This window comes from Allobosea rubneri (assembly GCF_032464875.1).
GTDB lineage: Bacteria > Pseudomonadota > Alphaproteobacteria > Rhizobiales > Beijerinckiaceae > Allobosea > Allobosea rubneri.
In genome coordinates this window covers 111,779-166,975 of record NZ_JAWDID010000002.1, presented here as the reverse complement: position 1 = coordinate 166,975, position 55,197 = coordinate 111,779, and the positions used below count along the sequence as shown (strand labels likewise).

The 55,197-nt window shown below is 67.0% G+C and carries 53 protein-coding genes and 1 tRNA gene (1 of these 54 running past the window's edge); 21 read left to right on the top strand and 33 right to left on the bottom strand.

The window, feature by feature from the left end; genetic code table 11:
- From RKE40_RS02195 to phnA, 3 genes are all read right to left on the bottom strand, one after another.
- A protein-coding gene (locus tag RKE40_RS02195; RefSeq protein WP_316016609.1) for an ABC transporter permease crosses the window boundary here: on the bottom strand, positions 1 to 185 show its 5' portion. The gene continues 1,555 nt to the left of window position 1, outside the view; 185 of the gene's 1,740 nt are visible here — the first part of the coding sequence; the start codon lies at positions 183 to 185; its stop codon lies beyond the left edge, outside the window.
- 75 nt (positions 186 to 260) lie between these two features.
- Positions 261 to 1,595, bottom strand: coding sequence for an ABC transporter substrate-binding protein (locus RKE40_RS02190; RefSeq protein WP_316016608.1), 1,335 nt, complete (start codon positions 1,593 to 1,595; stop codon positions 261 to 263).
- 165 nt (positions 1,596 to 1,760) lie between these two features.
- Positions 1,761 to 3,005 carry a phosphonoacetate hydrolase gene (gene phnA, locus RKE40_RS02185; RefSeq protein ID WP_390893191.1) on the bottom strand — a complete coding sequence of 415 codons (1,245 nt, stop codon included), beginning with the start codon at positions 3,003 to 3,005 and terminating at the stop codon, positions 1,761 to 1,763.
- Between the two features lie 109 nt (positions 3,006 to 3,114).
- On the opposite strand from phnA, the gene RKE40_RS02180 reads away from it, so the two are divergent.
- Complete coding sequence (locus tag RKE40_RS02180) at positions 3,115 to 4,011, top strand: LysR family transcriptional regulator (protein ID WP_316016606.1); 897 nt, start codon at positions 3,115 to 3,117, stop codon at positions 4,009 to 4,011.
- 124 nt (positions 4,012 to 4,135) lie between these two features.
- Here the strand turns inward: RKE40_RS02180 and RKE40_RS02175 are convergent, their stop codons facing one another.
- The 4 genes from RKE40_RS02175 to RKE40_RS02160 form a co-directional block, all read right to left on the bottom strand.
- A complete protein-coding gene (locus tag RKE40_RS02175; RefSeq protein WP_316016605.1) occupies positions 4,136 to 4,405 on the bottom strand; it encodes a DUF6460 domain-containing protein in 270 nt (89 codons plus the stop codon).
- 227 nt (positions 4,406 to 4,632) lie between these two features.
- Positions 4,633 to 5,310, bottom strand: coding sequence for a response regulator (locus RKE40_RS02170; protein WP_066467715.1), 678 nt, complete (start codon positions 5,308 to 5,310; stop codon positions 4,633 to 4,635).
- Between the two features lie 143 nt (positions 5,311 to 5,453).
- A complete protein-coding gene (locus RKE40_RS02165; RefSeq protein ID WP_316016604.1) occupies positions 5,454 to 7,091 on the bottom strand; it encodes a cisplatin damage response ATP-dependent DNA ligase in 1,638 nt (545 codons plus the stop codon).
- Positions 7,088 to 8,173, bottom strand: a complete 1,086-nt coding sequence (locus RKE40_RS02160; protein WP_316016603.1) for a ligase-associated DNA damage response exonuclease — start codon at positions 8,171 to 8,173, stop codon at positions 7,088 to 7,090. Before RKE40_RS02160 ends, RKE40_RS02165 begins: the two co-directional genes overlap by 4 nt.
- A 250-nt stretch (positions 8,174 to 8,423) precedes the next feature.
- On the opposite strand from RKE40_RS02160, the gene RKE40_RS02155 reads away from it, so the two are divergent.
- The 3 genes from RKE40_RS02155 (at position 8,424) to RKE40_RS02145 (ending at position 11,903) form a co-directional block, all read left to right on the top strand.
- The gene (locus RKE40_RS02155; RefSeq protein WP_316016721.1) at positions 8,424 to 10,913 is read left to right on the top strand and encodes a ligase-associated DNA damage response DEXH box helicase; all 2,490 of its coding nucleotides are present in this window, start codon (positions 8,424 to 8,426) and stop codon (positions 10,911 to 10,913) included.
- 44 nt (positions 10,914 to 10,957) lie between these two features.
- Positions 10,958 to 11,620 carry a ligase-associated DNA damage response endonuclease PdeM gene (gene pdeM / locus RKE40_RS02150; RefSeq protein ID WP_316016720.1) on the top strand — a complete coding sequence of 221 codons (663 nt, stop codon included), beginning with the start codon at positions 10,958 to 10,960 and terminating at the stop codon, positions 11,618 to 11,620.
- 208 nt (positions 11,621 to 11,828) lie between these two features.
- Positions 11,829 to 11,903 (top strand) — tRNA-Thr (locus tag RKE40_RS02145).
- Positions 11,904 to 12,234: 331 nt separating this feature from the next.
- Here the strand turns inward: RKE40_RS02145 and RKE40_RS02140 are convergent.
- Positions 12,235 to 13,125, bottom strand: coding sequence for an aminotransferase class I/II-fold pyridoxal phosphate-dependent enzyme (locus RKE40_RS02140; RefSeq protein WP_316016719.1), 891 nt, complete (start codon positions 13,123 to 13,125; stop codon positions 12,235 to 12,237).
- 202 nt (positions 13,126 to 13,327) lie between these two features.
- On the opposite strand from RKE40_RS02140, the gene RKE40_RS02135 reads away from it, so the two are divergent.
- Positions 13,328 to 14,488 (top strand): helix-turn-helix transcriptional regulator, encoded by a 1,161-nt coding sequence (locus tag RKE40_RS02135; protein ID WP_316016602.1) that lies wholly within the window; start codon positions 13,328 to 13,330, stop codon positions 14,486 to 14,488.
- A gap of 314 nt (positions 14,489 to 14,802) precedes the next feature.
- Here the strand turns inward: RKE40_RS02135 and RKE40_RS02130 are convergent, their stop codons facing one another.
- Complete coding sequence (locus RKE40_RS02130) at positions 14,803 to 15,744, bottom strand: N-carbamoyl-D-amino-acid hydrolase (RefSeq protein WP_316016601.1); 942 nt, start codon at positions 15,742 to 15,744, stop codon at positions 14,803 to 14,805.
- Positions 15,745 to 15,861: 117 nt separating this feature from the next.
- Here RKE40_RS02130 and RKE40_RS02125 point away from each other — a divergent pair, with 117 nt between their 5' ends.
- The 5 genes from RKE40_RS02125 (at position 15,862) to RKE40_RS02105 (ending at position 21,043) form a co-directional block, all read left to right on the top strand.
- Positions 15,862 to 16,773, top strand: coding sequence for a LysR family transcriptional regulator (locus RKE40_RS02125; RefSeq protein WP_316016600.1), 912 nt, complete (start codon positions 15,862 to 15,864; stop codon positions 16,771 to 16,773).
- Between the two features lie 147 nt (positions 16,774 to 16,920).
- Entirely contained in the window at positions 16,921 to 17,928 is a 1,008-nt protein-coding gene (locus RKE40_RS02120) for an ABC transporter substrate-binding protein (RefSeq protein ID WP_316016599.1), read from the top strand.
- Positions 17,929 to 17,965: 37 nt separating this feature from the next.
- A complete protein-coding gene (locus RKE40_RS02115) occupies positions 17,966 to 18,745 on the top strand; it encodes an ABC transporter ATP-binding protein (RefSeq protein WP_316016598.1) in 780 nt (259 codons plus the stop codon).
- A complete protein-coding gene (locus RKE40_RS02110; RefSeq protein ID WP_316016597.1) occupies positions 18,732 to 19,520 on the top strand; it encodes an ABC transporter permease in 789 nt (262 codons plus the stop codon). Before RKE40_RS02115 ends, RKE40_RS02110 begins: the two co-directional genes overlap by 14 nt.
- Before the next feature lie 14 nt (positions 19,521 to 19,534).
- Entirely contained in the window at positions 19,535 to 21,043 is a 1,509-nt protein-coding gene (locus RKE40_RS02105) for an amidohydrolase family protein (protein WP_316016596.1), read from the top strand.
- Between the two features lie 70 nt (positions 21,044 to 21,113).
- On the opposite strand, the gene RKE40_RS02100 is transcribed toward RKE40_RS02105, so the two are convergent.
- A complete protein-coding gene (locus RKE40_RS02100; RefSeq protein ID WP_316016595.1) occupies positions 21,114 to 22,358 on the bottom strand; it encodes a Zn-dependent hydrolase in 1,245 nt (414 codons plus the stop codon).
- Between the two features lie 6 nt (positions 22,359 to 22,364).
- The gene (locus RKE40_RS02095) at positions 22,365 to 23,714 is read right to left on the bottom strand and encodes a dihydroorotase (protein ID WP_316016594.1); all 1,350 of its coding nucleotides are present in this window, start codon (positions 23,712 to 23,714) and stop codon (positions 22,365 to 22,367) included.
- Positions 23,715 to 24,009: 295 nt separating this feature from the next.
- Between RKE40_RS02095 and RKE40_RS02090 the strand changes: the two genes are divergently transcribed.
- Entirely contained in the window at positions 24,010 to 24,234 is a 225-nt protein-coding gene (locus tag RKE40_RS02090) for a helix-turn-helix domain-containing protein (RefSeq protein ID WP_390893180.1), read from the top strand.
- A gap of 103 nt (positions 24,235 to 24,337) precedes the next feature.
- On the opposite strand, the gene RKE40_RS02085 is transcribed toward RKE40_RS02090, so the two are convergent.
- From RKE40_RS02085 to RKE40_RS02070, 4 genes are all read right to left on the bottom strand, one after another.
- Complete coding sequence (locus tag RKE40_RS02085; RefSeq protein WP_316016593.1) at positions 24,338 to 24,646, bottom strand: hypothetical protein; 309 nt, start codon at positions 24,644 to 24,646, stop codon at positions 24,338 to 24,340.
- A gap of 92 nt (positions 24,647 to 24,738) precedes the next feature.
- Complete coding sequence (locus RKE40_RS02080; RefSeq protein ID WP_316016592.1) at positions 24,739 to 28,104, bottom strand: error-prone DNA polymerase; 3,366 nt, start codon at positions 28,102 to 28,104, stop codon at positions 24,739 to 24,741.
- A complete protein-coding gene (locus tag RKE40_RS02075; RefSeq protein WP_316016591.1) occupies positions 28,101 to 29,648 on the bottom strand; it encodes a Y-family DNA polymerase in 1,548 nt (515 codons plus the stop codon). Before RKE40_RS02075 ends, RKE40_RS02080 begins: the two co-directional genes overlap by 4 nt.
- Positions 29,554 to 30,384: an ImuA family protein gene (locus RKE40_RS02070; protein ID WP_316016590.1), complete on the bottom strand. Its 831-nt coding sequence runs from the start codon at positions 30,382 to 30,384 to the stop codon at positions 29,554 to 29,556. Before RKE40_RS02070 ends, RKE40_RS02075 begins: the two co-directional genes overlap by 95 nt.
- A gap of 224 nt (positions 30,385 to 30,608) precedes the next feature.
- Here RKE40_RS02070 and RKE40_RS02065 point away from each other — a divergent pair, with 224 nt between their 5' ends.
- The 4 genes from RKE40_RS02065 to RKE40_RS02050 all read left to right on the top strand — a co-directional run bounded on the left by RKE40_RS02065 (position 30,609) and on the right by RKE40_RS02050 (position 34,679).
- A complete protein-coding gene (locus RKE40_RS02065; protein WP_316016589.1) occupies positions 30,609 to 31,607 on the top strand; it encodes a DUF808 domain-containing protein in 999 nt (332 codons plus the stop codon).
- 105 nt (positions 31,608 to 31,712) lie between these two features.
- Positions 31,713 to 32,459: a bestrophin-like domain gene (locus tag RKE40_RS02060; RefSeq protein ID WP_316016588.1), complete on the top strand. Its 747-nt coding sequence runs from the start codon at positions 31,713 to 31,715 to the stop codon at positions 32,457 to 32,459.
- A 127-nt stretch (positions 32,460 to 32,586) separates the two neighbouring features.
- A complete protein-coding gene (locus RKE40_RS02055; protein WP_316016587.1) occupies positions 32,587 to 33,525 on the top strand; it encodes an AEC family transporter in 939 nt (312 codons plus the stop codon).
- Between the two features lie 56 nt (positions 33,526 to 33,581).
- Complete coding sequence (locus RKE40_RS02050) at positions 33,582 to 34,679, top strand: NADH:flavin oxidoreductase/NADH oxidase (protein ID WP_316016586.1); 1,098 nt, start codon at positions 33,582 to 33,584, stop codon at positions 34,677 to 34,679.
- 242 nt (positions 34,680 to 34,921) lie between these two features.
- On the opposite strand, the gene RKE40_RS02045 is transcribed toward RKE40_RS02050, so the two are convergent.
- The 3 genes from RKE40_RS02045 to pyrF are packed head-to-tail and all read right to left on the bottom strand — an operon-like array spanning position 34,922 to position 36,264.
- The gene (locus tag RKE40_RS02045; protein WP_316016585.1) at positions 34,922 to 35,230 is read right to left on the bottom strand and encodes a DUF1330 domain-containing protein; all 309 of its coding nucleotides are present in this window, start codon (positions 35,228 to 35,230) and stop codon (positions 34,922 to 34,924) included.
- A gap of 2 nt (positions 35,231 to 35,232) precedes the next feature.
- Positions 35,233 to 35,520, bottom strand: coding sequence for a DUF1330 domain-containing protein (locus RKE40_RS02040; protein WP_316016584.1), 288 nt, complete (start codon positions 35,518 to 35,520; stop codon positions 35,233 to 35,235).
- A 36-nt stretch (positions 35,521 to 35,556) separates the two neighbouring features.
- Positions 35,557 to 36,264, bottom strand: a complete 708-nt coding sequence (pyrF, locus tag RKE40_RS02035) for an orotidine-5'-phosphate decarboxylase (protein WP_316016583.1) — start codon at positions 36,262 to 36,264, stop codon at positions 35,557 to 35,559.
- A gap of 186 nt (positions 36,265 to 36,450) precedes the next feature.
- On the opposite strand from pyrF, the gene RKE40_RS02030 reads away from it, so the two are divergent.
- Positions 36,451 to 36,816: a type VI secretion system tube protein Hcp gene (locus RKE40_RS02030; protein WP_316016582.1), complete on the top strand. Its 366-nt coding sequence runs from the start codon at positions 36,451 to 36,453 to the stop codon at positions 36,814 to 36,816.
- 36 nt (positions 36,817 to 36,852) lie between these two features.
- Here RKE40_RS02030 and RKE40_RS02025 read toward each other — a convergent pair whose 3' ends face one another.
- From RKE40_RS02025 to epmA, 3 genes are read right to left on the bottom strand one after another with little or no spacing between them, the layout of a single operon-like run.
- Positions 36,853 to 37,497: a DsbA family oxidoreductase gene (locus tag RKE40_RS02025; protein ID WP_066478334.1), complete on the bottom strand. Its 645-nt coding sequence runs from the start codon at positions 37,495 to 37,497 to the stop codon at positions 36,853 to 36,855.
- A gap of 32 nt (positions 37,498 to 37,529) precedes the next feature.
- Positions 37,530 to 38,594 (bottom strand): lysine-2,3-aminomutase-like protein, encoded by a 1,065-nt coding sequence (locus RKE40_RS02020; RefSeq protein WP_316016581.1) that lies wholly within the window; start codon positions 38,592 to 38,594, stop codon positions 37,530 to 37,532.
- Positions 38,591 to 39,655 carry an EF-P lysine aminoacylase EpmA gene (gene epmA / locus RKE40_RS02015; protein WP_316016580.1) on the bottom strand — a complete coding sequence of 355 codons (1,065 nt, stop codon included), beginning with the start codon at positions 39,653 to 39,655 and terminating at the stop codon, positions 38,591 to 38,593. The genes RKE40_RS02020 and epmA overlap by 4 nt, the downstream gene beginning before the upstream one ends.
- 115 nt (positions 39,656 to 39,770) lie before the next feature.
- Here epmA and efp point away from each other — a divergent pair, with 115 nt between their 5' ends.
- Both efp and RKE40_RS02005 read left to right on the top strand, forming a co-directional pair.
- The gene (efp, locus tag RKE40_RS02010; protein ID WP_316016579.1) at positions 39,771 to 40,340 is read left to right on the top strand and encodes an elongation factor P; all 570 of its coding nucleotides are present in this window, start codon (positions 39,771 to 39,773) and stop codon (positions 40,338 to 40,340) included.
- Between the two features lie 91 nt (positions 40,341 to 40,431).
- Positions 40,432 to 40,950 (top strand): DUF1993 domain-containing protein, encoded by a 519-nt coding sequence (locus RKE40_RS02005; RefSeq protein WP_316016578.1) that lies wholly within the window; start codon positions 40,432 to 40,434, stop codon positions 40,948 to 40,950.
- Positions 40,951 to 41,159: 209 nt separating this feature from the next.
- On the opposite strand, the gene RKE40_RS02000 is transcribed toward RKE40_RS02005, so the two are convergent.
- The 11 genes from RKE40_RS02000 to RKE40_RS01950 form a co-directional block, all read right to left on the bottom strand.
- A complete protein-coding gene (locus tag RKE40_RS02000; RefSeq protein ID WP_316016577.1) occupies positions 41,160 to 42,617 on the bottom strand; it encodes a phospholipase D-like domain-containing protein in 1,458 nt (485 codons plus the stop codon).
- Between the two features lie 255 nt (positions 42,618 to 42,872).
- Positions 42,873 to 43,529, bottom strand: coding sequence for an MBL fold metallo-hydrolase (locus tag RKE40_RS01995; protein WP_316016576.1), 657 nt, complete (start codon positions 43,527 to 43,529; stop codon positions 42,873 to 42,875).
- A 57-nt stretch (positions 43,530 to 43,586) separates the two neighbouring features.
- Positions 43,587 to 43,919 (bottom strand): hypothetical protein, encoded by a 333-nt coding sequence (locus tag RKE40_RS01990; RefSeq protein WP_316016575.1) that lies wholly within the window; start codon positions 43,917 to 43,919, stop codon positions 43,587 to 43,589.
- Complete coding sequence (locus RKE40_RS01985) at positions 43,916 to 45,532, bottom strand: fumarate hydratase (protein WP_316016574.1); 1,617 nt, start codon at positions 45,530 to 45,532, stop codon at positions 43,916 to 43,918. The genes RKE40_RS01990 and RKE40_RS01985 overlap by 4 nt, the downstream gene beginning before the upstream one ends.
- A gap of 135 nt (positions 45,533 to 45,667) precedes the next feature.
- The gene (ptsN, locus tag RKE40_RS01980) at positions 45,668 to 46,129 is read right to left on the bottom strand and encodes a PTS IIA-like nitrogen regulatory protein PtsN (RefSeq protein WP_316016573.1); all 462 of its coding nucleotides are present in this window, start codon (positions 46,127 to 46,129) and stop codon (positions 45,668 to 45,670) included.
- Between the two features lie 87 nt (positions 46,130 to 46,216).
- Positions 46,217 to 46,804 (bottom strand): ribosome hibernation-promoting factor, HPF/YfiA family, encoded by a 588-nt coding sequence (gene hpf / locus RKE40_RS01975; RefSeq protein WP_316016572.1) that lies wholly within the window; start codon positions 46,802 to 46,804, stop codon positions 46,217 to 46,219.
- 221 nt (positions 46,805 to 47,025) lie between these two features.
- Positions 47,026 to 48,558 carry an RNA polymerase factor sigma-54 gene (gene rpoN / locus RKE40_RS01970; protein ID WP_316016571.1) on the bottom strand — a complete coding sequence of 511 codons (1,533 nt, stop codon included), beginning with the start codon at positions 48,556 to 48,558 and terminating at the stop codon, positions 47,026 to 47,028.
- Positions 48,559 to 48,717: 159 nt separating this feature from the next.
- Complete coding sequence (gene lptB / locus RKE40_RS01965; protein ID WP_316016570.1) at positions 48,718 to 49,539, bottom strand: LPS export ABC transporter ATP-binding protein; 822 nt, start codon at positions 49,537 to 49,539, stop codon at positions 48,718 to 48,720.
- 201 nt (positions 49,540 to 49,740) lie between these two features.
- Positions 49,741 to 50,466, bottom strand: a complete 726-nt coding sequence (locus tag RKE40_RS01960) for an LptA/OstA family protein (RefSeq protein ID WP_316016569.1) — start codon at positions 50,464 to 50,466, stop codon at positions 49,741 to 49,743.
- 42 nt (positions 50,467 to 50,508) lie between these two features.
- Positions 50,509 to 51,138, bottom strand: a complete 630-nt coding sequence (gene lptC, locus RKE40_RS01955) for an LPS export ABC transporter periplasmic protein LptC (protein ID WP_316016568.1) — start codon at positions 51,136 to 51,138, stop codon at positions 50,509 to 50,511.
- A gap of 187 nt (positions 51,139 to 51,325) precedes the next feature.
- Positions 51,326 to 51,940 (bottom strand): ribonuclease D, encoded by a 615-nt coding sequence (locus RKE40_RS01950; protein ID WP_316016567.1) that lies wholly within the window; start codon positions 51,938 to 51,940, stop codon positions 51,326 to 51,328.
- Between the two features lie 190 nt (positions 51,941 to 52,130).
- On the opposite strand from RKE40_RS01950, the gene RKE40_RS01945 reads away from it, so the two are divergent.
- The 3 genes from RKE40_RS01945 (at position 52,131) to RKE40_RS01935 (ending at position 54,413) form a co-directional block, all read left to right on the top strand.
- On the top strand, positions 52,131 to 52,556 hold the full coding sequence (locus RKE40_RS01945) for a DUF805 domain-containing protein (protein ID WP_316016566.1): 426 nt from the start codon (positions 52,131 to 52,133) through the stop codon (positions 52,554 to 52,556).
- Complete coding sequence (gene dapE / locus RKE40_RS01940; protein WP_316016565.1) at positions 52,556 to 53,758, top strand: succinyl-diaminopimelate desuccinylase; 1,203 nt, start codon at positions 52,556 to 52,558, stop codon at positions 53,756 to 53,758. Before RKE40_RS01945 ends, dapE begins: the two co-directional genes overlap by 1 nt.
- Positions 53,759 to 53,825: 67 nt before the next feature.
- Positions 53,826 to 54,413 (top strand): hypothetical protein, encoded by a 588-nt coding sequence (locus RKE40_RS01935; protein WP_316016564.1) that lies wholly within the window; start codon positions 53,826 to 53,828, stop codon positions 54,411 to 54,413.
- Between the two features lie 15 nt (positions 54,414 to 54,428).
- On the opposite strand, the gene RKE40_RS01930 is transcribed toward RKE40_RS01935, so the two are convergent.
- Positions 54,429 to 55,139, bottom strand: coding sequence for a hypothetical protein (locus RKE40_RS01930; protein WP_316016563.1), 711 nt, complete (start codon positions 55,137 to 55,139; stop codon positions 54,429 to 54,431).
- Positions 55,140 to 55,197: the final 58 nt, after the last annotated feature.

Here is a 55,197-nt window from a genome sequence, read left to right as displayed (position 1 = left end):
GTGAAGGCGCCGCTGTGCTTGTCCTGGAACGCAGCCACGATCACGGTCAGCACCGGGACGACGAGGAAGGCAAGCAGGAACAGCGCGATCAGCCCGGCCGCAGCGTATTGCCCGAATGCGACGCCGCCCAGCCGGACGGCGAATCCCGGCCGGTCGGCCAGGTCGGTCTTGGTAATCGACGACATTATGAGCCTTGTCCCCTACGCCACTCGATCTGGAAGGGCGGCTCCGGCGCCTGCCGGAGCCGCCTTTCGCATGGGTCAGCCGGCCAGCTGGGCGGCCTTGTCGGCCAGTTGCTGCGCCTTCGCGTAGTTGTCGCGGGCGAAGCTCGCCCATTTCTGCTCCAGCTCCGCCTGGCGCGGGCCCTTCTTCTTCTCGTTGGAGCCGTGGAAGGCCTCGGCGAACTCGGCCGATTGCGCCTCCTTCTCGTCGAACGGCATCAGGGCGATGGCCTCGCGCGCCTGCGCGGCCAGCGTCGCGGCTTCGGCATTCGGCCGTTTGGCGAGCTTGGCATCGACGGCATGCAAGGTCTTGGTGACGTTCTTCAGCGGCTGAAGCTGGAAGCTGATGAGCTGGTCGAAAACCACGTCGACGATGGCGTAGCGCTTCTCGGAACGGTCCACGTCGAACTTGAAGCCGCCACCACCGCCCCATTCGATCGCAAAGGGGTTCGGCGTTCCGGTGGGCGCCTTCTTGTAGGAATCAGGGCGCACCGGCAGGCGGCCGACCGTCGGCTCGAACAGGATCGCCTGACCGTCCGGCGACAGCATGAATTCGATGAACTTCTGCGCCGCGGCACGGTTTGGCCCGTCCTTCACGACGCCGATGTTGGAGGGCACGATCGTTGTATCGCTCGGGTGCACGAACTCGACCGGGAAGCCGGCGCCGCGCGCAGCCAGGGCCTGGTAGTCGAGCACCACGCCAAAACCGAACTGTCCGGAAGTCACGCCGTCCGGCACGCCGAAGGAGCGCTCGGTAATCAGCCGCATGTTGCCGCAGACCGACTTCAGCAGCGCCCAGCCATCCTTCCAGCCTCGCGCCTGCAGGATGGTTTCGACCGTCAGATGGGTGGAGCCGGAACGCGAGGGCATCGCCATCGCGACATGGTCGAACATCACCGGAAGGGCCAGGTCGTTCCAGCCCTTCACGGCCGGCAGGTTGTTGGCCCGGACATAGCGCGAGTTCCACATGATAGCCGCGCCGGAGAGCGCGAAACCGGCATAATAGCCTTCCGGATCATTGATCGGATAATCGCCGATCTTGGCCGGCACGCCGGTGTCGGCCGGCACGAACTTGGCCAGAAGGCCCTCGCCCTTGAGCACCTCGAAGGCATCGGGCGCCGAGGCCCAGAAGATGTCGGTTGCGCTCTTCGCCCGCGTCTCGCGCAGATAGGTGACGGCGGCCTGGGTGCCGCGCTGCTGGACCTCGACGTTGATGTCCGGATTGAGCTTTTCGAAGGCTGCCTTGTAAGCCGAGGAGAGCTCCTTCGGCAGGGAGGTCACGATCGAAAGTGTCCGCTTCTGCTGGGCGTTGACGGACGCAGACAGAACGACCGGCGCAAGGCACGAGCCGATCAGAAAATCTCTACGCTTCATGTGTTTCCTCCTACCATGTTGGTTTTATTTTCTTTTTTCCCGCCTTGTTCTTGTTGTCGTTGAATCAAGCAGACGTTCAGAAGTCGAAACGCGTAGTCCTTCCGCTCGCGCCGGTCGGGTCAGCCGCCGCGAGTTCAGGGTTGCAGATAAGGTCTGCCGGCACGGTCAGGCCGTGCCGTTCAGCGCAAAATCGAAGATGTCGAAGTTGCGCAGGCGTTGGGCACCGACGCGCGCCTGGTATTCGGCGCTGAGCGGGCGCGAGAGCATGAATGGCACGGGCTGCTCCGAGAGCCCGCCATGCGAGCGCAGCTTGTGGCCGTTGAGACCGGTCAGGTCGTGCTCGTCGGGACGCGAGCCGATCACAGTATGGGTGTCGCCGATCGCGACGAAATCGCCCTCGCGCTCCAGCGGCATCTCGAAGCGCCCGGCGGCGCTGACGCCGTCGAGCACCAGACCGACCCCCGGGATGCGGGCAGCCGCGTCCATCAGCACATCCGCCGGCGTGTCGCTGGTGGCGTAGACCCGCACGAACGAGCCGAGCGCGCCGTGATGCTTCACGAAGGGGTCGGTGATCGGGCAGATCACCCGGGCCGAGCCGGCGCCGAACTGCTGGTTCAGCAGGGTTTCGAGATAGACCACCTGGGGCCGGCCGTCGGGCCCGCTCTTATCGGTCATGCCGTGGTCGGCGACGATGCCGACGACTGCGTCGAGCTCGAGCAGGCGGCCGACGCGCTGGTCGACATCGCGGTTGAACTGATCGGCCAGCGCATCACCCGGTGCGGCTGCGTGCTGCACCATGTCGGAGAGCGAAAGATAGAGCAGGTCGGCGCGCCCGGCTTCGAGCAGCTTGATGCCGGCATCGAGCACGAAAAGAGAGAGGTCGGGGCTGTACATGTCGGGGGCCTTGCGTCCGACGAGCGCCTCGACATTCTCTATGCCGTTCTCCGCGAGAGTGGCCTCGCCGGCGCGTTCCGAGGAGAAGCAGATCCCCTTCAGGCCGCTGCCTAGCATCTTGCGCAGCTTGTCCTTGGCGGTAATCGCCGCGACGCGCGCCCCGGCATCGGCAAGCGCAGCCAGGATCGTGCCCGAGGCGACCAGCGAGGCGTCGGTGATCATCACCTCCTTGCCGGTCGCCCGGTCGAGATAATAGTTGCCGGCGATTCCGTGCACTTTCGGCGGAGCGCCGGCGACGATCGACATGTTGTTGGGGTTGGTGAAGGTCGGCATCGCGGCATCGGCGATGGCATAGAAGCCCTGCGAAATGACCCGCGAGATATTGGGGAGCAGGTTCGCTTCCAGGCCATGCGCAATGTAGCGCGGATCGCAGCCGTCGAAGCAGATCACGACGGTCGGAACGGTCGGCCTGCGGTAGCTGCGGCCGTTGACCCTGATCTCTGCGTTGGTCCCCATCGTCATGCCAGCCATTCCTTCGTTCCAGGCGATGGGGTGACGATAGGGGCTTAGATCGCGCGAAAAAATCGATAATAACTCACCTATCTGTGCGCTAGAGTCACATGAGATGAAACCTCGCGAATTGCCGCTCTCGGCCCTGCGTGCCTTTGCCGCCGCGGCTCAATGGACCAGCCTCGGCCGCGCAGCCGACGAACTCGGCGTGACCCATGGCGCCATCAGCCGGCAGATCGGCAAGCTCGAGCAATGGCTGGGACAGGACCTGTTCAGTCGGCAGGGCCGCCAGCTCGTGCTGACCCCGACGGGCGAACTGCTCGCTTCGCGGATCGGCCATTCGCTCACTGAGATGATGTCGGCCTGCAGCGACATCGCCGGCACCGGCAAGCGCCATGTCGTGACGATCGAGGCGCCGACCACCTTCGCGATGTACTGGCTGCTGCCACGGCTGAAGGAGTTCGAGGCGCGCGCGCCCGATACCGAGATCTCGCTGGCGACCCGGATGACCAATCAGAGCTATGATGGCCCGCTGGGGGACATCGTCATCACGCGCGATCGCGGGCTCGATCGACGTCTGCAGAGCTTCGAGAAGTTCGTGCTGATGAACGAGGACATGCGCCTCCTGGCGACGCCGTCATTCCGGGAGACGGCCGATGTCAGAAGCGCGCGCGACGTGCTGCGTCACCAGATGATCGGCACGGTGACACGCCCGACCGACTGGCCCAACTGGCTGAACAGTGCGGGGCTGCGCGGCGAGCATGTCCGCTTCCGCCACCTATTCGATCATCTCTTCATCGCACTGCACTGCGCCCGCGACGGGATCGGGACCATCGTCGCCCCTTACAACCTGTTCCAGAACGATGTGGGCAAGCCGATCTTCTGTCCGGTTCTCCCCGAGATCGGCTTCCCTGGGCAGTCCTACTTTGTCCACTACCGCTCGACGAGCCGGGCCGGATCGATCGCGAAGGTCGTCGAGCTATTGCTTGGGTGCAGATCGGGCGTGCTCTGAGGGAGTATGGCTGAGATCAGTAGGGGCGCCGCCATGCTGCTCCTCGCTCAACTGCACTGCCTGAAGGCAGACGGTCCAGACACCAGCAATGGGCCAAAGGCGGCTCCGCTCCCCGCCTCTGTTCCTACCGCTTCGAGGCGAAGAGCCGGCTGATCAGCCAGAGCGGCACGACGATCAGCGCGCCGGCGATGGCCCAGCCGCCGACCTCGCGCACCGCGCCGAAGCCGAGATTGCCGAGCGAGCGCACGAAGCGCAGCGCACTCTCATAAAGCCCCGCCGGCGACAGGCCGAGAAAGGCCATCGCCGCGCCGACCAGCAGCGAGATGAACAGCAGGCGCACGAGGACGCTGAGAACGGAGCCGCCGAGAAAGCGCTCGATGCCGCCATTGGCCATGCCGTAATCTCCTCTGGACCGACCCTGCGAGATAAATCAGCCCACGCTTGAACCGGGCCTGAACCTCGCCGTCAACTGATCCGTGTCCATTTTGCTGCCCTCATCCTGAGGAGCCGCGTAGCGGCATCTCGAGGGATACATCAGGAGGCTCTGGAACCGGCTGGAACATCCTTCGAGACGCGATCTGCGATCGCTCCTCAGGATGAGGCCGCGTTCGGTTCGAGCCCTCAGCTCGTCGCGGAAGCGCCCGCGGCAGCCCAGCCGGCCCCCGCGATCTTCGCGGCCGCGATCACCGCCTGGGTGCGGCTGTCGACGTCGAGCTTGGTCAGGATCGCCGAGACATGCGCCTTGACAGTCGCCTCGGAGACGCCGAGTTCATAGGCGATCTGCTTGTTGAGCAGCCCTTCCGACAGCATCATCAGGACGCGCACCTGCTGCGGCGTCAGCGTCGCCAGGCGCCGGACCATGTCGGCGGTCTCGTGATCGACCGGCGCGGAGAGATCGACGCCGGGCGGGGTCCAGACGCCGCCATCGAGCACGGCGCGGATCGCCTCGCCCATCTGCGCGACCTCGGCGGTCTTCGGCAGGAAGCCCAGCGCCCCGAACTCGATGCAGCGGCGGATCACCGCCGGGTCGTCATTGGCCGAGACGACGATGACCGGAATCTCGGGATGGGCCGCGCGCAGGAAAAGCAGGCCGGAGAAGCCCTGCACGCCGGGCATGGTCAGATCGAGCAGGATCAGGTCGAGATCGGCGGCCTCGGCCAGCGCCTGGCCCAACGCCTCGAGCGAGCCGACCTCGCTGACCTCGGCCCCCGCCAGCGCATGCGAAACCGCCTGGCGCAGGGCGCCGCGGAACAGCGGGTGATCGTCCGCGATCACGATCCGTGTCGGATGCCCCGTCATAGCCATCTCCAGCGCCGCCCCCCGGCTCGGGCGCGTTCGCGCCCGCTAAAATTTCAAGCGCCCACGCTCCGGCGCTGTCAATGCCCAAGTGTCGACGAATGTCGTAAGTCGGCCTCTTTCAACCTGCCATGGCTCGCATTTTTTCAGCTCGCGGCCGGCAGTAGCGCTTCCAGCGCCTCGATCCGGTCAGCCTCGCCCGGCGGCTTGTCCCAGCGGATGCGGCTGATCCGGGGAAAGCGCATGGCGATGCCGGATTTGTGCCGCGTCGAGCGCTGCAACCCTTCGAAGGCGACCTCGAAGACGAGGCCGCTCGACGGGTTGTGCGTCACCTCGCGCACCGGGCCGAAACGATTAAGCGTGTTTTTGCGGACATAGCGATCGATCTCGATCAGCTCCTCATCGGTGAAGCCGAAATAGGCCTTCCCGACCGGCACCAGTTCGTCCGCACCCGCCTCGCCCACCCGCCAGACGCCGAAGGTGTAGTCGGAATAGAAGGAGGAGCGCTTGCCGTGGCCGCGCTGGGCATACATCAGCACGCAGTCGATGAGCCGGGCATCGCGCTTCCATTTGTACCAGTAGCCCTTCGGCCTGCCCGGCAGATAGGGCGAATCGAGCCGCTTGAGCATGCAGCCCTCGACGGCTTCAGCGTCGTTTCCGGCTCCGGCGGAAACGGGATCGGCGCGGGCCGCCGTCAACTCTTCCCAACTGCCGAAGGGAATGCGCGGCGAAAGATCGAAGCGCGCGCTGTCGAGCTTGCCGAGGAAGGCTTCGAGCCGGGCGCGCCGCTCCGTATAGGGCAGGCCGCGCAGATCCTGCTCGCCCTCGGCGAGAAGGTCGTAGACGCGGATATGGGCCGGGAATTCGGCCAGCATCTTTGCGGTCACCGCCTTGCGGTTGAGCCGCTGCTGCAGCGTGTTGAAGCTCTGGACGACGCCATCGCGCATCACCAGCAACTCGCCGTCGAGCGCGCCGTCCTGCGTCAGCGCTTCGGTGAGATCAGGAAAGGCACCGCCGATCTCCTCGCCGGTGCGGGAATAGAGCCTGACGGTGCGGCTGCCATCGGGCCGCGCGCCGGCGACGGCCTGGACCCGAATGCCATCCCATTTCCATTCGGCGGCGAATTCGGCCGCGTCGAGCTTTTCGAAATCGCCGTCCTCGATGGCATGCGAGAGCATGACCGGCCGGAATGGCGCCGGGTCGGTCGCCTCGGGACGCGGGCCCCTGCCCTCCAGCCAGGCGAAGAGCGCGGTATAGGGCGGCTCCAGCCCATGCCAGACCTGCTCGACCTCGTCGGCGGGAATGCCGCCAAGGCTCGCGGCGGCGGTCTTGGCGAGGCGAGCGGAGACGCCGATGCGCAGGGCGCCGGTGATCAGCTTGAGCAGGGCCCAGCGCCCGGTCTCGTCGAGCGCATCGAGCCAGGAGGCGATCAGGCGCGGCATCTCGGTCTTGCCGGACTTTTGCAGCCCGGCGACGACATCAGGCAGATGCGGCACGTCGTTGGCGCCATGCCGGGCCGGCCACATCAGTGCGACAGTCTCCGAGAGATCGCCGACATAGTCATAGGAGAGCGCGAAAAGGACGGGGTCAGTGCGCTCGGCGATCAGCGCGCGGATCAGGCCGGGCTTGGCGTTCTGGAAGACGAGGCCGCCGGTCATCGCCGCCAGCGCATAGCCGCGATCGGGATCAGGCGTGTTGCGCAGATAATCGGTGATCAGCGCGAGCTTGCCATTGCGGCGCGGCTCATAGGCCAGGCGGTCGAGCAGCCAGGCGAAGCGGTTCATGGAGCAACCTCCGCCGGCTTTCCCTCCGGCTCGGCTTCCCCCTCGTCGCCATAGCCGACGAGATGCAGCGGCATGCCCTTGAGCCCGGCGGTGCCGCACCAATGCGCCAGCGCCTCGGCCTCGCCATGGGTGATCCAGATCTCGCCGGCCTGGACCTCGCGGATCGTCTCCTGGAGATCGTCCCAATCGGCATGGTCGGAGATGATCAGCGGCAGCTCGACGCCTTTCTGGCGCGCCCGCGCCCTGACCCGCATCCAGCCCGAGGCGAAGGCGGTGACAGGATCGGGGAAGCGGCGCGACCAGAGGTCCTGGATGGCACTCGGTGGGCAGATGACGATCTCACCCGCCAGCGCCTTGCGTCCCTCGGCCTTGCGCTCGCCGGGCTCGATCTTTCTGACATCGCCGAGCGGGATACCCTCGGCCTGGTAGAGCTCGGTGATCTTCTCGACCGCGCCATGGATGAAGAGCGGCCGCTCGTAGCCGGCCTCGCGGATCAGCGCCATCAATCGCTGCGCCTTCCCCAGCGAATAGGCGCCGACGATGTGGGTGCGCTCGGGAAAGAGCCTGACGGAATCGAGCAGCTTGGCGGTCTCGGCGCTCGCCGGCGGATGGCGGAACACCGGCAGGCCGAAGGTCGCCTCGGTGATGAAGACGTCGCAGACGACCGGCTCGAAGGGCGCACAGGTCGGGTCGCGCTCGCGCTTGTAGTCGCCGGAGACCACGATGCGCAGACCTTTGTGCTCGACCACGATCTGCGCCGAACCGAGGACATGCCCGGCCGGCACGAAGCGGAAATCGACCTCCCCGATCCGAGTGGTTCCGCCGGGCGCCGCCACCTGCCGCGAGCCAGCGAAAGCCTCGCCATAGCGGAGCGCCATGATCGCCAGCGTCTCACGCGTCGCCAGCACCGCGCCATGGCCGGCGCGCGCATGGTCGGAATGGCCATGGGTGATCAGCGCCCGCGCAACCGGGCGGACCGGATCGATATACACGTCGGCGGGCGGGCAGTAGAGCCCGGCCGGTGTCGGAATCAGCAGTTCCGAAGGCCGCAGCGGCGGCCGATTGCCGAAGGCTCTTGTCATCGTCCTTCAAGATAGGCCCGGGCATCTGCCCGAAAAAGGCAGGAACGCCGCTTTCCGCCGACCGGAAGCCGATTGCTTCCGAGGATCATGAGGTCATCCCCGGCTTGCCCCCGGATCCATCGAAGAACGCCGGAGCCTTGCGATGGATCCCGGGGCTCAGGATGACGGCGGTGCAGAGGCTCCTTCCGCTGCCGGAAACGGCGCGCCGCATGTTCCCATTTCGTTCGGCAGAGCCTATCTCTGTCGGCGCATGGACGCGGTCGCCTCTCCCCTTCCCCCTGCCTTCGCCGCCTGGTTCGCCAGCCGCGGCTGGAACGTGCGGCCGCATCAGCTCGCACTGCTGGAGGAGGCCCGGGCGGGGCGCTCGACCCTGCTGGTCGCACCGACCGGCGCCGGCAAGACGCTCGCCGGCTTCCTTCCCTCGCTGGTCGAGCTGACCGAGCGCGGTAGCGAGCGCGAGGGGCTGCACACGCTCTATGTCTCGCCGCTGAAGGCGCTTGCGGTCGACATTGCCCGCAATCTCGAAACCCCGATCCGCGAGATGGGTCTCTCCGTCAAGGTCGAGACCCGCACCGGCGACACCTCGCCGGCCAAGCGCGCCCGCCAGATCGAGCGACCGCCCGACATCCTGCTGACCACGCCGGAACAGCTGGCGCTGCTGGTCTCGCATCGCGATGCCAAGCCGTTCTTCGCCGGCCTGCGCCGTGTCGTGCTCGACGAATTGCACGCGCTCGTCACCTCCAAGCGCGGTGACCTGCTCTCGCTCGATCTTGCCCGCCTGCGCGAGCTGGCGCCGCAGATGAGCGCGGTCGGACTCTCGGCGACGGTGCGCGAGCCGGCCGATCTGCAGGCCTATCTCGGCGGCGCCTGCACGCCATCCGGCCTCGTCACCGTCAAAGGCGGTGCGAAGGCTGAGATCGGCATCATGCACACCAAGCGGCGGCTGCCGCTGGCGGGGCACATCACCGCTCATGCCGTCGACGACATCTATGCGGCGATCCAGGCCCACAAGCTGACACTCGTCTTCGTCAACACGCGCATGCAGGCCGAATTCATGTTCCAGGCGCTGTGGAGCGTGAACGAGGAGACGCTGCCGATCGCGCTGCATCACGGCTCGCTCGATGTCGGCCAGCGCCGCAAGGTCGAGGCGGCGATGGCGGCGGGCAAGCTCAAGGCCGTCGTCTGCACCGCGACGCTCGATCTCGGCATCGACTGGGGCGATGTCGACCTCGTCGTCAATGTCGGCGCGCCCAAGGGCGCGAGCCGCCTGATGCAGCGCATCGGCCGCTCCAACCACCGCATGGACGAGCCCTCTCAGGCGCTGCTGGTGCCGTCGAACCGCTTCGAACTGCTCGAATGCCGCGCCGCGCTCGATGCGGTGGCGGAGGCGGCGCAGGACACGCCGCCGCCACGGATCGGCGCGCTCGACGTGCTCGCCCAGCATGTGCTGGGGGTCGCCTGCTCCGACGGCTTCGAGCCCGACGCACTCTACGAGGAGGTCCTGACGGCCTCGCCCTATGCCGATCTCGCCCGCGCCGATTTCGATGCCGTCGTCGATTTCGTCGCGACCGGCGGCTATGCGCTGAAGAGCTATGAGCGCTTCGCCAAGCTGCGGCGCAGCAAGGACGGGCTCTATCGCGCCAGCAATGCCCGCGTGATCCAGCAATACCGGATGAATGTCGGCACCATCGTCGAATCGACCATGCTGAAGGTCCGGCTCGGGCGGGCCAGGCCGGCGCGGCCCGGCAACCAGCCCATGCTCAGCCGCGGCGGGCGCGTGCTCGGCGAGCTGGAAGAGTATTTCGCCGAGACGATGACGCCGGGCGACACCTTCATCTTCGCCGGCGAGGTGCTGCGCTTCGAGGGCATCGTCGAGAACGAGGTGGTCTGCTCGCGCACCAGCGCCGGCACCGACCCGAAGATCCCCTCCTATGCCGGCGGCAAGTTTCCGCTCTCGACCTTCCTCGCCGCGCGCGTGCGCGCCATCCTCGCCTCGCCGAAGGAATGGGCGAAGCTGCCGGACGAGGTCTCGTCCTGGCTGCATGCGCAGCGCCTGAAATCGCGCCTGCCCAAGCCGGGCGAGCTCTTGGTCGAGACCTTTCCGCGGGCGGGCCGCTTCTTCCTCGTCGCCTACCCGTTCGAGGGCCGCCTCGCTCACCAGACGCTCGGCATGCTGCTGACGCGCCGGCTGGAACGGGCGCGGCTGAAGCCGCTCGGCTTCGTCTGCAACGATTACGGCATCGCGGTCTGGACGCTCGGCGACATGGCTGCAGCGATCGCGCGCGGGGCGCTCTCGCTGGACGATCTCTTCGCGCAGGACATGCTGGGCGACGATCTCGAGGACTGGCTGGCCGAATCGGCGCTGATGAAGCGCACCTTCCGCTCCTGCGCCGTGATCGGCGGGCTGATCGAGCGTCGCTTTCCCGGCCAGGAGAAGAGCGGGCGGCAGGTGACGATCTCGACCGACCTCGTCTACGACGTACTGCGCCGGCACCAGCCCGACCATGTGCTGCTCCGCGCCGCGCGGGCCGATGCCGCGACCGGCTTGCTCGATATCGGCCGTCTGGGTCAGATGCTGACACGGATCAGCGGGCGAATCGTGCATCAGCCGCTCGATCACGTCTCGCCGCTCTCGGTCTCGGTCATGCTCGAAATCGGGCGCGAGGCGGTCAGTGGCGAGGCGGCCGACGAGATCCTGGCCGAGGCGGAGGCGCAGATGCTCGAAGAGGCGATGGCGTGAACCTGGCGGCGAAGCAAGCGACGCAGACGGTGGCCGAGGCCTTCATGCTCGGCCGGCTCGCGCTCGTGCCCGATCTCTCGGGCGCGCTCTATCTGCCGGATGAGCGCACGCTCGTCGTCGCCGACCTGCATCTGGAGAAAGGCTCGGCCTATGCCGCCCGCGGCGTCCTGCTGCCGCCCTATGATTCGGCCGCGACGCTCGCTTTGCTGGGTGCGGCGATTGCGCGCTACCAGCCGGCGCGGGTGATCGCGCTCGGCGACAGCTTCCATGATCGCGGCGCCGAAGCGCGGATCGACGATAGCTGCCTTGCGAGCCTGCGCGCGCTCCAGGCCGGCCGCGACTGGCTCTGGATCAGCGGCAACCACGACCCCCAGATCTCGGCTGCGATGGGCGGCGCGGTACTGGACGAACTCGAACTATCCGGTGTCGCGTTGCGGCATGAGCCCAGCCACACGACGGCAACTCCGGAGATCGCCGGCCATCTCCACCCTGCCGCCAAGGTCCGGATGCGCGGCCGGGCGCTGCGCCGGCGCTGCTTTGCGCTCTCCGCGGCGCGCTGCGTCATGCCGGCCATGGGCGCCTATGCCGGCGGCCTCAATGTCCGTGACGCGGCCTTCCGGCCGCTGTTCGGCGTAGGCCTTTCCGCCCATATCCTCGGCGACGGAAGGCTGTTCCGCATCGACCAGCGCCTGCTGCTGCCGGATTGACGCACGCCAAGGCCGCACGATCCGTGCTCCCATCCGAAGGCAGGACGCCCCTCTGCGCCCGCGGCATTCCAGCGCCCTTCAATTTCAGACACAGAGATATGCGCGGAACAGGTTGCGTCGGGGCGGGGCTTGTGGCATCAGGACGCCGCTTCGGAACGACGCGGCGCCGGCAAGCCCTTCAAGGGCGCGGCGCAGACGGCACGATCCTGCTGCGGTAGCTCAGTGGTAGAGCACTCCATTGGTAATGGAGAGGTCGAGAGTTCAATCCTCTCTCGCAGCACCAGCCTTTCCCGGGATGACCAGTGATTTTCCAATGGCAACGGGATAGTTGCGTGATTAGCGCGACTTGCGGCCCACCATGTTCGCCGAGAGCTCCGACCTACGAGTGGCGAGCGGCCGAGCTTACGGCCATTAAGCTCGTTATCTCTGAAGGCTGAACCTGGATTTTCCGACTGGTTTGACTGTCAAATTGACGTTGCCGCCTGAGCCGCGAACCGCACGTTCACGCCCACGATCGCGCTCAATGTCGCAAGGATAAGCCGGAGCTTTCGAAGCGATGATAATTCGGCTTCCGAGGCTGTGCGTGATCCGTTTCGCCTTGGCTGATCGGTCGGTCACGGTTCCACGACCTCGACTTCCAACGCGTCCATCCCCCGTTCACGAGCTTCGGCCTGCGCCCTCGCCGAAACCGCGATCTCGACCATGGACCGGACATGCTTGTCCGTGTGATCGGCCATCACCTGCATGCGCCAACGGCAGGCGTTGCGGGCGACAGCGGGGAACTCGACCAGATTGACGATGCCACCTTGCTCGGCCGCGTATTTCGTCATGGGCCGCGAGATCGAAGCATTGCCGAGGACGACAGGCACGATCGCGCTGGGCTGCCCCATGACAGTGAAGCCCTCGGCGGAAAGTCCGTCTCGGAGCAGCCTCGTGTTCGCCAGCAGGCGTGCCCGACGCTCGTTGCCTTCCTGGCTGTCGATGATCGAAAGTGCCGCGTCGCTGACGGCTGCCTGGATTGGCGTCATCGCGTTGGTGAAGGTCGATGGTCCACAGCTCGATCGCAGGGCGAACTTCAGGCCAAGATCGTTGCAAGCGACGAAACCTCCTGGCGAGGCGAAAGTCTTCGAGAACGAACCCATCAGGATGTCGACCTTGCCGACGATGTCCTGCGCATGAAGGACGCCGAGGCCGCGGTCTCCGAGGGCTCCGAGATCATGGACACAATCGACCAGCAGCGTCGCGTCGTAGCGACGGCAGAGAGCCTGGAGCGCGGCGATATCAGGAATATCGCTGTCCATGGAGAACAGGGTTTCGGTCACGACGAGGATGCCGGCCCGCGGATCACTATCCCGAATCCGCTTCAGACGCTTCTCGACCGCGCCGGTCGACAGACGCGGGAAGCGGCTGACATTGACTGTTGCTGCACGCGCGCCCTCCTGAAGGCATGCATGCGCGAGGATGTCGATGACGACGTGATCGGTCTCCCAGACGAGCGTGACAATTGACGGATTCGTCCACGTGCAGCATCAGCGAAGAGCGGCTTGGGGCAATGTTGAATGCTGAATGCGAACGGGTTCGGCGATTCCGTGGTGACGCTCCACGCGCCCGCCGCGGCGTCGGAGATATGGCTCGTGGCAATCACGTGCATGGCCCAGGATTTCGGCTGCACCGGGAGGCTCCCCTTCGCCCATTCCCGGCAAGGCCGTGATCGGGGAGACGAAACCCGGCTTTACCCGCGCAGAAGAGCCCATTCCGAGCGAATGTTACGTGGGCGGCAGCTCAATGTCGGATAGAGAAGCGCTCGTAGACCGCATTTACGAAGCGGCGGTCGTGCCGGAATTATGGCCGGGCGTTCTGCATGACATCGCAGAGTTGGCAGGCTGCTTCGGCGGCATCATCTTCACGACAACGGCACGCGGGATAACGCGCTGGACAGGTTCTGACGAAGGCAAGCGCTTTTTCGACGCGTTCCTGGCCAATCGTGCGGCGCAGGAAGACAATGTTCGCTTGAAGCGGGGCATCGAGGCCAAGCGTCACGGCTTTTTCGGCACTCATGAATTGTATGGCCGCACTGAAAGGGAGAGCAGCGCAGTCTATACGGAGTTCCTTTTGCCAAATGGCTGGGGGTATGCGGCCGGCAGCGTCCTGCCGATGCCGAATGGCGATCTCGCGGTGTTCGATCTGGAAAGGCGCTTCGCGGACGGACCGGTTTCGGCCGAGGAGCTTGCACAATTGAACGCGCTCTGGCCGCATATGGCGCGATCAGCGGCGCTCTCGATACGCCTTCAGCTTCAACGGGCCCGCGCCATCGTCGACACGCTGGACAAGGCAGGCATGCCCGCTGCCATTCTGAGTGGCCAGGACAGGATTCTCGCAGCGAATTCCGCATTCGAAGCGATGAAAGAGCAGGTCGTTTTCCTGGCTCACGGGAAACTCGCCTTGGCCGATGTCGCAAGCAACCGCCTCCTCGCGCAGGCGCTTCATGCGATCCGCGCATCCGTCACGACGATGAACTCCATCCCCGTTCCCGCGCAGGCCGACAGCTCCGCCGCCGTGATCCACGCTCTTCCCTTGCCGGGAGAAGCATCCGACGTGTTCTATGGAGCCACAGCCATCGTCATCGTCACCAAGCTGGATCGGTCAACGTCGCCATCCGCCGAAATTCTGACCGGCCTGTTCGATCTGACGCCGGCCGAGGCGACCGTGGCCAACCGGATACTCGCAGGCCTTTCCGTCAACGAGGTTGCGATCGAGCGCCGCATCTCCCGGGAAACCGTCAGATCTCAGGTCAAGAAAATCCTCGCGAAAACAGGATCTCAATCGCAGGCGGACTTCATCCGGAGGTTGGCTCCCCTGGCGATCTAACGGACGGGCGCTTGCCTGTGCTTCATCGCATGCCCTGCGGGATCTTCCGCCCGGATAGGCGCCAATTCCAGCCGAAGGCCGGGCGATACCAGGGAGTGTGACCGCCTGAGCCACGGTCGAAACACCTCGCGCGACGCATTGGCACAGACCCGAAGCGGCGCTCACCGCCGCCCGCCTACCCCCTGCCGTGACCGAGGCTGCAACGTAAAGAGGCCCGTGCGGCTGCACGGGCCTCTTTGGAGACGGGTCTTGCAAAATGGTCCGGAGAGGCGTGCCAGGCCATGCGGAGCGGCAGCGGGCCGAGGCCCGGTGCGCTATTCCGCGCGGCCGAGCGGCTCGCCGACACCGGTGCGCGCCGTGATCAGCTCGTAGTGCTCGACGCGGCGATGGGCCGCGAAGTTGAACATCGTCTCCTTGCCGAAGCGGGTGGCGTCGAGGTCGCAGCCATGGACGAGCACGCCGTCGTCGTCATGGTCGAGCTCGCCGACGATCTTGCCATCCGGCCCGACGATCAGCGTGCCCCCGAAGAGCGGGTAGCCGTCCTCGACGCCGGCCTTGGCGACCGCGACGACCCAGGTCGAATTCTGATAGGCGCCGGCCTGCACCGACAGGCGGTGATGGAACATGCGGTCGGCCAGGGTCTCGGTCTTGGAATGGCCGTTGACGGTCGGCGTGTTGTAGCCGAGCACGACCATCTCGACGCCCTGCAGACCCATGACGCGATAGGTCTCGGGCCAGCGCCGGTCATTGCAGATCGCCATGCCGACGAGGCCGCCCTCGAAGTTCCAGACCGGGAAGCCCCGGTCGCCGGGCTCGAAATAGCGCTTTTCGAGATGCTGGTGCGCCCTGGTCGGGTCGAGCTCGGCATGACCCGGCAGATGCACCTTGCGGTACTTGCCGACGATCGAGCCCGCCCGGTCGACCAGGATCGAGCTGTTGAAATGGCGGCCTTCCGGCGTCAGCTCGGCATAACCGAAACTCATGGCCATGCCGAGACGGCGGGCGGCATTGAAGAGCGGCTGCGTGTCGGGCCCGGGCATCGCGGCCTCGAACCATTGGTCGGCCTCAGCACGATCCTCGCAGTACCAGCGCGGGAAGAAGGTGGTCAAAGCGAGCTCGGGATAGACGATGAAATCGGCGCCACGCGCCTTTGCCTGCTCCATCAGCGCGATCATCCGGCGCACGACCGAAGCGCGATCATCGGCGCGATGAATGGGGCCGAGTTGAGCCGCTGCGACGGTGAGAAGGCGCGACATCGGGGAAGACTCCTTGGAACTGGAACAGCCAGATCGAACGGGCCGCAATCTAGCCGAGTGCCTTCAGAACAAGCATATGCTATTTCTCCGCTCACACATAAGCGGATGTTATGCGCAATGGCGATGAATCTTCGGCAGATCGAGATGTTTCGCGCGGTCATGGCGACAGGCTCGATCAGCGGGGCGGCAAGGCTGCTCTCGGTTTCGCAGCCGGCGATCAGCCGTCTGCTTTCCTACACCGAGGATCGGCTCGGCCTGACGCTGTTCGAGCGGGTCAAGGGGCGCGTCCAGCCGACGCCGGAGGCGCGGCTGCTCTTCGCCGAGGTCGAGCAGGTCCATCAGGGCGTCACTCGGGTCAACGAGATGGCGGAGGAGCTGCGCCGCGGCAGTGCCGGCTCGGTCAGGCTGCTGGCGAGTCCGAGCGTCGGCCATATGCTGGTGCCGAAGGCGATCGCGCGCTTCCGGCAATCCCACCCGGATGTGCGGGTCGAATTCGAGATCCTGACGCTGACGGACCTGATCGCGCGCATCGCCAGCCATCGCGCCGATCTCGCCATCACCTCCATGGCCGTCGACGATGCCAGCGTTAAGGCGGAACAACTCGCCGAAGGGCGCCTGCGCGTGATCTTTCCGGAGGGGCACCCACTCGGCGCAAACCGGGTGCTGAAGCTGGCCGATCTCGTCCCTTATCCGATGATCGGCTACGGCTCGCAGACGCCCTATGGCATGATCGTCAACCGGGCGCTCAGCGCCGCGCCGAAGCCGATCCGCTTCAATGCGCAGGTGCGCTTCACGCCGAATGCCTGCTGCCTCGTCCAGGCCGGCGGCGGCATCGCGATCGTCGACGAGTTCGTCCTGCTCGACAATGCCTGGCCGAACATCCGCTCGCGCCCGCTGGTGCCGAAGACGACGACGCGGCCGCACCTGCTGTCCTCGCGGATCGAGCCCCTGTCGCGCGTGGCGCGCAGTTTCGTGCGCGATCTCAGGGAGATGGTGCCGACACCGCCCGATTCCGCCGCGCTCGACTGAGGCACGACGAGGCGTTCCTCGCCCGATGCGCATCTCGCATGAAGCCATTCCATAACCGGAGATTATGTACCGCAGCGAAATTGGTATTTGATTCGATTGCCGTCCCCGCTGTTTCTGTCGAAAGGGGAACCAGAAAGGACGACCACAATGTCGAAGACCAAGTCGAGCGCTCTCACCGCCGTGTTCAGCGCCGCCATCGCGCTTGCCGCCCTGCCCGGCGCCGCGCGCGCCGCGGACAAGGTCCATCTCATGCTCGACTGGATTCCGACGGGCGACTACGCGCCCTATTATGCCGGCATCGCCTCGGGCATCTATGAGCGCAACGGTATCGAGCTGCGGATCAGCAAGGGCAACGGCTCTGGCGACACGCTGAGCAAGGTCGCCGGCGGCGCCGCCGAGATCGGCATGGCCGACATCTCCGCATTGTTCACGGCCCGGCAGCGCAGCTCCGTGCCGCTGAAGATGATCGGCGCCGTCTACGCCCACTCGCCGCACTCGCTGTTCGTGCGCAAGGATTCCGGGATCACCACCTTCACCGGCCTCGAAGGCAAGAAGATCGGGATCACGCCCGGCAACAGCCATCGGCTCTATTTCCCGGCCGTGGCGGCCGCCGCCAAGACCGATCCGAACAAGATCGAATGGGTGACGGTCGACGGCTCGGCGATGGGCCCGCTGCTGATCAGCGGCAAGGTCGACGCCATCCCATCCTATTCGACCAACTTCTACTACCAGAACAAGCAGGCCCAGAAGGCCGGCAAGGAGCTCGCCTTCCTGCCCTTCGTCGAGGCCGGCTTCGCGATCTATTCGCTGGCCTTCCACACCACCGAGGCGAACATCAAGAACCGCCCGGAGATGCTGAAGAACTTCATGAAGGCGACGTCCGAATCCTGGGAGGCCGCCCGCAAGGATCCGCAGGCGACCTGCGAGGCCCATGTGAAGGCGATCCCGCAGGTCGATCTCGACGACTGCCTCGGCAGCCTGAAGGCGACGCTCGGCTTCATCTTCACCGACCATGCCAAGGATGCCGGCGTCGGCGGCATCACCGCGGAGCGCCTGAACAAGACCTATGAGGTCGTGGCCCAGGCGCAGAGCCTCGACCCGAAGGCCGACCCGGCGACCGCGGTCGACATGTCCTTCCTGCCGCCGAAGAAGTGAACGCCGCGGACAAGACGCCCGCCGCCGGAGAACAGAGATGATTGAAATAAGCGGAGCCGGCCAGGTCTTCGGGTCGGTCGGCAACGGCGGCGTGCGCGCGCTCGACGGGATCGACCTTTCGATCCGGGACCGCGAGATCGTCACGCTCGTCGGACCTTCCGGCTGCGGCAAGTCCACGCTGCTGCGCCTGATCTCCGGCCTGGTGCCGCCGAGCGAGGGCAGCATCACCATCAACGGGGAGCGGGTCACCGCCCCCCGGCAGGACACCGGCATCGTCTTCCAGGCGCCGACCCTGCTGCCCTGGGCGACCATCATGGAAAACGTGATGTTCCCCTCCACCATCATGGGGCGTGCCGACGACGCGGCGCGCCGGCGGGCCAAGGACCTTCTGGCCGTCGCGGGGATTGCCGATTTCGCCGATCACCGGCCGCGCCAGCTTTCCGGCGGCATGCAGCAGCGCGCCGCGATCTGCCGGGCGCTGGTCCACGATCCCGGCATCCTGCTCATGGACGAGCCGTTCGGCGCGCTCGACGCACTGACCCGCGAGATCATGACGATCGAGCTGCTGCGTATCTGGGCGAACGCGCCCAAGACCATCATCTTCGTCACCCATTCGATCCCCGAAGCAGTAATTCTGGCGGACCGGGTCGTGGTGATGTCGCCGCGCCCCGGGCGGATCGCCGAGATCATCGATGTCGACCTGCCGCGTCCGCGCGACTTCGCCATGTCGGGCCATCCGGAATTCCAGCGCTGCGCCGGCCGCATCCGCGAACTGATCTTCGGCGAGCAGGGAGCGCGCTTCGATGTCGAACACTAAAGTCCAGGGCCTGCTCGGAGCCAGCCGCGAATTCCTGATCCCGCTCGCCGCGCTCATCGTGCTGATGGCGATCTGGGAGGTCAGCGTCCGGGCCTTCGCCATTCCCGAATACCTGCTGCCAGCCCCCTCGCGGATCTTCCAGGACACGACGGCGATGGGCCCGGCGCTTGGCGAGCACACGCTGGCGACACTCCGGACCGTGCTCTTCGGCTTCCTGCTCTCGATCGCGGTCAGCTTCCCGCTCGCCGTGCTGATCTCGTCCTCGCGGCTGGCGGCCGATGCGATCTATCCGCTGCTGGTGTTGACCCAGTCTGTGCCGAAGGTCGCGATCGCGCCGATCCTCGTCGTCGTACTCGGCCCCAACGAGCTGCCGCGCGTGATCGTGACCTTCCTCGTCGCCTTCTTCCCGCTGGTGATCTCGATGACGACCGGCCTGCTCGCCGTGCCGCCGGAGCTGGTCGAGCTCGCCCGCTCCTGCCGGGCGACCAAGCTGCAGGAGCTGCTGCGGGTGCGCCTGCCCTATTCGATCCCGTTCGTATTCTCGGGCCTGAAATCGGCGATCGCGCTTTCGGTGGTCGGCGCCGTGGTCGGTGAATTCGTCGCCGCGGAAAAGGGGCTCGGCTACCTCATCACCTCGGCGACGGCCTTCTTCAAGGTGCCGGTGGCCTTCGGCGCGATGCTGATCCTCGCCCTGCTCGGCATCGTGCTGTTCCAGCTCATCGTCGTGGCCGAGCGGGTGTTCTTCCCCTGGGCTGCCGCCGAGCAGCGGCGCTGAGAAGGAAACGCGTCATGACCACCAGCCCGCTCTACACCATCGTCCGCAACGCCCTCGTCCTGCTGCCGGGCAAGGCGCAGGCCGAGCCGGTCGATCTCTTGCTCGAAGGCGACACGATCCGCGAGATCGGCCCGCAAGGCATGTCGGCGCCGGCGGATGCGACGGTCGTCGATGCCGCCGGCAAGCTCGTCCATGCCGGGCTGATCAACGCCCATACGCACGGGCACGGCGCCCTCGCCAAGGCGATGGGCGACCGCTGGACGCTCGAGCTGCTGCTCGCCGCCGGCCCCTGGATCAGCGGCAATCGCAGCCTCGAGGACAAGTATCTCAGCGCCACGCTCAACGGCGCCGAGATGGTGCTGAAGGGCACGACCGCCTGCTACGACCTGTTCTTCGAGGTGCCGGCGCCGTCGGTCGAGGGCATGTCGGCGATCGCGCAGGCCTATCAGGATGTCGGCATGCGCGCGACGATCGCGCCTATGGTCGCCGACAAGACGCTCTACGAGGCCATTCCCGGCCTCTACGACGCGCTTCCCGAGGCGCTGCGCAGCGCGGTCGACCGCTTCCGGATGCAGCCCTATGCCGAGACGCTGAAGGGTTTCGAAGCTTTCGTGACGCAGACGCGGATCGACAGCGAGCGGCTGAAGATCGCGCTCGCCCCGACGATCCCGCTGCATTGCTCGGACGAGTTCCTCGGCGCCTGCCGCGACTGTGCCCGGCGCTTCGGGCTCGGCCTGCACAGCCATGTCTCGGAATCGAAGATCCAGGCGCTCTCCGGCGTGAAGCGCTACGGCCGCACGCTAACCGCCCATCTCGACAAGCTCGGCCTGCTCGGCCCGGACTTCACGGTGGCGCACGGCGTCTGGCTCGACCCGGACGACATGCGCATCCTCGCGGGCCACGGCGCCTCGGTCGCGCATAATCCGGCCAGCAACATGCGCCTCGGCAGCGGCCTCGCCGATCTCAGGGCGATGCTCGATGCCGGCGTCAACGTGGCGATCGGCACCGACGGCTCGAACAGCGGCGACAACCAGAACATGTACGAGGCGACGCGGCTCGCCTCCTTCGTCTCGAAGGTGCGCGGACCGGACATGCACCAATGGCTGACCACGCCGGAAGCGCTGCATGCGGCGACCGAGGGCGGCGCCCGCGCGCTCGGCTTCCAGGGCAAGATCGGCCGCATCGAGGCCGGCTACAAGGCCGACCTCGTCTTCGTCGATCTCGGCCACATCAACTGGCTGCCGCATAACCGCACGGTCAACCAGATCGTCCATGTCGAGGACGGCACGGCGGTGCGCGACGTGATGATCGGCGGCCGCTTCGTCGTAAAGGAAGGCCGCCTCTTGACGATCGACCTCGCCAAGCTGGCGCGGCAGGCGGAAGCTGCCCGCGAGCGGCTGGAGGCGGTCAACGCGCCGATGAAGATCCTGGCCGAGAAGCTGCAGGATGCGGTGGCGAGCTTCTGCATCGGCCTCGCCCGCGAGCCCTACCAGGTCGAGCGCTACGGCGCGCCGCTGCGCTGAAACACCGCTCCCCTCGGCCGCAAGCGGCCGAGGGGAGCATGATCTAATTCAAACCGTCCGTCGAAACGGCTCAGCTCAGGCGCGTGTCGAGCAAACGCAAGGTCTGCGCGAGGACGCGAGTGCCATCTCCCGCCTGCTCGGGCGTGATCGATTCCTCCGGCGCATGGCTGCGACCGTCGAGGCAGGGCACGAAGATCATCCCGATCGGCCCCGTGCGGGCGACGAAGACACCATCATGGCCGGCACCGCTCGGCAGGTCCCGCGTCGCAAGCCCCAGCGAGGCGGAGGCATCGGCGATGGCCTTTCGGATATCCTGGGCGCAGGCGGTCGGCGCGACATGGCTGATCGGCTCGGAGGTGACCGTGAGGCGCAGTTCCTCGAGCGCGGGTCTGAGATCGCGCACCAGCGCCTCGCCGAAGGCCTTGACCGCCGCCTCGTCGCCGGAGCGGACCTCCAGGATCATCACCGCCTCGCCCGGCACGGCGTTGGCGGCGTTCGGGCTGACCTCGATCCGCCCGAAGGTGGCAACGAGCGGCTGGTTGTCGCGCGCCGTCGCCAGCGCGCGGCGATAGGCAGCTTCGATCAGCCGGGAGGCGCCGACCAGCGCGTCGGCCCGCAACGGCATCGGCGTCGCCCCGGCATGGTCGGCCCGGCCGGTGACGGTGATGCGCTCGCGGCGGATGCCGACGATATCGGTGACGATCCCGATCGGCACCGCCTCGCTCTCCAGCACGCGGCCCTGCTCGATATGGACCTCGACATAGGCCGCGACGCTGCCGCCCGGGCGCGCCACCGACGCCAGTTCCTCCGGGCGGCCGCCGACGAAGGCGATGCCTTCGCGCAGCGTCATGCCGTCCGGCCGGCGCAGCGCCAGATGTTCCTCGCTCAGCGCGCCGGCGAGGCCGCGGCTGCCGATGCAGGAGAGGCCAAACTCGCTCGGCTCTTCGGCCAGGAAGTCGACGATCTCCAGCGGATGGCGCAACCTCTGCCCGCTTTCGGCAAGGCTCTGCGCCACCTCCAGCCCGGCGAGCACGCCGAGAATGCCGTCATAGCGCCCGCCTGAGGGCACCGTGTCGGAATGCGAGCCGATCAGGATCGGCTTCAGCGCGGGATCGCTCCCCGGCAGGCGGCCGATCAGGTTGCCCGCGGCATCGATCGCAGTTTCTAGCCCGGCGGCGCGGAACTCCGCCGCCAGCCAGTCCCGCCCTTCGAGGAAGCGCAGCGTGAAGGAGCGCCGCGTCCAGGGTCGCTCCGGATCGGTGATCTCGGAGAGCGCCTCCAGACGGTTCCAGAGGCGAGCTTGATCGATCGTCATTGCCATTTACGCCGCAGGTCGGAGGAAGCGGCCGTCGCCGGCCTTGTTGGTGATCTTGCTGCCGTCCCAGGCGAGCGCGCCACGGACATAGGTCGCGGCCACTCGCACGCGGAATTCGCGACCCTCGAGCGAGCTCCACTTCACCGCGGACAGGCTCTTGCTGGGATCATGCACGAAACGGCCGGGCTCGAGCACGACGATGTCGGCATCGGCGCCGGGGGCGAGACGGCCCTTGTCGGCCAGGAGGAAGGCCTTGGACGGGCCTTCGCAGAGTTGCTTCACCACCATGGTCGGCGAGATACCGCGCTCCTCGCAGCCGGTCCACAGCGCCGGCAGCAAGGTCTCGATACCGGGGCCGCCCGAGGTGTTCTTGAAGATGTTGGGATCGCCCTTCTTCTCCAGCCCCCAGGAGACGTGGTCCGAGGAGATGAAGTCGCAATGCCCGGCGGCGAGATGGCTCCAGAGCAGCTCGCTCTCGGCCTTCGGCCGGATCGGCGGGTAGTGCTTGATCTTGGCGCCGAAGCGCGGGCCATGCTCCTCGGCATTGAGCATGAAGTACTGCACGCAACTCTCGACCGTCGCCTTGTGGCCGGCGCGCTTGTAGAGGTTGCAGATCTCGAAGCCGCGCGAGGTCGAGACGTGGACGGCGTGGGCCCGCGCTCCGGTCTCGGCGCCGAGCTCGTAGATGCGGGCGGTAGCGAGGTTCTCGATCAGCGGGGTGTGGGCGCGCAGGAAGGCGTCCTGCCCGGTATCGCCGGCCTCGATTAGGCGGGCGATGTTGCGCCGGGTCATCTCCTGATCCTGGTTGTGGACGCCGCAGAGCAACCCGGTCGGCTCGATCAGCTTGAAGGCCTCATAGAGCGTGTCGTCGCCGATGCGCGGGAAGCGCGTCGGATTGGCCTCGAAGGTCGAGAACTTGAAGGCGCAGGCGCCGGCGTCGACGAGGCCGGGAATGGCATGCAGCCCGTTCTCGATGGTGATCGTGGCGTAGAGCGCGACATCGACATGCGTATCGCGCTCGACGACCGCGACCTTCTCGTTGAAGAGCTTGGCATTGGTGACCGGCTCGGGCTCGTCATAGGGCATGTCGACCATCACGGTGACGCCGCCGGAGGCGGCGGCACGCGAGCACATGCCGATACCCTCGTGATTGGCCTGGCTGCCGGAATGGACCTGCCCGTCGATGACGCCGGGGATGATCCACTGGCCGCGGAAATCCTGCGTCTCGCGGGCCGAAGGCGGCGTGCCGGCGCCAACCGCTCCGACCTTGCCCCCCGAGACGGCGACATAGCCGTCCTCGATGATTTTGTCGGACAGGACGACATTGCCGCGAAGGACGAGATCGAAGTCGCTCATGATGTGGCCGGCTCGGTTTCCGTTGAAATGGCAGCGTCATGCTAGCCGGTCCTGGCCACGCGCCGCGCATGCCAATTTTAAGCGGCCTTATAACCCGCCGTTATGCAGGCGCCCGCCCTGATGCCATTCCGGTCGGAGCTGTAGGGGCATTCCTGACTGGGCATCGCTTTGGCCGCGATGCCGGGCACTCCGGCTTCAGCGGCAATATCTCCGCGGCCTCAACCATTTGTTAACCCTATCGCTCCTTTCTGGAGACATCCGACCGGGGGCTGGGCAACCGGGGAAGGATAAGGCCATGAGCGATGCCGGGCCAGAAGCGGCGGCGGTCAATGACCTCGTCGGCCTGCCTGTCGCGGAGGTGGAGCGCGATCTCATCCTCGCGACACTGCGTGAGACACGCGGCAACCGTACGCATGCCGCGCATATCCTTGGGCTCTCGATCAGGACGCTCAGGAACAAGATCGTAGCCTATGCTGCGGAGGGGCACGACGTGCCCGAACCAGGCACTGCCATTCATTGAGCCAGTGCCCGTGATCGATGGCCTATCGAATGAATAGCCGCGCAGGTCGCTGCGCTTTCCAGCTTCCGCGGTCCCGGTGGGGCCGCGGAAGGCATTGGCCGCTTCACCGCCTGGCGCGCCACGCCCGATAGCGCTCGAGTAGGCCGACGCTGCGCATGGCGAAAGCCGCCATCGGCTTGCGCAGGAAGGGGATGTCGGCAGCGATCAGCATCAGGCCCAGCGGCAACATCCAGATGCCGAGGAAGGGCAGGATCGAGAAGATGCCGCCGAGGATCAGCAGGAGCGCCGCCGGAATGCGGACGAGCCGCGAGGAGGGATGCCTGAGCCAGCGGCTGGCGGCTGCGAGCCTGTCGGGCAGTTCCTGCTCCAGCCGCTTGAAGGCCAGCCGAAGAAGCCGTTTTCCGTCGTTCATCCGTCGCTATTTCAACCAGGGCCCGGCAGGGGGCTTCCTCCATCTGCCCGTAAATCATGTCGTTTTCTGAGCAGCTCCCGAGCAGCGCAAGCTCAGTGGAAATCGCGCGACTTCGGGAGGATGCGGACATTGCGCGGATGCCCGGCGCGCGGATGCTGCGGGTGCAGGAACTCGTCTGCGCGGCTGAGCGCGATCTCGGCCCGGTGGGTATCGGACAGTCCGAGCAGATCGGTCGAACGGTCGAAGACGCGCCGCGCCATCAGATGCACCACGCCTTCGACGCTCTTCTGCACCCTGCCTTCGACCAGGAGCAGCCGCGCCGCCATCACCTCGCGACGGAAGCGGGCGAAATCGCGGGCCCAGAGCACGATGTTGGCGATGCCGGTCTCGTCCTCCAGCGTGATGAAGATGGCATTGCCCTTGCCGGGGCGCTGGCGCACCAGCACGACGCCGGCGACGCTCGCCCACGCCCCGTCGCGCCCGGCGGCGATCGCGGCGCAGGTCGCGACGCCCGCCCCTGTAAAGCGCGGGCGCAGCAGGCCCATCGGATGCCCCTTCAGCGAGAGCCGCGCCGTCTGGTAGTCGGCGACGACATGCTCGGCCAGCGGCATCGCCGGCAAGGCTGCCTCCGGCTCCTCCCCGAGCTCGCGGGCCGTTGCCGCCTCGAACAGCGGCAGGGCCTCGTCATCCGGCAGACGCCGCACCGCCCAGAGCGCCTCGCGCCGGTCCAGCCCGAGCGAGCGGAAGGCGTCGGCATCGGCGAGCAGGCGCATGGCACGCGCCGGCAGCCGCGCCCGGCGGGCGAGCCCCTCGACATCGCGGTAGCCGTCGCCGCGAGCCGCTAGCAGACGCTCCGCCCAAGCCTCCTTGAAGCCATCGAGCTGGCGCAGCCCGAGGCGCAATGCCCAGGGGCTCTTCCAGCCGGGCGCCGCCGGCTCCAAGAGATTGTCCCAGGCGCTGGAATTCACATCGATCGGCCGCGGCTCGACGCCGCCATTCTCCTGCGCCTCCCGGACGATCTGGGCCGGGGCGTAGAAGCCCATGGGCTGCGCGTTCAGCAGCGCCGCAGCGAAGATCGCCGGATAATGGCATTTCAGCCAGGAGGAGACATAGACCAGCTTGGCGAAGGAGGCGGCGTGGCTTTCGGGAAAACCGTAGCTGCCGAACCCCTTGATCTGCTCGAAGCAGCGCTGGGCGAAGGCCGGCTCATAGCCGCGCTCGACCATGCGCCCGACCATCAGCGCCTCATATTGGCCGATGGTACCGACATTGCGGAAGGTCGCCATGGCGCGACGCAGGCCGTTGGCTTCGGGATCGGTGAATTTCGCCGCCGTCATGGCGAGCTGCATCGCCTGCTCCTGGAACAGCGGCACACCGAGGGTCCGCTTCAGAACCTGATAGAGCTCGTCCTTCTCCCCATGAGCCGGGGACGGCGACGGGTAACTGACCTTCTCGATCCCGGAGCGCCGCTTCAGATAGGGATGCACCATATTGCCCTGGATCGGGCCGGGACGGACGATCGCGACCTGGATGACGAGATCGTAGAACTCTCTCGGCTTCAACCGTGGCAGCATGTTCATCTGCGCCCGGCTCTCGACTTGGAAGACGCCGAGCGACTCGCCCCGCTGCAGCATGGCGTAGGTCTTGCCATCTCCCTGCGGGATGTCGGCGAGACCGTAATCCTTACCTTCCCACTCGCGCAGCAGGTCAAATGCCTTGCGGATGCAGGTCAGCATGCCCAGCGCCAGCACGTCGACCTTCATCAGGCGCAGCGCGTCGATGTCGTCCTTGTCCCATTCGATGAAGGTGCGGTCCTCCATTGCGGCATTGCCGATCGGCACGGTCTCGTCGAGACGCCCGCGCATCAGCACGAAGCCGCCGACATGCTGCGAGAGATGACGCGGGAAGCCGAGCAGGCGCACGGCGAACTGCACGGTCTGCGCGATCACCGGATTGTCGGGATCGAGCCCGGCCTGGCGGACCTGCTCGCGGGTGATGTCGGAGCCCCAGCTGCCCCATTGCGTCGCGGCGAGCCGGGCGGTGACATCCTCGGTCAGCCCCAGCGCCTTGCCGGCCTCGCGGATGGCGCTGCGCGGCCGGTAATGGATCACGGTCGCGGCGATGCCGGCGCGCTCGCGGCCATAGGTTCGGTAGATCCACTGGATCACCTCCTCGCGCCGCTCATGCTCGAAATCGACGTCGATATCGGGCGGCTCGCGCCGCTCCTCCGAGATGAATCGCGCGAAGAGCAGGGTATGCTCGGCCGGATCGACCGCGGTGATGCCGAGCGCGTAGCAGACGGCCGAATTGGCGGCCGAGCCTCGCCCCTGGCAGAGGATGCCCTCGCTTTCGGCGAACTCGACGATCTGGCGGATGGTCAGGAAATAGCGGGCATAGTCGAGCCTGCCGATCAGGACGAGCTCGTCGTCGACCTGCTTCTGGACCGCGGGCGGGATGCCGCCTGGATAGCGCATCGGCAGGCGCCGGCGCACCAGCTCCTCCAGCCAGCCCTGCGGCGTCCAGCCGGGCGGCACCGGCTCGTCGGGATACTCGTATCTGAGTTGATCGAGGTCGAAATCGACGCGGCCGAGGAGATGCTGCGTCTCCTCGATCGCCTCCGGCGCCTCCTTGAACAGCCGGGCCATCTCCTGTGGGGTCTTGAGATGGCGCTCGGCATTGGCCTCGAGCAGACGCCCGGCCCTGGCGATCGTCGTGCCCTCGCGAATGCAGGTCATGAGGTCCTGCAGATCGCGCTGTTCGGGCGCGTCGTAGAGCGCGTCGTTCGTGGCGATCAGCGGGGTGCGGGTCGGCGCCGCGATGCCTCTCAGCCGGGCGAGGCGACGGCGATCGTCGCCGCGGCGCGACATGGTGGCGGCAAGCCAGACCGCCCCGGGCGCGGCAGCATCGAGCCGGGCGAGAAGCTCGGAGAGGCCATCGAGCCGGCGCTCGGGCATGACGATCAGCAGGAGATCGCGGGCATCGCTCAGGAGATCGTCGAGGGCGAGGATGCATTCGCCCTTCGTTGCCGTCTTCAGATTACCGACTGTCAGCAGGCGGCAAAGCCGACCCCAGCCGTCGCGATTGGCGGGATAGGCGACGATGTCAGGCGTGCCGTCGGCGAAGACGAGGCGGCTGCCGGTGACGAGCTTGAAGGCCTGCGCCCTCGTCCGCAGTTGCTCTTCCGTGAAGGGCAGATCGGCAAAAGCCGGATTCTCGACCCAGACATACTCGCCGGGGCTGCCACCCTCGCGGACCTTTTCCACGGCAGGCAAGCCGGTCTCGCGCAGATCGCGCAGCGCGCTCCAGGCCCTCACCACGCCGGCGAGCGTGTTGCGGTCGGCGATGCCGAGGCCCGTCTGGCCGAGCAGCAGCGCGGTCATGACCAGGTTCGGCCCGGGCGAGGCGCCGCGCAGGAAGGAGAAATTCGTCGCGGCGACGGGCTCGGCGTAAGTCGTCATGCGAACAGCCCGTGCAGGAACCAGCGTGGCTGGACGCTCTCGCGATCGTAGAGCCCGGCGCGGAACAGCCAGAAGCGGCGCCCCTGCGCATCCTCGACGCGGTAATAGTCGCGCGTCGGCTCGTCCGGCCCGTCGCGCCACCATTCCGGCGCGATCCGCTCCGGCCCCTCGGCGCGGGCGATCTCATGCAGCACGCGGCGCCAGCGAAAGCGCAAAGGCGGCCCGTCCGGCACCTCGGCGAGCGTCTCGACCGGTTGCGGCGGCTCGAAGAGCTGGAGCGGGCGCGCCGGCGGCTCGCCCGGTTCGGGTTCCGGCCAGGCCTGCACTCCGGCCGACGTGCCGACAGCCGGGATCACCCCCGCTTCCCGCTCGGGATGGTGGGAGTTGCGGGCGACGAAGCGCAGCACCCGGTCGCGGCCGAAGCGGGCGACGAGCCGGTCGACCAGATCGGCCACCGCCTCCTCCTCGACGGCACGCCCGTCGAGGCTCGCCTGCGGCGTCCCGAGAGGCTCGCAGACCGGCACGGCGAGGCGGATCGCATCGAAGCCGAAACCGGGATCGAGCGGGTCCGCCAGCGTGTCGATGCGCTCGCGATAGAGCCGCAATATGGCGGCGGGATCCCGGGAAGGACGACCGGTCTCGAGGAAGAGGCGCCGAACGGCACCGTCGCTGCGAAAGAAGCTGATCTCGAAGGCGCGCCCGCCCTCGCCGCGCTGCTCGAGGATGCGGGCCGCCTCGTCGAGCAGGTGCCGCAGGATCGCCTTCAGCCCCTCGGTATCCTGCAGCGGCTCGGGGAAATGCCGCTCGACCATGCAATCGGGCGGCGGCCGCAAGGGCGTGATGCGGATGTCCTCATGGCCGAGGATGCGTTGCAGGCGCCTGGCGACAGCTTCGCCGAAGCGGGCGGACAGCGTGCCCGCAGGGCGGGCGGCGATATCCGCAAGCGTCTTCAGCCCGGCCCGTGACAGGGCAAGAATGATCTCGGGCGACGCCTCCAGAGCGGCGACCGGCAGGAGCCGGATGCGCTCCGCATCGCCGCCCGGCGGGGAGATGGCACAATCGCCGAAGCGGGCGAGCGCACGCGCCGCCTCGGGCGTGCCGGCGATGCTGGCGCGAAGCTGGAGGCCGAGCCGGCGCAGCCGGATGCCGATTTCCTGGCGCAGCGCCGCCTCGCCGCCGAAGAGATGGGCGCAGCCGCTGATGTCGAGCACCAGCCCATGCGGCAGGTCGAGCGCGACCAGCGGGGTGAAACGATCACAGAGCCCGGCGAGGCGTTCGAGGAAGCGCGCATCGGCGGCGGGATCGGCCTCGGCGATGGCGAGATCGGGAATGCGGGCGCGGGCATCGGCAAGGGTCAGCCCGCGGGTGAGGCCGAGCGCGACGGCGCGCCGGTCGCAATCGGCGAGCCTAAGCGCGCCGCCCTCCTTCTCGACCAGGACGAGCGGCCGCTCATCCGGCCCGGCGCCAGGCGGGAGCGCCCTCTGCCGATGCAGCCGGTCGCTCGCCAGGAATGGAAACCAGAGGGCGAGATAGCGGCGCTGCATCCTGTCGGCCTCCCCCCTCCCGGCTCCATTCCTGGAAAGATCGTCGCTCACGGTTCCACTCCACACGCCACTCACACTCACCAAGGCCGCCACGATGGCGCAGCAGCCTCAAACTGAAGGCCGGATCACCCGGCGCATTGGCCTCGCGCGGCCGCGACGGCAGGGCCCGCACCAGCCAGCGGGTCGTCGCTGCGCTGGGCGCCGGCTCGGGAGCGACCCGCAGCAGCAGGGTCATGACGCCGGACGCCTCGGCCGCCAGAACGAGGCGCCGGCTGGCGGTCAGATCGAGCTGGCGCGGCTCGCCCCAGGGCTCGATCAGCGCCGCGCCGAGAGCCGGGCAGCGAGCCGCTTCGGCCCCAGCACGCAACACGCCCTCGGCATCGCGGGCCCGCACCAGCAGCACCTGCGCGGGGTCGAGGCCGAGTTCGGCGAGACCGGACGGGTGCAGCCGGCCAGCCTCGGCCGCCAGGAAATCCTGCCGGACCCAGAGCAGCGGCCGCGTCCCCGCAGCCCGCAGGGCCAGGGCCGCGGCGAAGCCGGTCGCGGCGGGCAGATCGGCCCCAGCCGAGGCATATACCTCGTGCAGGGCGGCACGGGCGAGGCCGCCACCCAGCGGCTCGTCCAGCTCCGCCATGCCGAAGCCGACGCGCTCCACCGGCGCGAGCTCGCGCGCCAGCCCCGCCAGAGGGAGGCTCTGCCGGAGGCCGGCCAGGGAGCGGGAAGAAGCGTCGGGCATGGAATAATGTTCACTATTTGTTCCGATATAAAACCACTCCCAAACCCCGCCGGAGTCAAGCCCGGATATGCGGCACGCTCCTTGCCAGAAAGGCGAGGCGCGGCCGGAATTGCCTTCCAGCCGGCGCAACTGTCGCCAATCCCGGCGTTTCTGTCATATCAAGGAAACGCTGATCGGCTTGCTGCGACGCAGGCACGACAGCCGCCGCCTTTCCGGGGACCGAGATGAGCTCAGGACTGTTCGCGCTTCTCGACGACATCGCCGGCCTCGCCAAGGTCGCGGCCGCCGCGCTCGACGATGCGGCGAGCCAGGCGACCAAGGCAGGCGCCAAGGCTGCGGGCATCGTCATCGACGATGCGGCGGTGACGCCGCGCTACGCCGTCGGCTTCTCCGCCGATCGCGAATTGCCGATCATCTGGAAGATCGCGCTCGGCTCGCTCAAGAACAAGCTCATCTTCCTGCTGCCGGCCGCGCTGGTGCTGAGCTTCATCGCGCCCTGGGCGATCACCCCGCTCCTGATGGCGGGCGGCGCCTATCTCTGCTTCGAAGGCTTCGAGAAGGTCTACGAGTTCATCGTGCCGCATGCCGGGCACGAGGCGGCGCAAGGCGAAGGCACGGCCGAAATCCTCGATGCGGCACAGCTCGAGCAGCAGAAGATCTCCAGCGCGATCAAGACCGACTTCATCCTCTCGGCCGAGATCATGGCGATCACGCTCGCGACCGTCACCACCTCATCCTACTGGACGCAAGGCTTGGTGCTCGCCGTGGTCGGCCTCGGCATGACCATGCTGGTCTACGGCGCCGTCGCCTTGATCGTGAAGGCGGACGATGCGGGCGCCGCCATGGCGCGCACCGGGAAGCCCATCATCCGGCAGATCGGCCGCGGCCTCGTCCTCGGCATGCCACACTTCCTGAAAGCCCTGAGCGCAGTCGGCACCGCCGCCATGCTCTGGGTCGGCGGCGGCATCATCATCCACGGCCTCGCCGGCTACGGCCTCGACGGCATCGAGCACGCCATCCATGGCGTCTCGGTAGCCGTCGGACAGGCCGTCCCGGCGGCGTCCGGCCTGCTCGCATGGCTGACCACTGCCGGCGCCTCGGCCGTGTTCGGGCTGGCGATCGGCGGGCTCTGCCTCGTCGGCATGCATTTCGTCGTCGAGCCGGCGCTCAAGGCCTGGCGCGGCAGGGCGGCGAAGGCCGCCGACGCTGCCGCAAGGGAATAGTCCAGTCGGCGAAAGCTGTCAGGCGGCACTTTGCTACCCAAACGCTCACTACCGCGCCTGTGGCTTGCCGACTAATCTCGCGCCACAGAAATGCGAGGGAAAGGCATGACTCCGTTCCTGGTCGGCGCCGTCGCGTTCCTCTTCATATTCGGCGCGGCAGCTGGCGGAATGTTGCTGCGCGCCCGCCTGCCGGACCATCACCTCTCCCCCGACTCCCGGGAATTGATCAAGCTAGCGACCGCGATCATCGGGACACTGTCCGCCATCGCGCTCGGCCTGCTGATCGCCTCGGCGAAACGGTCCTTCGACGAAGCGGCATCAGAGCTCAGGACCTCGGCCGCGCATGTGGTGCTGCTCGACCGGACCATGGCCCAGTACGGGCCGGAGACGGCGGCGCTGCGCGAGACGCTGCGAAAGAGCCTCCAGGCCCGGCTCAGCGAGCTCAGAGACCAGCGTGAGGGGCTATTGCACGAGGGCCTCGACGTCGAGTCCATCCAAAACGGGCTCAGGCGCCTGGTGCCGGCGAATGACGGGCAGCGCTGGCTTCAGACCCGCGCCCTCCAGCTCAGCTCGCAGATCTCGGAAATGAGGTGGCAGCGGCCGGAAACCGAGACCGGCGGATTTCCCGGCATCTTCATCATCATCCTCGTCTTATGGCTGGCTTTGCTCTTCGCCTCCTTCGGCCTCTTGGCCCCGGGCAATGCCACGGTGGTGGTGACGCTGTTCGCCTCGGCGCTGTCGGTGACGGCGGCGCTGGTCCTGATCATCGACATGGATCACCCCTATCTCGGCTTCATCCGCGTCTCCGACCTGCCGCTACAGCTGGCGCTCGAACGCCTCGGCCGCGCATGATCCGCGGCAGACCGCTGCGTCCGTCCCGCAAACGTGCCGGGCGCCATGCATGGGCGGGGGCCGCCAGCACGGCGGAAATCTGTTAGCTCCTCGCCCAGGGTCCGGTGCACGGGCCGCTGGACCCGCCATGCTGCATTTCCTCGCCACCAGCACGCCCTTCTTCGCCGTGATCGGGCTCGGCGCGCTTTCCGCCTGGCGCGGCCTGTTCGGCAGCGATGCGGTCAGGGTGCTCAACACCTTCGCCTTCATGGTGGCGACGCCGGCGATGGTGCTCAGGGTGATGTCGCGCCAGCCGATCGCGGAGCTTTGGAACGGGGTGTTCTTCGCGGCGCTGGCGCTGATCGGCATCGCCGTGATGGGTCTCGGCATCCTGATAGCCCGCCGCTTTTTCGGGCTGCCCTTCCCCAATGCGGTCTCGCGCGGCCAGAGCCTGGTCGGCGGCAATTTCGCCTTCCTCGGCATTCCCCTGATGCTGGCCTTCCTCGGCGACGGAGCCGCCGCGCCGATCGCGATCGGCCTGATCTGCGACACGGCGCTGGTCGTCCCCCTCGCGATCGGGCTGATCGAGGCCGGGCGCGGCAAGGGCTCGCCCTGGCGCATCGCGGCGCGGCTGGTGCGCGGCACCATCGTCAACCCCTTCATGCTCTCGATCATGGGAGGCGTCGCGCTCTCGCTCAGCGGCCTTTCCATCCCCGAGCCGATCGACCGCTTCCTCGTCTTCCTCGGCGGCTCGGCCGCCCCGGTCGGCATCTTCGCGCTCGGCGTCGCCGCCTGGCAGTGGAGCGGCGAAGGCAAGCTACCGTTGCGCGGCGTGCTGCCGCTCGTCCTCGGCAAGCTCGTGCTGCACCCGCTGCTGACCTGGTTCGTGCTCGCCGTCGTGCTCAGGCTCGATCCGTTCTGGGTCAAGGCGGGCGTGCTCTATGCGGCGCTGCCGATCGCCGCCAATGTCTTCGTGATCTCGGAGCGCTTCGAGACCGACAGCCGGCCGCTGGCTGCCGCCATCGTGATCTCGACCGCCGCCGCCGCCCTGACCTTCCCCTTCGCGATCTGGCTGGTCTCCGGCTGAACAGCAGCCCACCGCGTTTCCCGCCTTCACCGCCCCTGCAGTCTCGAGGACAGCGCATGACAAGCCAGCTCTTCCGCCCGCTTACGCTCGACGGCCTCCAGCTCCCGAACCGCATCGTCATCGCGCCGATGTGCCAGTATTCGGCGGAGAATGGCTCTGCGACCGACTGGCACCTGATCCATCTCGGCAACCTCGCCCTCTCCGGCGCCGGCCTCCTGATCATCGAGGCGACGGCGGTCGAGCCGGAGGGCCGGATCAGCCCCGACGATCTCGGGCTGTGGAGCGACGAGAACGAGGCGGCGCTCGGCCGCGTGCTCGACGCCGTCCGGCGCCATTCCGACATGCCGGTCGGCATCCAGCTCGGTCATGCCGGGCGCAAGGCTTCGGTGCATTCGCCCTGGAACGGCAGCCGCCAGCGCCCGCTAGACGATCGCGGCTGGCAGACCGTCGCGCCCTCGGGACTGCCGATAAATCCGAACGACCGGCCGCCGCTCCCCCTCGACGCCGCGGGGCTGAAGCGCGTGCGCGAGGCCTTCGTCGCGACGGCGAAGCGCGCGGTGCGGCTCGGGCTGCAGATGATCGAGATCCACTGCGCCCATGGCTATCTGCTGCACCAGTTCCTCTCGCCGCTCGCCAACCAGCGCGACGACGCCTATGGCGGCACGCTGGAGAACCGGCTGCGCTTTCCGCTCGAGGTCTATGAGGCGGTGCGCGACGCGGTATCGGCGCATATCCCGGTCGGCGTGCGGGTCTCTGGCACGGACTGGGTCGACGGCGGCTGGGAGATCGAACAGACCATCGCCTTCGCGCAGGCGCTGAAGGCGCGCGGCGTCAGTTTCGTCCACGTCTCGAGCGGCGGCGTTTCACCGGAGCAGAAGATCCCGCTCGGGCCGGGCTACCAGGTGCCGCTGGCGCGGGCGGTGAAGGCCGCGACCGGGCTGCCGACCATCGCCGTCGGGCTGATCACCGAATACGAGCACGCCGAGGCGATCGTCGCCGGCGGCGATGCCGACATGGTCGGGCTGGCGCGCGGCATTCTCTACGATCCGCGCTGGCCCTGGCATGCGGCTGCCCATCTCGGCGCCAGCGTCAAGGCGCCGAAGCAGTATCTGCGTTCGCAGCCGCGGCAGCTGAAGGAGCTGTTCGAGAGCTGAACCGGGTTCGAGCTGTCATTCCGGGGCTTCGCGCAGCGAAGAGCCAGGCCCTACGATCAGCGCTGTTCCGGCTCGTCATGCTCGCCCTTGTGGCGAGCATCCACGTCTTGAACACCGCTCTCGTAACGGGAAGACGTGGATGGTCGGGACAAGCCCGACCATGACGGCAAAAGTGGTGTTCATGGGTTCCTGGCTCGGCACTGCGGCCGCCCCGGAAAAACGACGTCTTGCGCAACAGCCGTTCAATCGCCCGGCTGGGCTCCGTCATAGCCGCCGATGATCACGAGATCGACCGGACCGACCTTGGCGAGATGCTGCACCGCCGCCTGGTATTCCGGCGATTCGTAACAGGCCCTGGCCGTCGCCTCGTCCTTGAACTCGATGACGACGTTGTGCTTGCGGCCCTCGCCACGGGCGAGCTTGTACTCACCGCCGCGGACGATGAACTTGCCGCCATACTTCGCGAAGGCGATGGCGTTGAGCGAGCGATAGGCCGCGTATTCCGCCTCGTTCTGGACGTCGAGGCGGGCGATCCAGTAGCCTTTCGCCATGGTCAGACGCCTTCGACGACGACGATGTCGATCTCGCCGGCGCCTTCGCGCTCCTTGCGGGCTGCGGCGTATTCCGGCGAGTTCACATAGGCCTTGGCCGATTCGAAATCCTTGAACTCGATGACGACGTTGCGGGCCCGGCCCTCGCCCTCGCCGATCGTCATCTGGCCGCCGCGCACCAGCGGCGTGCCGCCATACTGCTTGATCGCTTCCGAGGCCTTGGCGGCGTAGGCCGCCCACAGCGTCGCGTTGGAGACCTTGGCGCGCGCGATCACATATCCCTTGGGCATTTCGACTTCCATTTCCGTTTGGATGGGAGGCGAAGCTTAGGCGGCGCCGGCGATCTCGTCCATGATCGCGGCCGCCGCTGCGCGCGGGTCCGCCGCGCGAATGATGGGACGCGCGATGACGAGATGATCGGCGCCGGCGCGGATCGCCTCGGTCGGAGTGAGCGTACGCTTCTGGTCGCCGGCGGCGCTACCGGCCGGGCGGATGCCGGGCGTGACGATGACCATGTCCGGGCCGATCACGTCGCGGACGATCTCGGTCTCGGCCGCCGAACAGACGATGCCGTCGACGCCGGCGATGCGGGCCTGCTGGGCGCGCATCCGCACGAGGTCGCGCACCGCCAGCCCATAGCCGGCGTCCTTGAGGTCGCCATCGTCATAGGAGGTCAGCGCCGTCACGGCGAGCAGCCGGAGCGCGCTCTCGCCACGGCCCTCGACGGCCCCGCGCATGGTCTGCGGATAGGCGTGCACGGTGAGGAAGGTGACGCCGAGCTTGGTCACCGACTCGACCCCCTCGGTCACTGTGTTGCCGATGTCGTGCAGCTTGAGGTCGAGGAAGACCTTCTTGCCTTCGGAGATCAGCTGCCGGGCGAGATCAAGCCCGCCGGCGAAGGCCAGGCGATAGCCGATCTTGTAGAAGCTCGCCTCGTCGCCGAGCGTCGCGACGATGCGATAGGCGTCCCAGATCGTCGGCACGTCGAGCCCGACGATCATGCGGTCCCGGAGATCGTTGATTTTCTGCGCCATGACCCTGTCCTCCTCGCTGCCCGGCGGCGATGGGGCACGATTCGAGAGCGGACGCAAGCCAGGCGCAGCATTCCGTTGCGGCAGACGATGGATTAGCCTTGTGGCCGCCGGGGCGGGATCTGCCTCGTTGCCGCCATGCCATGCCTTCGCCGCCAGCCTGCCCAGCTGCCCTCGCGAGGAGCCGTCATGCCGATCTACGTCACGTTCAGCGCCCCGATCAACAACAGCTGCGAGGCGCAAAGCGCGCAGCTGATCCACACCGGCAGCACTGCCGCCCCCAACGGGCTGCGCACCCGCTCCCAGGCCGACGACATCACATTCACCAAGCAAACTGACTTCCTCTCGGCGAAGCTGATGACGCATGCCGCCAAGGGAACCGAGTTCGAGACCGTCACGATCGAACTCCGCAAGCCGGGCCACCCCACGCCCTACATGATCTATACGCTCTCGAAGACGATCATTGCAGACTACAGTTTTACCACCGGCGGCTCGGTCCCGTATGAGACGATCGGCCTCAATGCGACGAGCGTCAGCTGGCGGTTCTTCAGCTAGCTGCCATCCCCAGAAGTACCCGCTGCCGGAATCGCTTTAAGCGGCACCGCTCAGCACCTGCGCGAAGACCTTTGCCCAGACGTCCGGCGTCTGCGCGCCGGAGACGGCGAGCTTGCCGTCGACGATGAAGAAGGGCACCCCGGTGACGCCGACGCGCTGCGCATGCGCCTCGAGGCCGATCACCGTCTCGCGCAACTCGTCATTGGCGAGTTCGTCGCGCGCCGCCCGCTCGTCATAGCCCTGCTCGCCGGCAATTGCGACCAAGGTGTCGAGATCGCCGATATCACGGCCGTCCTGCCAATAGGCCTTGAACAGCGCCGCCTTCATCTCGCTGCCGCGCTGCACGGTCGAGGCAGCGGCGACAAGCATATGGGCCATGCGGGTGTTGACGCTCTTCTTAACCGCAGCCCAGTTGAAGGTGACGCCGCTTTCCAGCGCCGCCTCGGAGAGGCGCAGTTCAATCTCCCTGCGCTTGCCCGGGCCGAACTTGGCATCGAGATAGGCGGTGCGGTCCATGCCCTCCTCCGGCATGTCCGGATTGAGCTCATAGGGCAGCCAGGTGATGGCGACGCGCTCGGTCAGGCCGTGATTGGCCAGCGCCGTCTCAAGCCGCGCCTTGCCGATGAAGCACCAGGGACAGGCGAGATCGGAAACGATCGCGATCGGCATCTTGTCTTGCATGGCTCGTTCCTTGGCGCCGGAAGCGGCAGGTTTCAGATCGGCGGGTAGGCGTGGAGCTCGCCATGGCGATCTTCCGCATGGCCCTGCGCTCCCGGCGTCTCGCAGCCCGAGAGAAAGGCGGGACCGACCGGGATCTTGCCGGCGCCGCCGGGGATGTCGAGGATATAGGTCGGCTGGCAGAGGCCGGAAAGGTTGCCGCGCAGGCTTTTGACGAGGGCCTGCCCTTCCGCCAGCGACAGCCGGAAATGGCCGGTGCCAGGCGCGAAATCGGGATGGTGCAGGTAGTAGGGCTTGACCCGGTTCTCGACGAAGGCGCGCATCAGCGCCGAGAGCGTCTCGACATCGGCGTTGACGCCCTTGAGCAGGACGCTCTGGCTGACCAGGACATGACCGGCATCGGCGAGCCGGGCCAGCGCCTCGCGCGCCGCTGGGGTGAACTCGCGCGGATGGTTGGCGTGGACGGCGACATAGCTCGCCTTGCCGGGCACACGCAGTGCCCTGGCGTAGTCCTCGGTGACACGTTCCGGCTGGACCATCGGCACGCGCGTGTGCCAGCGCGCCACCTTGATATGCGGGATCGTGGCGAGCCGTCTGCCGACCTCGCGCAGGCGCCGGGCGGACAGGATCAGCGGGTCGCCGCCGGTCATGATCACCTCCCAGATCTCTGGGCGGGAAGCGAGATAGGCGAGCGCCGCGTCGAGTTTCTCGCCGGTCAAGGCATCGCCACCGGGGCCGACCATCTCCCGGCGGAAGCAGAAGCGGCAATAGACCGGGCAGGCGTGGACCAGCTTGAGCAGAGCGCGGTCGGGGTAGCGATGGACCACGCCCTCGACCGGCGAATGCGCCTCGTCGCCGATCGGATCGGCGAGTTCCTCCGGTAGGGTCCTGAGCTCGTCGGCATCCGGCACGAACTGGCGGGCGATCGGATCAGCCGCGTCGGCCGGGTCGATCAGCGCCGCAACGGCCGGCGTCACCGAAACGGCGTAGCGCTTGGCGACTTCGGCCAAGGCCTCGCGCCTGGCGGGCGCGACGAGGCCTCGCTCGACGAGAGCGTCGACCGTCTTCAGCGGCTGGCCGGGCGGCTGGTGGATCGTCATCGTCCTGCCCTGCCCGGTTGCGCGACCGGCGTCCAGAGCACGTCGTCGATGCGGCGCGCGTCGGTCGCGAGCATCACCAGCCGGTCGAAGCCGAGTGCGATGCCGGAGGCTTGCGGCATCTCGGCGAGCGCCGCGAGAAAGTCCTCGTCGATCGGATAGCGCTCGCCATAGATGCGCTCCTTCTCGTCCATGTCCGCCTCGAAGCGTCGGCGCTGCTCCGCCGGGTCGGTCAACTCGCCGAAGGCATTCGCCAGCTCGACACCGCAGGCAAACAACTCGAAACGCTCGGCGACGCGCGGATCGCCGGGCTTCGGCCGCGCCAGCGCCGCCTCGGAGATCGGGTATTCGCACAGGATGGTGGCGCGCCCGCGGCCGAGATGCGGCTCGACCTTCTCGGCAAGGACGCGGCTGAAGATGTCGGACCAGCTGTCGTCCTCGGCCAGCCTGATACCGGCGCCGCGGGCCTGCTGCGCCAGCGCTTCGCGATCCGTCGCGCCGTCGCCCGCGATCGTCGCCATCAGGTCGATGTCGGCATAGCGGGCGAAAGCCTCGGCAAGGGTCAGGCGCTCGGGTTCGGCGAAGGGATCGACCTCGGCGCCGCGCCAGCGCAGCCTCGTGGCACCGGCAGCCCGCGCCGCCTCGGCCAGCAGCGCCGCGCAGTCCTGCATCACCGCCTCATAGGGCTCGCCGACCCGGTACCATTCCAGCATGGTGAACTCGGGATGATGCAGCGCCGTGCGCTCGCGATTGCGGAAGACGCGGGCGAAATCGAAGATGCGCTGCTCACCGGCGGCCAGCAGCTTCTTGGCGGCGAATTCCGGTGAGGTGTTCAGGTAATAGGGGTGCTCGGCGCCGCCATCGTCGACGAAAGCCGTGCGGAAGCCGTGCAGATGCGTCTCGTTGCCGGGCGAGACCTGCAGCAGCGCCGCCTCGACCTCGACAAAATCACGCGCCTCGAACCAGCGCCGCAGCGCCGCCTTGACGCGGCCCCGCGCCATCAGCGCTGGACGCCGGTCGGCATGGATGTCCGGCCGCCAGAAGGGCGGGGGATTTTCGTTCATGGATCCTCTGGCAAACCCGTCAGCCAGCTTCCGTTTTGCGCATAAATGCGGTAGTTGCGCGGCGATGAAATCGGCATAGCGCGCCCCTCCGCCGCGCACCAGCAAGGAATTTCAAGTGGTCAAGGTCATCGCCTCCTCTGTCCGCAAGGGCAACGTCCTCGAAGTCGACGGGCATCTCTGCTCGGTGCTGTCGGCCGAGAGCTTCTTCCCCGGCAAGGGCACGCCGACGACGCAGATCGATATGCGCCGCATCGCGGACGGCGTGAAGGTGACGCAGCGCTACAAGACGACCGAGCAGGTCGAGCGCGCCTATGTCGAGGATCGCGACTTCACCTATCTCTACCAGGACGGCGAGCAGTACGTCTTCATGAACCCCGAGACCTATGACCAGCTGCCGGTCGACGGCGATGTGGTCGGCGATCTCGCCGCCTATCTCCAGGAAGGCATGAAGGTCACCCTCTCGGTGTTCGACGACCGGGCGGTCGCGATCGAGCTGCCGCAGCGCGTCACGCTCGAGGTGGTCGAGACCGAGCCGGTGACCAAGGGCCAGACGGCCTCCTCCTCCTACAAGCCGGCGATCCTGTCGAACGGCGTGCGCTCGGCCGTGCCGCCGCATATCGGCGTCGGCACCCGCATCGTGGTGATGACCGCCGATGGCTCCTATGTCGAGCGCGCGAAGGATTGATCGCGCTTCGGCGCCACGCGTGACGGCGCATGCGCTATAGAATGAGGCAGCGGGCCCTTTCCGGGCCCGTTTCCGTTTCTGGAGCCCAATCATGCCGCTATCCGCTCACGCCGCCGCCTTCGCCGGCTTTGTCCAGACCCTGAAGGCGCTCGACGCCATCCTCGACAAGGCGCAGGCCGAAGCGGAAACGCGTAAGATCCAACCGGAAGTGCTGCTGTCGAGCCGCCTCGCGCCCGACATGCTGCCCTTCACCCGACAGATCCAGCTGATGTCGGATTTCGCCAAGAATGCCGCGGCCCGCCTCGCCGGGGGCGATAACCCGCGCTTCCCCGACGAAGAAAAGACCTTCCCGGAACTCAAGGCGCGGATCGCCCGGACACTCGACTTCGTCGCCTCGGTCGACAAGGCGGCGCTCGATGCCGGGCTGGAGCGGGATGTCACCTTCCCGCGCGGCCAGTCCGCCACCGTGACGATGAAGGGCGCGGATTATCTGACGCGCTTTGCCGTGCCCAACTTCTATTTCCACGCCACCACAGCCTACGCGATCCTGCGCGAGAACTGCTTCTCGATCGGCAAGCAGGATTTCCTCAAGGGCGTGTTCGACGCCTGAGCCACGCTGCACTCCCGCGAGCATGGGACCTGACAACCGTCGTCATGTTCGCCCTCGTGGCGAGCATCCACGCCTTGAACACCGCGCTCGTCACGGGAAGACGTGGATGGTCGGGACAAGCCCGACCATGACGATAAGCAGCTCCCACGGGGGGCGAGGCAGACTATGTCTGCCCCACTCCGTGACGGCCCTGGATGCAGCGGCCAGCCTCACAGATACGGCGAACAGAGCCAGAGCAGGCGGTCGAGCAGGCGGATCGGAAAAGGGCGGGCCCGGAGCTCCGCCAGGGTGACGGGGCGCGCCGAGGCGATCACCCCGTCAATGCGGGCCTCGATACTGCGGGCGAAATCCTCGTCCAACACTTCCAGGTCGATCTCGAAATTCAGGCGCAGCGAGCGCGGATCGAGATTGGACGAGCCGACATAGGCCCAGGTGCCGTCGATGGCGAGCAGCTTGGAATGGTCGAAGGCACCCGTCGCTCGCCAGACCCGGCAGCCATCCTTCAGCACCTGGTCGAACTGCGCCTGCATGGCGCGGTCGACGAGGACGAGATTGTTGACCTCGGGCACAACGATGTCGATCCGCACACCCCGGCGGGCGGCGGTGACGAGCGCGCTGATCAGCTCGCGATCCGGCAGGAAATAGGGCGACATGATCCGGATCGAATCGCGCGCCACCGAGAAGGCACCGATCAGCAGTCGGTGATTGGTCTCGAGGCTGGAATCCGGCCCCGAGGCGACGGCGCGCATCACCACGCCGCCTTCGCCGGGCGGAGGCTGCGGCGCGACCGACCAGGCGGCGCCGGCCAGATCCTCGCCCGAGGCGAAGCGCCAGTCCTCGGCGGCTACCGCGAGCAGGTCCTCGACCACCGGTCCGGCGATACGGAAATGCGTGTCGCGTGCCGTTGCGTCCCCGGCGAATTCGCGGGTGAAGCCCTGCCTGATGTTCATGCCGCCGGCGAAGGCAACCTCCCCATCGACGATCAGGAGCTTGCGGTGCGTGCGCAGGTTCGCATAGGGCAGTCGCAATCCCATGATGATGTTGCCGTTGAAGACGTCGACCGGCACCCCGCCCTTCTGCAGGTAGCCGACGATGCTCGGCACGGAATAGCGCGCGCCGACCGCATCGATCAGCACCCGCACCGCAACGCCGCGCCCGAGCGCCGCGATCAGCGCGTCGGCAATACGCAGGCCGATCGGGTCGCGGTCGAAGATGTAGGTCTCGAGGATGATCGCGCGCTGGGCGCTCGCGATCGCTTCCGCCATCGCGGCATAGGCCTCGTCGCCGGTCCGCAAGGTTGAGATCGCATTGCCGCTCTTGAGGGGGCGGCGCGCGACCTTGTCGCCGAGCGTCTTCAGCGCGGCGAAGCGCCGGCCGAAATCACGCGCCACCGCTTCGTCGGGAATCGCGGCGGATTCGCCCGCCGTGCCGGCCCCAGGCTCCTGCTTGCGCTGCGAGACGAGGGAGGCGCGGCGCATGCGGTTGACGCCGGCGACCGCATAGATCAGTGCGCCAAGGAAAGGGGAGAGCAGGATGACGCCGACCCAGCCGATGGCAGCGCGCACCTCGTCCTTGGTCAGCGCGGCGTGGCTGGCGGCGACCGCCGTGATCGCAAGCGACAGGGCGGCCAAGATATGCGGCCAGTAACCGTAGAGAATCTCCCACATGGCCGCGACTATTGCACGGCCCGCAGCCCCGGCAATGGCGCCGGCTCAGACTTGCCGGCTTACCCCTTGCGCAAGGGCAGGAGCATACCCATATTGGGATCACGGCGATGTCGAGGGCGTTCCACGGCCCTCCAGCGCCGTTGAAGACGGCCATGAATTTGGACCGGTGACGCCGGATGTACGCGCACAGGTTCGGGACATGGCCGTTGGCCAATCAGAGACCCGCTGCGAGCGCTCGCGGCGGGTCTTTTCTTGTCAGCCCTGCAGGAACGGGTTGGTCTGGCGCTCCTCGCCCAGCGTGCTCGCCGGGCCATGGCCGGGCAGGAACTGCACATCGTCGCCGAGCGGCAGGAGCTTGCCCTTGATGCCGGCGATCAGGTCGCTGTGGCTGCCATAAGGGAAATCCGTGCGGCCGACAGAACCGGCGAAGACGGTATCGCCGGCGAGCAGGAAGCGCAGATCCTTCTGGAAGAAGGTGACATGGCCCGGCGTGTGGCCCGGCACGTGCTGGACGGAGAATGTGACGTCGCCGACCGAGACGCTGTCCCCTTCCGCGAGCCAGCGCGTCGGCGTCACGGCCTTCATGTCGCGGATCTCGAAGCGCAGGCCTTGTTCGGGCAGCGCGTCGAGCAGGAACTTGTCAGCCTCGTGCGGGCCGATGATCGGCAGGGACAGCGCCTCGGCGAGTTCGGCCGCACCGCCGGCATGGTCGAGATGGCCATGGGTCAGCCAGATCGCGACGGGTTTGACGCCGGTTTCCTTCAACGCCGCCTGAATGCGCGCGACATCGCCGCCGGGATCGACGACCGCTGCCTCCTTGGTCTTGGTACACCAGATCAGCGAGCAGTTCTGCTGGAACGGCGTCACCGGGATTACGGCGACGCTGAGCGGGGGCTGCGCTTGGTCGGTCATGACGACGCCTTTCGCTGAAATGGGCGGAGCTTGGTGAGAGAAACCGACCGGTGCGGGCTAGCGCTTGCCGCAGCGATTGGCGAGCAGCACCCGGTAGTCGGAGAGCGACTCGTCCATCTGCGCGACGTTCTGCTCGCGCTCCCGCCCGCTCTGGCAGGTCGCAAAGACCGAGCGGGCCTTCTGCATGAAGGCGACATGCTCGCGCCAGGCTGCGCATTGCGTCGCCTGGTCGGCATTGGCGACCTGCTGCATCTTGTACTGCCGCTGGCGCATGCCAGCCTCGTTCTGGAACAGGTCGCGCGTGCAGGTCGCCGGAACGGGACGCGACTGTGCCAACGCGAAGGTCGGAACCAGGGTCAGCAGGACGGCGGCGGCAGCACGAACGATCATCCGAGGTTCAGCTCCTTGAAGAAGTCGTTGCCCTTGTCGTCGATGACGATGAAGGCCGGGAAATCCTCGACCTCGATCTTCCAGACCGCCTCCATGCCGAGCTCCGGATATTCCAGAACCTCAACCTTCTTGATGCAGTCCTGGGCGAGGCGCGCCGCCGGGCCGCCGATCGAGCCGAGATAGAAACCGCCATGGCGCGCACAGGCCTCGCGCACCGCCGAGGAGCGGTTGCCCTTGGCGAGCATCACCATCGAACCGCCGAAGGACTGGAACTGGTCGACGAAGGAGTCCATGCGGCCGGCCGTGGTCGGGCCGAAGGAGCCCGAGGCCATGCCGTCCGGCGTCTTGGCCGGGCCGGCATAATAGACCGGGTGATTCTTGAAATAGTCAGGCATGCCCTGCCCGCTCTCCAGCCGCTCGCGGATCTTGGCATGGGCGAGGTCGCGGGCAACGACGATGGTCCCGGTCAGCGAAAGCCGGGTCTTGACCGGGTGCCTGGTCAGCGTCGCCAGGATCTCGCTCATCGGCTGGTTGAGGTCGACCTTGACGACCTCGCCGCCAAGCGAGGCGTCCTCGATCTCCGGCAGGTACTTCGAAGGATCGGTTTCCAGCGCCTCGAGGAAGATGCCGTCGCGGGTGATCTTGCCCTTGGCCTGACGGTCGGCCGAGCAGGAGACGCCGAGCCCGATCGGCAGCGAGGCGCCATGGCGCGGCAGGCGGATGACGCGCACGTCATGGCAGAAATACTTGCCGCCGAACTGGGCACCGACGCCGAGCGACTGGGTCAGCTTGTGGATCTCCTCTTCCATCTCGATGTCGCGGAAGGCGTGACCGGAGGGCGATCCCTTGGTCGGCAGGCCGTCGAGATAGCGGGTCGAGGCGAGCTTCACCGTCTTGAGGTTCTGCTCGGCCGAGGTGCCGCCGATGACGAGGGCGAGGTGGTAGGGCGGGCAGGCGGCGGTGCCCAGCGTCAGGATCTTCTCCTTCAGGAAGGCGGTCATCCGGTCCTTGGTCAGGAGGGACGGCGTCGCCTGGTAGAGGAAGGTCTTGTTGGCCGAGCCGCCGCCCTTGCAGACGAAGAGGAACTTATAGGCATCCTCGCCCTCGGCGTAGATATCGATCTGCGCCGGCAAGTTGGTCGCGGTGTTCTTCTCCTCGAACATGGAGAGCGGCGCGAGCTGCGAATAGCGCAGGTTGCGCTTGAAATAGGCATCCGCGACACCCTCGCCGAGCGCAGCCTCGTCGTCGCCATCGGTCCAGACCTTGCGGCCGCGCTTGCCCATGATGATCGCGGTGCCGGTGTCCTGACACATCGGCAGAACGCCGCCGGCGGCGATGTTGGCGTTCTTCAGCAGGTCGTAGGCGACGAACTTGTCGTTCGAGGTCGCCTCGGGATCGTCGAGGATCTTCTGGAGCTGGGCGAGATGGCCCGGGCGCAGCAGATGGTTGATGTCGATGAAGGCCTGCTCAGAGAGCCGGCGGATCGCCTCGCGCGAGACCGTCAGGAGTTCGCGATCGCCGATTTTCTCGACCGTGACGCCCTCCGTGCCGAGCGAGCGGTAAGGGGTCTTGTCCTCGCCGAGGGGGAAGAGATCGACATGGGTATAGGCCATCGGGCGGCACTCCGGCATTTCGGCGGCGCCTTGCGCGGAGAGCGCGGCGCCTTGGCGTTGCGCCGCGTCATAACCCTTCGGCCCGAGGGCTCCAAGCCCTAGACTGAAACCTTTCCAGTCAGGGCGCCCTTCCGGTCAGGCTGCCTTGGCGGCCGTCTCCGCCAGGATGGCGTAGATCGCGGCCGGATCATGCGCATGGCGCACCTGGTCCAGCACGGCCTGATTGCGCAGCACGCGCGCGACGCGCGCCAGCGCCTTGAGATGGTCGGCCCCCGCCCCTTCCGGAGCGATCAGCACGAAGATGATGTCGACGGGCTGGCCATCCAGCGCCTCGAAATCGAGCGCCTTCTCGGCCCGCGCGAACAGGCCGACAAGCTTGTCGATGCCGGGCATCCGGCCGTGGGGGATGGCGATGCCGTCGCCGATCCCGGTGGAGCCGAGGCGCTCGCGCTGCAGCAGCGCCTCGAAGAGTTCACGCTCGGGCAGGCCGGTGAGCAAAGCCGCGTGCTGGGCCAGTTCCTGAAGCGCCTGCTTCTTGCTGTTGGCGCGCAGCGGCGAAATCACCGCCTCGGGCCGGAGGAGATCGGTCAGCGTCATAGGCCAATCCATGCATGTCCCGTGCCTGCCGCTCCGGTCCCTGCCGGAAAGCCCGGCAGGGCGCCCAGATTCGTCAGCGGCGGAACCTCAAGAGAGAGAAGCCGGCGGATCGATCCAGCCGATATTGCCGTCGCGGCGGCGGTATACGACGTTCATGCGGCCATTGCCAGCGTGGCGGAAGATGACGACGGGCGCGCCGGTCATGTCGAGCTCGGCAACCGCGTCGCTGACCGTCATCTGATGCAGGGATTTGGTCGTTTCGGCCACGATGACCGGGTTTTCGCCGACATGCTCGGCGTCATGCTCCTCGATATCCTGGTCGGGAGCCGCGATCACATAGCTGGGGATTTCGAGGCCGGCCTCGCGCCCGTTCATCGCCGCGGAGCGATCCTTCAGTCGCCGCTTGTAGCGACGCAGGCGCTTTTCGATGCGCTCGGCCATCTTGTCGAGGCTGGCATAGGCGTCATGCGCCACTGCCGAAGCTTCGAGCGTGATGCCGGAGGAAAGGTGCAGGACGCCATCCGTCTTGAAGGCGGTCCCGTCCTTGCCGACGGTGACGTGCCCCTGATAACCGCCTTCGTAATACTTGCTCAGGGCTGCCGCCACGCGCGCTTCGGCCTGACCCCGCAGGGCCTCGCCGACATCGAGATTCTTGCCGGAGATTCGCAAGCTCATGGAGTGCTTCCCCTTCTTGTCGCCATGGCCAGTAGTCGGCCATCTACTGGAGGTAAGAACGGGGTCACCGGCTTGTCAATGAGCCCGAAGGCGGGTGCCTCGAAGGGGCTGCTCTCAACGGGACGCATGCCGCAGGGGCAACTCGACCGGCCAGAGCAGGCTGCAGGACAGGCCCCGCGGCCTCTTCGTCAGGGCATGCGCGGCGTGTGTCGCGGGCAGGTTTAGCGCCCCGCGCCGGCCATGGCGAGCTTCTCCCGCCGGCGCTCCATCGAGGACGGGATGCGCAGCGATTCCCGGTACTTCGCCACGGTCCGCCGGGCGATGTCGATGCCATTCGTCTTCAGCCTCGTGACGATCGCATCATCCGACAGAATCTCCGCCGGGCTCTCCTCGTCGATCATCTGCTTGATCCGATAGCGCACCGCCTCGGCCGAATGGGCCTCGCCATAGCCGGTCGCGGCGATCGCGGCCGAGAAGAAATACTTCATCTCGAAGACGCCGCGCGGGCAGGTCAGGTACTTGTTGGACGTAACGCGCGAGACCGTCGATTCGTGCATGCCGATCGCGTCGGCGACGGTCTTGAGGTTCAGCGGGCGCAGATGCTCGACGCCATGCGCGAAGAAGCCGTCCTGCTGGCGCACGATCTCGCTAGCAACCTTGAGGATGGTACGGGCGCGCTGTTCGAGCGAACGGGTCAGCCAGTTTGCGGTCTGCAAGCACTCGGCGATGAAAGCCTTGTCCTCGTCGTTGCGCGCGGCCCGTGAAACGCGGGCGTGATAGGTCTGATTGACGAGCACGCGCGGCAGCGTGTCGGGGTTGAGGTCGACCAGCCAAGAGCCATCCGGCGCGGGGCGGATGAAAACGTCCGGCACCACCGTCTCGGCGGCCGAACCGCCGAAGGCGCGGCCGGGCTTGGGATCGAGACTCCGGATCTCGGCGACCATGTCGGCGATGTCCTCGTCGTCGACCCCACAGATGCGCTTCAGCGCGGTATAGTCGCGCTTGGCGACCAGCGGCAGATTGGCGAGCAGAGCCTGCATGGCCGGGTCGTAGCGATCCCGGTCGCGCAGCTGGATGGCCAGGCACTCGCTGACATCGCGCGCCGCGACGCCGCTCGGATCGAAGCCCTGGACGATGCGCAGGACCTGCTCGACCCTGGCCTCGTCGACGCCCAGCCGCACGGCGATGTCGGCCAGCGGCTCGGCGAGGTAGCCGGCATCGTCGACCCCGTCGATGATGTGCCGGCCGATCAGCCGCTCGGCCGGCGAGGCGACCGCGAGATCGAGCTGAGCGGCGAGATGGTCATGCAGAGAGAGCTCGGCGGTCAGGCTGCTCTCGAACCCCTCGGGCCCATCTTCGAACGAGCCGCCACTGCCGCCATAAGCCCCGCCGGTGATCGGCAGGCTGTCGGCGCCGCGCGTATCCAACCGGGCGATCTGGGGCTGCTCGTTCTGGAAGACGTTCTCGAGCCCGGTGCCAAGCCGCCCTTCCATGCCCTCCTGCGTGTTGAGGCTCTCGGCGCGCTCATAGCTCGCCTGATCGGCCGCATGCGCGCCTTCGCTGCCGCCATTGGCCAGCGGCATCTCGCCGGCCTCGTCATTACGCTCCAGCAGCGGGTTGCGCTCGAGCTCGCCCTCGACGAAATTCTGGAGTTCGAGATGGGAGAGCTGGAGGAGCTTGATCGCCTGCAAAAGCTGCGGCGTCATCACCAGGGACTGCCCCTGGCGCAGCTCCATACGCGGCATCATCGCCATAGACGATCCGGCCCCTTTCCTCCGCGCCACCTCGGCACGCTTCTTGCCTGTGAGGAAAGCCTAGACTCGGGCCGCAGCGGCGTCAAAGCCCTTTGCATGCGCGAAGAGAGAGATTTTGTCGCGCCGCAGCATCGATCGCCGGCCTTGCCGGCGATCCGCTCAGAGGCGGAAATCTTCGCCGAGATAGACGCGCCGGACGTCGGCATTGGCGATGATCTCGGCCGGCGAGCCCTCGGTCAGCACGCGGCCGGAATGGATGATGTAGGCGCGATCGACCAGTCCCAGTGTCTCGCGGACATTATGGTCGGTGATCAGCACGCCGATCCCGCGATCGGTCAGCTGCCGGACTAGCTCCTGGATATCGCCGACGGCGATCGGGTCGATGCCAGCGAAGGGCTCGTCGAGCAGGATGAAGGACGGACGACCGGCCAGCGCACGGGCAATCTCGCAGCGGCGGCGCTCGCCGCCCGAGAGCGCGATCGAGGGCGCCTTGCGCAGGCGGGTGATGTTGAATTCGTCGAGCAGCTTGTCGAGCTCGCGCTCACGCTTCTTGCGGTTCGGCTCGACGACCTCGAGCACGGCCCGGATGTTGTCCTCGACCGAGAGGCCACGAAAGATCGAGGCTTCCTGCGGGAGATAGCCGATGCCGAGCCGGGCGCGCTGGTACATCGGCAGGTTGGTGATGTCGTTCCCTTCGAGCGAGATCACGCCCATATCGGCCCCGACCAGGCCGGTGATCATGTAGAAGATCGTGGTCTTGCCGGCACCGTTCGGCCCGAGCAGGCCGACGGCCTCGCCGTTACGCACGTAGAGCGAAGCCTCGCTCACGACATTGCGGGCGCCATAACTCTTGCGCAGGCCGCTGACGGCAAGGATGCCGGGGCCGCCGATGGAAGAGGCGACCGGTTCCGATCCTGCGAACTGTTCGGTGGCCTGGGCCTCGCCCTTCCGGCCGAACAGCCGGCCGAGGCGCGACAGCATTCCACCGCCGGCGAGCGACGCAGCGGTGGCTGCCGAGGATTGCGAGCGCTGCGGCCTTGTGGCGGTTTCGGCGGGCGATGGCGGGGAGATCGTCACGGGAAAGGGCGCAACCTGCTGGTTTTCGGCACGGCGTGAGCTCTGGTATTCGAGGCGTTCCAAACTGGCAACGCCTTCGTCACCCAGACGTACCGAGCGATGGGGTCAGTTCGTCGGCGTCGCGGGCTTCCCCGCTCCACCCGGCTTCTCCTTGCCGGCCTCGGCCGAATTGGGCACGAAAAAGCCCTGCACGCGACCGCCCGGCTTGGTGTCGACATTGGCGATGCCGGTCTGCGTGTCATAGACGAGGCGCTCACCACGCGTGATGTTGGGGCCGTCGTTCAACGCGACATTGCCGGTCATGATCACCTTGTTGTTGGCGCGGTCGAAGACGGCGTTGTCGGACGTTGCGGCCTGCGTCTTCGACACGACGGTGACGGGCCCGGCGCATTCGATGCGCTTGATCGCACCATCGTTCGACGAAGGCGCCCCGCCGGCCGCCGCCGGCGCAGGAGCCGCCTCCGGCGCCGCGCGCTTGCCGGCGCCGTTCTGGCCGCGCCCCTCATAGAACACGGTCATGGTCGAGCAGCGGACCGTCGTCTCGCCCTGCACCGCGACAACATTGCCGGAGAAGACTGCCTTGTTGTCCTTGTCGAGCACGTCGAGCTTGTCGGCGTCGATCTTGATCGGCTCCTTGCTGTCGCCACCCATGCCGCCAAAGGGCGAGCCGGGAGCACCACCGCGCCTTGCCGGCGCCGCCGCAGGCTTGGCCGCCGGCTGCGCCGGCGTCGCGCCGGACCTGGACGGCGCCTGCTGCTGAGCCAGCGCCGCTGCCGAAGGCAGCCAGAAAAGTGCGGATACGGCTGCGAAGAGGAGGGTTGTAGGTTTCATCGCCGACCTGTCATTCGCTTGGCTTCACTGTCTGAGCCGATTTCAACGCTGCGGCAGCGGTGCCGCCTCGCCTTGCGCGTCCGCAGCGGGCCGCAGCAGGCCCGGATTGGGCGTGCTGCCCTGACGCTCCGGCCCGGCAAGGCTGTTGGCCGGCGCATTCTCGATCACGACACGCACGCGGCCCTCGAACACGATCAGGGCGCCGTTATCCTTAACATCGAGTGTATCTGCATTGACCGTGGTCGTGCCAAGATTGACCGTGACCGGCTCGCGCGACACGACCGTTCCGGCCTTGAAATCGACATCGGCCGTTCGCATCCGCACATCGTAGCCCGATTCCGTCCGGATCTTGACGTCGTCGACCAGCTTCAGCTTTTCCTTCTGCTGGTCGAAAAGGCCGCTGAGGGCATTAACGGTGACCCAGCCTTCCTCGGATTTCATCTGGACCCGGGCCGTCATCTTCACCAGCTCGATCTGCGTGGGATTGCGAATGTCCTGCAGCGCGGACTCGGCGGTGACCACGTACGGACTGTTGTCCTTGCGATAGCCGGCGAGCTTGGGCGCCTCCATCACGACCTTGCCGCCGGACAGGCCGATCGAGCCCAGCGAGAGATTGCCGGCCTCGCGCAGCGGGTTAAGGAATGGCGTGACGATCAGCCCCAGCACGGCCACGACCGCGCCGCCACTCCGGCGTGGTGCGGCTGCTTCACCGCCGATCCCGCGATGTCAGGAGATGTCATTGCCAAGGTCATGTCCCGCCCAATGCCAGCCGCCCACGGCTTTTTCATGTCGGCGATTGCGCAGTTGCGAAATCGCCATACCGACCGCTCGACGATGACCTAGCTGGAATACAACAACTTTACGTATGTGCGAAGATGTCGGTCTCAGGCCAGCCGGCGAGATCGAGCTCCGCCCGAGTCGGCAGGAAGTCGAAGCAGGCCTGGGCCAGATGAGTCCTCTCCTCGCGCGCCAGCATCACGTCGAGGCGCAGCTTCAATGCATGAAGATGCAGAACATCGGCCGCAGCGTAGCTGAGCTGGGATTCCGACAGGGTCTCGGCGCCCCAATCCGAAGATTGCTGCTGCTTCGACAGGTCGATGCCGAGCAGTTCCCGGACCAGATCCTTCAGCCCGTGCCGGTCCGTATAGGTCCGCACCAGCTTGGAGGCGATCTTGGTGCAGTAGACCGGCGCGGTGACGACACCGAAGGCCTTTTGCAGCGCCGCAATGTCGAAGCGGGCGAAATGGAACAGCTTCAGCACGCCGGGATCGGCGAGGATGCGGCAGAGATTGGCGGGTGCCGGCGCATCCTTGGGAATCTGGACGACATCGGCCGAGCCATCGCCCCGCGAGAGCTGCACGACGCAGAGCCGGTCGCGCTGCGGATTGAGACCGAGCGTCTCGGTGTCGATCGCCAGGATCGGCCCGGGCTGGAAATCGGCCGGCAGGTCGCCGCGATGCAGATGAATGGTCATGGCTCTGACTCAACCCTTGCAAACACTTGCCGCGGGCCGGGCCGGCGGACGTCCCTGCCAGCTACCGAGCCCACCGCCGCGGCACAAGCCTTTTCTCGCTCCAACTGCCGCGGGAAAATTAACCTTCTGTTCACCATATCCTTCATCTCAAGGCCTAGGCGTGCGAGGGTGCCGGATCGGAGCCCGACGCATGACCCTCATTCGCCTGTTCACCGATCTCGATGGCCGCATCGGCCTGCGCCAGTTCTGGCTCGGCAGCATAGCGCTCGCGCTCTGCCTGCTGGCTGTGCAATGGGCTGCGCCCCACCTCGTGGAAAGGCCGACGGCGATCGGCATCGTCGCCTTCAGCAAAGCCTTCGCGCTCTTTCCCTGGGCCGCCCTTGCGGCAAAGCGCGCCACCGACCGCGGCGGCTCTGCACTGTTCGGCATCTTCCTGGTCTGCGCCATCGTGCTGCCGACCGAGCTGCGGCCGTATCTCGGCTATGCTTGGCGTCCCTCGCTCGAGGCGATCTCGACCATCGCCTGGCTGATCGCCCTGGTCGATCTCGGCTTGATGCCGGGCGCCGAGCCGGACAGGCCGCTTGCAGCGCAGGAGGCTGCTGCTAAACGGGCGTGATGAGCCAGAGCACGACGCACACCCTCGCCTTCGACGCCACCGATCCCATCGCCCTGACGCAGGCCCTGATCCGCTGCCCCTCGGTGACGCCCGCCGAAGCCGGCGCCCTCGCCTTGCTCGAAATCGTGCTCGCGGCCGAAGGCTTCTCCGTCCAGAGGCCGGTATTCTCCGAGCCCGGCATGCCGGACATCGAGAACCTCTATGCCCGAATCGGCAACGAGGCGCCGGTGCTGGTCATTGCCGGCCACAGCGACGTCGTGCCGCCCGGCGATGTTACCAGCTGGACGCATGAGCCGTTCGCGGCCGAGATCGTCGATGGCACGCTCTATGGCCGCGGCGCCTGCGACATGAAGGGCGGCCTCGCCTCGATGGTCGCTGCGGTTATCCGCTATCGCCGCGACAACCCGCAGGCTCCCGGATCGATCGCCTTTCTCGTCACCGGCGACGAGGAGGGTCCGGCCGTCAACGGCACGGTCAAGCTGCTGGAATGGACGAAGGCGCGCGGCGAACGCTTCGACCATTGCCTGCTCGGCGAGCCGACCAATCCGGCGACGATGAGCGACATGCTCAAGATCGGCCGGCGCGGCTCGCTGACCGGCAAGCTCACCGTCCATGGCATCCAGGGCCATGTCGGCTACCCGCATCTGGCGCAGAACCCGATCCGCGGCATGGTCCGGCTGCTCGCCGGGCTGGATGCGACGCCGCTCGACGCCGGCACCGAGCATTTCGACCCGAGCAATCTCGAGGTGACGACGCTCGATGTCGGCAACCCCGCGACCAACGTCATCCCGGCGCTGGCACGCGCCGTGTTCAACATCCGCTTCAACGATCTCTGGACGCCGGAGACGCTCGCCGGCGAGATCGAACGCCGGCTGCGCGAGGCGGCCGGCAACACGGTGCGCTACGAGATCGTTTTCGAGCCGACCAACGCGGTCGCCTTCCTGACGCAGCCTGGCCCCTTCGTCACCATGGTCGCCGACGCGGTCGAAGCCGAAACCGGCAAGCGCCCGGCGCTCTCGACCACCGGCGGCACCTCGGATGCGCGCTTCATCAAGAACTATTGCCCGGTCGTCGAATACGGCGTGGTCGGCCAGACCATGCACCAGATCGACGAACGCGTTTCCCTTGCCGACCTGCGGGCGCTGGAGCGCATCACGCACCGGCTCCTGAGCGCCTATTTCGCCGCAGCTTCGGCGGCTTGACGGAACCTTTCGGGCCGGACATGCTTTAGACGAAAGTCTAATGCTGTCGAGCCCGGAGGGTCTGGCCATGAGGCTTGATGCCGACGATGTGACACGCTCTCTGCGAGCTTCATGGCGTCTGCTTTCGGCGGATTCCAGGGCCCTGCCCGACTTCGATCTTTCCCGCGACGGTTTCTGGCGCTCTTATCTGGCGCTGGTGCTGACCGTGCCGGCGATCATTCCGGTGCTGGCCGCCGAGCGCGTGCTGGCCGGGCTGCCCAATGCGGCCGGCCTGTTTGATGCCCCTGTCCTGCTGGCCTCGGTGATCGCGGCCCAGCTTCTCGCAGTCATCACCGTGCCGGCCCTGCTGGTCATGCTGGCGCCGGGGCTCAGGCAATGCCCGCGCTTCACCGGCTTCATCATCGCCTGGAACTGGTCGAGCATTCTTTCGGCCGGGCTGATCGCGGTACCGGCGGCGGTGTTCGCGCTCGGCTGGTCGAATGGCGGTATCGCGGTGATCCAGGCGCTCGCTTTCGGCGTGATCATCCTGCGGCTGCGCTATTGCGTGGCCCGCGCTACCTTCGGCTCCGAAACAGGCATCGCCGGAGCGATCGCCTGCGCCAGCCTCCTCGCCGACTACGCGATCATCCGGACCTTCGGGCTTGCCGGCTTCTAGCTCTCTGGCTGGGCTCTAGATCTGCGTGACCGGCATCAGGGTGACGCCGTAATAGAGCGCTTTGCCCCTGGTGGTAAGCGATTCCGAGACGGGGCCGATCTCGAAGCCGGCCTTGGTCAGCTCGGTCAACGCCTTGGCCTTGACCGCAGCCGACGCTGACGCGTCGAAGTTGATCTTCAGCTCGATCGTCGCCTCGAGGACTTTCACCACCTGATGGGCGTTGCCCTGCCCGATATTGGTGCGGACTGTTTCGCGGCAGACCGGCCTGAGAAGAGCACGAATCTCGGCCAGTTCATCGCGTGCATAGGTGTAGATCCTGGCGTCCGCCACAGTCACCACGGCGCTCCTCGCGGCGCGAGCCGTCGCGGAAAGGTTGAAGAGCGTCTTGAGCGCAGGCGCCTCGACGCTGAAGCTCCCACCGATCTGACTGGCAACGTCGCGGCTTTCGGTCTCGCTCGGCGTCGGCTTGAAGCCATAGAGATCGACCGAGTAACGCGCCGTGCAGAGCGTCGCCAGTTGCACCGAGCGGGGGCTCTGGTCGCGCGGGTCGTAATTCTCCTTCGCGACCAGCAGACCCGGCCCGTGCAACGTGCTGGGCGGCACGTTTCGCGAGAAGCCGTATTTGACGATGATTCCTTCGAGCTGGCGGTCCTCGCTCTGGCAGGCGGCCAGTGGGAGCCCGGCTAGAAGGCAGAATGCGAGCCGCAATCCCGGTTTCCGACCCATGGCCAACTCCGGCGGGCACTGAAAATATCTATATACTTAAAGTTGCATATCAGCCTGT

Excerpts from the sequence above, each read along its gene's own strand:
- RKE40_RS02190 (WP_316016608.1), bottom strand. The coding sequence starts at position 1,595 with ATGAAGCGTAGAGATTTTCTGATCGGCTCGTGCCTTGCGCCGGTCGTT.
- phnA (WP_390893191.1), bottom strand. The coding sequence starts at position 3,005 with ATGGGGACCAACGCAGAGATCAGGGTCAACGGCCGCAGCTACCGCAGG.
- RKE40_RS02180 (WP_316016606.1), top strand. The coding sequence starts at position 3,115 with ATGAAACCTCGCGAATTGCCGCTCTCGGCCCTGCGTGCCTTTGCCGCC.
- RKE40_RS02175 (WP_316016605.1), bottom strand. The coding sequence starts at position 4,405 with ATGGCCAATGGCGGCATCGAGCGCTTTCTCGGCGGCTCCGTTCTCAGC.
- RKE40_RS02170 (WP_066467715.1), bottom strand. The coding sequence starts at position 5,310 with ATGACGGGGCATCCGACACGGATCGTGATCGCGGACGATCACCCGCTG.
- RKE40_RS02165 (WP_316016604.1), bottom strand. The coding sequence starts at position 7,091 with ATGAACCGCTTCGCCTGGCTGCTCGACCGCCTGGCCTATGAGCCGCGC.
- RKE40_RS02160 (WP_316016603.1), bottom strand. The coding sequence starts at position 8,173 with ATGACAAGAGCCTTCGGCAATCGGCCGCCGCTGCGGCCTTCGGAACTG.
- RKE40_RS02155 (WP_316016721.1), top strand. The coding sequence starts at position 8,424 with ATGGACGCGGTCGCCTCTCCCCTTCCCCCTGCCTTCGCCGCCTGGTTC.
- pdeM (WP_316016720.1), top strand. The coding sequence starts at position 10,958 with ATGCTCGGCCGGCTCGCGCTCGTGCCCGATCTCTCGGGCGCGCTCTAT.
- RKE40_RS02130 (WP_316016601.1), bottom strand. The coding sequence starts at position 15,744 with ATGTCGCGCCTTCTCACCGTCGCAGCGGCTCAACTCGGCCCCATTCAT.
- RKE40_RS02125 (WP_316016600.1), top strand. The coding sequence starts at position 15,862 with ATGGCGATGAATCTTCGGCAGATCGAGATGTTTCGCGCGGTCATGGCG.
- RKE40_RS02120 (WP_316016599.1), top strand. The coding sequence starts at position 16,921 with ATGTCGAAGACCAAGTCGAGCGCTCTCACCGCCGTGTTCAGCGCCGCC.
- RKE40_RS02115 (WP_316016598.1), top strand. The coding sequence starts at position 17,966 with ATGATTGAAATAAGCGGAGCCGGCCAGGTCTTCGGGTCGGTCGGCAAC.
- RKE40_RS02110 (WP_316016597.1), top strand. The coding sequence starts at position 18,732 with ATGTCGAACACTAAAGTCCAGGGCCTGCTCGGAGCCAGCCGCGAATTC.
- RKE40_RS02105 (WP_316016596.1), top strand. The coding sequence starts at position 19,535 with ATGACCACCAGCCCGCTCTACACCATCGTCCGCAACGCCCTCGTCCTG.
- RKE40_RS02100 (WP_316016595.1), bottom strand. The coding sequence starts at position 22,358 with ATGACGATCGATCAAGCTCGCCTCTGGAACCGTCTGGAGGCGCTCTCC.
- RKE40_RS02095 (WP_316016594.1), bottom strand. The coding sequence starts at position 23,714 with ATGAGCGACTTCGATCTCGTCCTTCGCGGCAATGTCGTCCTGTCCGAC.
- RKE40_RS02090 (WP_390893180.1), top strand. The coding sequence starts at position 24,010 with ATGAGCGATGCCGGGCCAGAAGCGGCGGCGGTCAATGACCTCGTCGGC.
- RKE40_RS02085 (WP_316016593.1), bottom strand. The coding sequence starts at position 24,646 with ATGAACGACGGAAAACGGCTTCTTCGGCTGGCCTTCAAGCGGCTGGAG.
- RKE40_RS02080 (WP_316016592.1), bottom strand. The coding sequence starts at position 28,104 with ATGACGACTTACGCCGAGCCCGTCGCCGCGACGAATTTCTCCTTCCTG.
- RKE40_RS02075 (WP_316016591.1), bottom strand. The coding sequence starts at position 29,648 with ATGCAGCGCCGCTATCTCGCCCTCTGGTTTCCATTCCTGGCGAGCGAC.
- RKE40_RS02070 (WP_316016590.1), bottom strand. The coding sequence starts at position 30,384 with ATGCCCGACGCTTCTTCCCGCTCCCTGGCCGGCCTCCGGCAGAGCCTC.
- RKE40_RS02065 (WP_316016589.1), top strand. The coding sequence starts at position 30,609 with ATGAGCTCAGGACTGTTCGCGCTTCTCGACGACATCGCCGGCCTCGCC.
- RKE40_RS02060 (WP_316016588.1), top strand. The coding sequence starts at position 31,713 with ATGACTCCGTTCCTGGTCGGCGCCGTCGCGTTCCTCTTCATATTCGGC.
- RKE40_RS02055 (WP_316016587.1), top strand. The coding sequence starts at position 32,587 with ATGCTGCATTTCCTCGCCACCAGCACGCCCTTCTTCGCCGTGATCGGG.
- RKE40_RS02050 (WP_316016586.1), top strand. The coding sequence starts at position 33,582 with ATGACAAGCCAGCTCTTCCGCCCGCTTACGCTCGACGGCCTCCAGCTC.
- RKE40_RS02045 (WP_316016585.1), bottom strand. The coding sequence starts at position 35,230 with ATGGCGAAAGGCTACTGGATCGCCCGCCTCGACGTCCAGAACGAGGCG.
- RKE40_RS02040 (WP_316016584.1), bottom strand. The coding sequence starts at position 35,520 with ATGCCCAAGGGATATGTGATCGCGCGCGCCAAGGTCTCCAACGCGACG.
- pyrF (WP_316016583.1), bottom strand. The coding sequence starts at position 36,264 with ATGGCGCAGAAAATCAACGATCTCCGGGACCGCATGATCGTCGGGCTC.
- RKE40_RS02030 (WP_316016582.1), top strand. The coding sequence starts at position 36,451 with ATGCCGATCTACGTCACGTTCAGCGCCCCGATCAACAACAGCTGCGAG.
- RKE40_RS02025 (WP_066478334.1), bottom strand. The coding sequence starts at position 37,497 with ATGCAAGACAAGATGCCGATCGCGATCGTTTCCGATCTCGCCTGTCCC.
- RKE40_RS02020 (WP_316016581.1), bottom strand. The coding sequence starts at position 38,594 with ATGACGATCCACCAGCCGCCCGGCCAGCCGCTGAAGACGGTCGACGCT.
- epmA (WP_316016580.1), bottom strand. The coding sequence starts at position 39,655 with ATGAACGAAAATCCCCCGCCCTTCTGGCGGCCGGACATCCATGCCGAC.
- RKE40_RS02005 (WP_316016578.1), top strand. The coding sequence starts at position 40,432 with ATGCCGCTATCCGCTCACGCCGCCGCCTTCGCCGGCTTTGTCCAGACC.
- RKE40_RS02000 (WP_316016577.1), bottom strand. The coding sequence starts at position 42,617 with ATGTGGGAGATTCTCTACGGTTACTGGCCGCATATCTTGGCCGCCCTG.
- RKE40_RS01995 (WP_316016576.1), bottom strand. The coding sequence starts at position 43,529 with ATGACCGACCAAGCGCAGCCCCCGCTCAGCGTCGCCGTAATCCCGGTG.
- RKE40_RS01990 (WP_316016575.1), bottom strand. The coding sequence starts at position 43,919 with ATGATCGTTCGTGCTGCCGCCGCCGTCCTGCTGACCCTGGTTCCGACC.
- RKE40_RS01985 (WP_316016574.1), bottom strand. The coding sequence starts at position 45,532 with ATGGCCTATACCCATGTCGATCTCTTCCCCCTCGGCGAGGACAAGACC.
- ptsN (WP_316016573.1), bottom strand. The coding sequence starts at position 46,129 with ATGACGCTGACCGATCTCCTCCGGCCCGAGGCGGTGATTTCGCCGCTG.
- hpf (WP_316016572.1), bottom strand. The coding sequence starts at position 46,804 with ATGAGCTTGCGAATCTCCGGCAAGAATCTCGATGTCGGCGAGGCCCTG.
- rpoN (WP_316016571.1), bottom strand. The coding sequence starts at position 48,558 with ATGGCGATGATGCCGCGTATGGAGCTGCGCCAGGGGCAGTCCCTGGTG.
- lptB (WP_316016570.1), bottom strand. The coding sequence starts at position 49,539 with ATGCTGTCGCGCCTCGGCCGGCTGTTCGGCCGGAAGGGCGAGGCCCAG.
- RKE40_RS01960 (WP_316016569.1), bottom strand. The coding sequence starts at position 50,466 with ATGAAACCTACAACCCTCCTCTTCGCAGCCGTATCCGCACTTTTCTGG.
- RKE40_RS01950 (WP_316016567.1), bottom strand. The coding sequence starts at position 51,940 with ATGACCATTCATCTGCATCGCGGCGACCTGCCGGCCGATTTCCAGCCC.
- RKE40_RS01945 (WP_316016566.1), top strand. The coding sequence starts at position 52,131 with ATGACCCTCATTCGCCTGTTCACCGATCTCGATGGCCGCATCGGCCTG.
- dapE (WP_316016565.1), top strand. The coding sequence starts at position 52,556 with ATGAGCCAGAGCACGACGCACACCCTCGCCTTCGACGCCACCGATCCC.
- RKE40_RS01935 (WP_316016564.1), top strand. The coding sequence starts at position 53,826 with ATGAGGCTTGATGCCGACGATGTGACACGCTCTCTGCGAGCTTCATGG.
- RKE40_RS01930 (WP_316016563.1), bottom strand. The coding sequence starts at position 55,139 with ATGGGTCGGAAACCGGGATTGCGGCTCGCATTCTGCCTTCTAGCCGGG.